The sequence below is a fragment of the Streptomyces sp. NPDC101219 genome (assembly GCF_044767675.1).
Lineage (GTDB): Bacteria > Actinomycetota > Actinomycetes > Streptomycetales > Streptomycetaceae > Streptomyces.
Genome location: NZ_JBIWOK010000012.1, coordinates 14,612 through 70,917, shown reverse-complemented (window position 1 = coordinate 70,917; position 56,306 = coordinate 14,612). Strand labels below are relative to the sequence as shown.

At 73.6% G+C, this 56,306-nt stretch carries 49 protein-coding genes, 3 tRNA genes and 1 pseudogene (1 of these 53 cut by a window edge); 16 read left to right on the top strand and 37 right to left on the bottom strand.

Annotation, left to right across the window (positions count from 1 at the left end):
- Both ACIRPP_RS23370 and ACIRPP_RS23365 read right to left on the bottom strand, forming a co-directional pair.
- Positions 1-331, bottom strand: partial view of an FGGY family carbohydrate kinase gene (locus ACIRPP_RS23370; protein ID WP_164351492.1) — the start only. The gene continues 1,127 nt to the left of window position 1, outside the view; 331 of the gene's 1,458 nt are visible here — the first part of the coding sequence; the start codon lies at positions 329-331; its stop codon lies off the left edge, out of view.
- A gap of 106 nt (positions 332-437) precedes the next feature.
- Positions 438-743, bottom strand: a complete 306-nt coding sequence (locus ACIRPP_RS23365; protein WP_164338602.1) for a YtxH domain-containing protein — start codon at positions 741-743, stop codon at positions 438-440.
- Between the two features lie 175 nt (positions 744-918).
- Here ACIRPP_RS23365 and ACIRPP_RS23360 point away from each other — a divergent pair.
- The 5 genes from ACIRPP_RS23360 to ACIRPP_RS23340 all read left to right on the top strand — a co-directional run bounded on the left by ACIRPP_RS23360 (position 919) and on the right by ACIRPP_RS23340 (position 3,098).
- A tRNA-Asn gene (locus tag ACIRPP_RS23360) sits at positions 919-991 on the top strand.
- 5 nt (positions 992-996) lie between these two features.
- Positions 997-1,069 (top strand) — tRNA-Asn (locus ACIRPP_RS23355).
- A gap of 179 nt (positions 1,070-1,248) precedes the next feature.
- A tRNA-Ile gene (locus tag ACIRPP_RS23350) sits at positions 1,249-1,325 on the top strand.
- Positions 1,326-1,470: 145 nt separating this feature from the next.
- A complete protein-coding gene (locus tag ACIRPP_RS23345) occupies positions 1,471-1,728 on the top strand; it encodes a hypothetical protein (protein WP_403646074.1) in 258 nt (85 codons plus the stop codon).
- A gap of 176 nt (positions 1,729-1,904) precedes the next feature.
- Entirely contained in the window at positions 1,905-3,098 is a 1,194-nt protein-coding gene (locus ACIRPP_RS23340) for a hypothetical protein (protein WP_403646071.1), read from the top strand.
- A 102-nt stretch (positions 3,099-3,200) separates the two neighbouring features.
- On the opposite strand, the gene ACIRPP_RS23335 is transcribed toward ACIRPP_RS23340, so the two are convergent.
- Together ACIRPP_RS23335 and ACIRPP_RS23330 are read right to left on the bottom strand one after the other, a co-directional pair.
- Entirely contained in the window at positions 3,201-3,338 is a 138-nt protein-coding gene (locus tag ACIRPP_RS23335; protein WP_403646068.1) for a hypothetical protein, read from the bottom strand.
- Between the two features lie 164 nt (positions 3,339-3,502).
- Entirely contained in the window at positions 3,503-4,183 is a 681-nt protein-coding gene (locus ACIRPP_RS23330) for an ANTAR domain-containing response regulator (RefSeq protein WP_403646066.1), read from the bottom strand.
- Positions 4,184-4,382: 199 nt separating this feature from the next.
- Here ACIRPP_RS23330 and ACIRPP_RS23325 point away from each other — a divergent pair, with 199 nt between their 5' ends.
- Positions 4,383-4,736 (top strand): STAS domain-containing protein, encoded by a 354-nt coding sequence (locus tag ACIRPP_RS23325; protein WP_403646063.1) that lies wholly within the window; start codon positions 4,383-4,385, stop codon positions 4,734-4,736.
- Positions 4,733-5,692 (top strand): anti-sigma factor RsbA family regulatory protein, encoded by a 960-nt coding sequence (locus tag ACIRPP_RS23320; RefSeq protein WP_403646060.1) that lies wholly within the window; start codon positions 4,733-4,735, stop codon positions 5,690-5,692. The genes ACIRPP_RS23325 and ACIRPP_RS23320 overlap by 4 nt, the downstream gene beginning before the upstream one ends.
- A 69-nt stretch (positions 5,693-5,761) precedes the next feature.
- On the opposite strand, the gene ACIRPP_RS23315 is transcribed toward ACIRPP_RS23320, so the two are convergent.
- The 4 genes from ACIRPP_RS23315 to ACIRPP_RS23300 all read right to left on the bottom strand — a co-directional run bounded on the left by ACIRPP_RS23315 (position 5,762) and on the right by ACIRPP_RS23300 (position 11,181).
- Positions 5,762-6,799, bottom strand: a complete 1,038-nt coding sequence (locus ACIRPP_RS23315; RefSeq protein WP_403646057.1) for a rod shape-determining protein — start codon at positions 6,797-6,799, stop codon at positions 5,762-5,764.
- Positions 6,800-7,164: 365 nt separating this feature from the next.
- Positions 7,165-8,550, bottom strand: a complete 1,386-nt coding sequence (locus ACIRPP_RS23310) for a carboxyl transferase domain-containing protein (protein WP_403646054.1) — start codon at positions 8,548-8,550, stop codon at positions 7,165-7,167.
- Positions 8,543-9,997: an acyl-CoA synthetase gene (locus ACIRPP_RS23305; RefSeq protein ID WP_403646051.1), complete on the bottom strand. Its 1,455-nt coding sequence runs from the start codon at positions 9,995-9,997 to the stop codon at positions 8,543-8,545. The genes ACIRPP_RS23310 and ACIRPP_RS23305 overlap by 8 nt, the downstream gene beginning before the upstream one ends.
- Before the next feature lie 125 nt (positions 9,998-10,122).
- A complete protein-coding gene (locus ACIRPP_RS23300; RefSeq protein ID WP_403646049.1) occupies positions 10,123-11,181 on the bottom strand; it encodes a 2,3-butanediol dehydrogenase in 1,059 nt (352 codons plus the stop codon).
- Between the two features lie 181 nt (positions 11,182-11,362).
- Between ACIRPP_RS23300 and ACIRPP_RS23295 the strand changes: the two genes are divergently transcribed.
- Positions 11,363-12,235: a RimK family alpha-L-glutamate ligase gene (locus ACIRPP_RS23295; RefSeq protein WP_403646046.1), complete on the top strand. Its 873-nt coding sequence runs from the start codon at positions 11,363-11,365 to the stop codon at positions 12,233-12,235.
- Here the strand turns inward: ACIRPP_RS23295 and ACIRPP_RS23290 are convergent.
- From ACIRPP_RS23290 to ACIRPP_RS23245, 10 genes are all read right to left on the bottom strand, one after another.
- Positions 12,213-12,824, bottom strand: coding sequence for a hypothetical protein (locus ACIRPP_RS23290; protein ID WP_403646043.1), 612 nt, complete (start codon positions 12,822-12,824; stop codon positions 12,213-12,215). The two genes, ACIRPP_RS23295 and ACIRPP_RS23290, sit on opposite strands and share 23 nt — an antisense overlap.
- Positions 12,790-13,623 carry an FkbM family methyltransferase gene (locus tag ACIRPP_RS23285; RefSeq protein ID WP_403646040.1) on the bottom strand — a complete coding sequence of 278 codons (834 nt, stop codon included), beginning with the start codon at positions 13,621-13,623 and terminating at the stop codon, positions 12,790-12,792. Before ACIRPP_RS23285 ends, ACIRPP_RS23290 begins: the two co-directional genes overlap by 35 nt.
- Positions 13,620-13,898, bottom strand: a complete 279-nt coding sequence (locus ACIRPP_RS23280) for a Trm112 family protein (RefSeq protein WP_403646038.1) — start codon at positions 13,896-13,898, stop codon at positions 13,620-13,622. The genes ACIRPP_RS23285 and ACIRPP_RS23280 overlap by 4 nt, the downstream gene beginning before the upstream one ends.
- Positions 13,895-14,809 carry a hypothetical protein gene (locus ACIRPP_RS23275; protein WP_403646389.1) on the bottom strand — a complete coding sequence of 305 codons (915 nt, stop codon included), beginning with the start codon at positions 14,807-14,809 and terminating at the stop codon, positions 13,895-13,897. The genes ACIRPP_RS23280 and ACIRPP_RS23275 overlap by 4 nt, the downstream gene beginning before the upstream one ends.
- 27 nt (positions 14,810-14,836) lie before the next feature.
- Positions 14,837-15,580, bottom strand: coding sequence for a class I SAM-dependent methyltransferase (locus ACIRPP_RS23270; protein ID WP_403646036.1), 744 nt, complete (start codon positions 15,578-15,580; stop codon positions 14,837-14,839).
- Positions 15,577-16,893, bottom strand: coding sequence for a condensation protein (locus tag ACIRPP_RS23265; RefSeq protein WP_403646033.1), 1,317 nt, complete (start codon positions 16,891-16,893; stop codon positions 15,577-15,579). Before ACIRPP_RS23265 ends, ACIRPP_RS23270 begins: the two co-directional genes overlap by 4 nt.
- A complete protein-coding gene (locus ACIRPP_RS23260; RefSeq protein WP_403646030.1) occupies positions 16,890-21,182 on the bottom strand; it encodes an alpha-(1->3)-arabinofuranosyltransferase family protein in 4,293 nt (1,430 codons plus the stop codon). The genes ACIRPP_RS23265 and ACIRPP_RS23260 overlap by 4 nt, the downstream gene beginning before the upstream one ends.
- Positions 21,179-21,919 carry a class I SAM-dependent methyltransferase gene (locus ACIRPP_RS23255; protein ID WP_403646027.1) on the bottom strand — a complete coding sequence of 247 codons (741 nt, stop codon included), beginning with the start codon at positions 21,917-21,919 and terminating at the stop codon, positions 21,179-21,181. The genes ACIRPP_RS23260 and ACIRPP_RS23255 overlap by 4 nt, the downstream gene beginning before the upstream one ends.
- Positions 21,916-23,103, bottom strand: coding sequence for a glycosyltransferase family 4 protein (locus ACIRPP_RS23250; protein WP_403646024.1), 1,188 nt, complete (start codon positions 23,101-23,103; stop codon positions 21,916-21,918). The genes ACIRPP_RS23255 and ACIRPP_RS23250 overlap by 4 nt, the downstream gene beginning before the upstream one ends.
- 304 nt (positions 23,104-23,407) lie before the next feature.
- On the bottom strand, positions 23,408-24,403 hold the full coding sequence (locus ACIRPP_RS23245; RefSeq protein ID WP_403646021.1) for a DUF3068 domain-containing protein: 996 nt from the start codon (positions 24,401-24,403) through the stop codon (positions 23,408-23,410).
- A 221-nt stretch (positions 24,404-24,624) separates the two neighbouring features.
- Between ACIRPP_RS23245 and ACIRPP_RS23240 the strand changes: the two genes are divergently transcribed.
- The 4 genes from ACIRPP_RS23240 (at position 24,625) to ACIRPP_RS23225 (ending at position 27,930) form a co-directional block, all read left to right on the top strand.
- Positions 24,625-24,777, top strand: a complete 153-nt coding sequence (locus ACIRPP_RS23240; protein WP_203592767.1) for a hypothetical protein — start codon at positions 24,625-24,627, stop codon at positions 24,775-24,777.
- A gap of 3 nt (positions 24,778-24,780) precedes the next feature.
- On the top strand, positions 24,781-26,040 hold the full coding sequence (locus ACIRPP_RS23235; protein ID WP_403646017.1) for a helix-turn-helix domain-containing protein: 1,260 nt from the start codon (positions 24,781-24,783) through the stop codon (positions 26,038-26,040).
- Positions 26,041-26,296: 256 nt separating this feature from the next.
- A complete protein-coding gene (locus ACIRPP_RS23230; RefSeq protein WP_403646014.1) occupies positions 26,297-27,070 on the top strand; it encodes an IclR family transcriptional regulator in 774 nt (257 codons plus the stop codon).
- Positions 27,067-27,930 (top strand): SMP-30/gluconolactonase/LRE family protein, encoded by an 864-nt coding sequence (locus ACIRPP_RS23225; RefSeq protein ID WP_403646011.1) that lies wholly within the window; start codon positions 27,067-27,069, stop codon positions 27,928-27,930. The genes ACIRPP_RS23230 and ACIRPP_RS23225 overlap by 4 nt, the downstream gene beginning before the upstream one ends.
- Positions 27,931-27,997: 67 nt before the next feature.
- On the opposite strand, the gene ACIRPP_RS23220 is transcribed toward ACIRPP_RS23225, so the two are convergent.
- From ACIRPP_RS23220 to ACIRPP_RS23195, 6 genes are all read right to left on the bottom strand, one after another.
- Positions 27,998-29,401: an FAD-dependent monooxygenase gene (locus ACIRPP_RS23220; protein ID WP_403646008.1), complete on the bottom strand. Its 1,404-nt coding sequence runs from the start codon at positions 29,399-29,401 to the stop codon at positions 27,998-28,000.
- The gene (locus ACIRPP_RS23215) at positions 29,391-30,593 is read right to left on the bottom strand and encodes an MAB_1171c family putative transporter (RefSeq protein WP_403646006.1); all 1,203 of its coding nucleotides are present in this window, start codon (positions 30,591-30,593) and stop codon (positions 29,391-29,393) included. Before ACIRPP_RS23215 ends, ACIRPP_RS23220 begins: the two co-directional genes overlap by 11 nt.
- Positions 30,590-31,774 (bottom strand): MAB_1171c family putative transporter, encoded by a 1,185-nt coding sequence (locus ACIRPP_RS23210; RefSeq protein ID WP_403646003.1) that lies wholly within the window; start codon positions 31,772-31,774, stop codon positions 30,590-30,592. Before ACIRPP_RS23210 ends, ACIRPP_RS23215 begins: the two co-directional genes overlap by 4 nt.
- Positions 31,771-32,295, bottom strand: coding sequence for a toxin (locus ACIRPP_RS23205; RefSeq protein ID WP_403646000.1), 525 nt, complete (start codon positions 32,293-32,295; stop codon positions 31,771-31,773). Before ACIRPP_RS23205 ends, ACIRPP_RS23210 begins: the two co-directional genes overlap by 4 nt.
- Positions 32,296-32,391: 96 nt before the next feature.
- Positions 32,392-33,618 carry a DUF6545 domain-containing protein gene (locus ACIRPP_RS23200; RefSeq protein ID WP_403646386.1) on the bottom strand — a complete coding sequence of 409 codons (1,227 nt, stop codon included), beginning with the start codon at positions 33,616-33,618 and terminating at the stop codon, positions 32,392-32,394.
- Between the two features lie 234 nt (positions 33,619-33,852).
- Positions 33,853-36,765 carry a beta-galactosidase gene (locus ACIRPP_RS23195; protein ID WP_403645997.1) on the bottom strand — a complete coding sequence of 971 codons (2,913 nt, stop codon included), beginning with the start codon at positions 36,763-36,765 and terminating at the stop codon, positions 33,853-33,855.
- Between the two features lie 371 nt (positions 36,766-37,136).
- Here ACIRPP_RS23195 and ACIRPP_RS23190 point away from each other — a divergent pair, with 371 nt between their 5' ends.
- Complete coding sequence (locus ACIRPP_RS23190) at positions 37,137-37,793, top strand: DUF4360 domain-containing protein (RefSeq protein WP_403645995.1); 657 nt, start codon at positions 37,137-37,139, stop codon at positions 37,791-37,793.
- 111 nt (positions 37,794-37,904) lie between these two features.
- On the opposite strand, the gene ACIRPP_RS23185 is transcribed toward ACIRPP_RS23190, so the two are convergent.
- From ACIRPP_RS23185 to ACIRPP_RS23150, 8 genes and pseudogenes are all read right to left on the bottom strand, one after another.
- A complete protein-coding gene (locus ACIRPP_RS23185) occupies positions 37,905-39,620 on the bottom strand; it encodes a pyridoxal phosphate-dependent aminotransferase (RefSeq protein ID WP_403645992.1) in 1,716 nt (571 codons plus the stop codon).
- 185 nt (positions 39,621-39,805) lie between these two features.
- Positions 39,806-40,984, bottom strand: a complete 1,179-nt coding sequence (locus ACIRPP_RS23180; protein ID WP_403645989.1) for an aldose epimerase family protein — start codon at positions 40,982-40,984, stop codon at positions 39,806-39,808.
- 51 nt (positions 40,985-41,035) lie between these two features.
- On the bottom strand, positions 41,036-42,280 hold the full coding sequence (gene mmsB, locus ACIRPP_RS23175) for a multiple monosaccharide ABC transporter permease (RefSeq protein WP_164337278.1): 1,245 nt from the start codon (positions 42,278-42,280) through the stop codon (positions 41,036-41,038).
- Positions 42,277-43,827, bottom strand: coding sequence for a multiple monosaccharide ABC transporter ATP-binding protein (gene mmsA / locus ACIRPP_RS23170; RefSeq protein ID WP_403645986.1), 1,551 nt, complete (start codon positions 43,825-43,827; stop codon positions 42,277-42,279). The genes mmsB and mmsA overlap by 4 nt, the downstream gene beginning before the upstream one ends.
- A gap of 39 nt (positions 43,828-43,866) precedes the next feature.
- A complete protein-coding gene (gene chvE, locus ACIRPP_RS23165; protein ID WP_403645984.1) occupies positions 43,867-44,979 on the bottom strand; it encodes a multiple monosaccharide ABC transporter substrate-binding protein in 1,113 nt (370 codons plus the stop codon).
- Positions 44,980-45,122: 143 nt separating this feature from the next.
- The gene (locus tag ACIRPP_RS23160; RefSeq protein ID WP_164337282.1) at positions 45,123-46,091 is read right to left on the bottom strand and encodes a hypothetical protein; all 969 of its coding nucleotides are present in this window, start codon (positions 46,089-46,091) and stop codon (positions 45,123-45,125) included.
- Positions 46,092-46,319: 228 nt separating this feature from the next.
- A pseudogene (locus ACIRPP_RS23155) lies at positions 46,320-47,354 on the bottom strand (zinc-binding dehydrogenase); the annotation flags it as partial.
- The gene (locus ACIRPP_RS23150) at positions 47,351-48,514 is read right to left on the bottom strand and encodes a mandelate racemase/muconate lactonizing enzyme family protein (RefSeq protein ID WP_403645982.1); all 1,164 of its coding nucleotides are present in this window, start codon (positions 48,512-48,514) and stop codon (positions 47,351-47,353) included. The pseudogene ACIRPP_RS23155 and the gene ACIRPP_RS23150, both read right to left, overlap by 4 nt.
- 245 nt (positions 48,515-48,759) lie before the next feature.
- Here ACIRPP_RS23150 and ACIRPP_RS23145 point away from each other — a divergent pair, with 245 nt between their 5' ends.
- Positions 48,760-49,521: a hypothetical protein gene (locus ACIRPP_RS23145; protein WP_403645979.1), complete on the top strand. Its 762-nt coding sequence runs from the start codon at positions 48,760-48,762 to the stop codon at positions 49,519-49,521.
- A 502-nt stretch (positions 49,522-50,023) separates the two neighbouring features.
- Here the strand turns inward: ACIRPP_RS23145 and ACIRPP_RS23140 are convergent.
- From ACIRPP_RS23140 to ACIRPP_RS23125, 4 genes are all read right to left on the bottom strand, one after another.
- Positions 50,024-50,227, bottom strand: a complete 204-nt coding sequence (locus ACIRPP_RS23140) for a hypothetical protein (protein WP_403645976.1) — start codon at positions 50,225-50,227, stop codon at positions 50,024-50,026.
- On the bottom strand, positions 50,224-51,420 hold the full coding sequence (locus ACIRPP_RS23135; protein WP_403645973.1) for a hypothetical protein: 1,197 nt from the start codon (positions 51,418-51,420) through the stop codon (positions 50,224-50,226). The genes ACIRPP_RS23140 and ACIRPP_RS23135 overlap by 4 nt, the downstream gene beginning before the upstream one ends.
- Positions 51,421-51,494: 74 nt before the next feature.
- Entirely contained in the window at positions 51,495-51,887 is a 393-nt protein-coding gene (locus tag ACIRPP_RS23130) for a hypothetical protein (RefSeq protein ID WP_403645970.1), read from the bottom strand.
- A gap of 418 nt (positions 51,888-52,305) precedes the next feature.
- Positions 52,306-52,743, bottom strand: a complete 438-nt coding sequence (locus tag ACIRPP_RS23125; RefSeq protein WP_403645967.1) for a MarR family winged helix-turn-helix transcriptional regulator — start codon at positions 52,741-52,743, stop codon at positions 52,306-52,308.
- A 92-nt stretch (positions 52,744-52,835) separates the two neighbouring features.
- On the opposite strand from ACIRPP_RS23125, the gene ACIRPP_RS23120 reads away from it, so the two are divergent.
- Positions 52,836-53,858: an NADP-dependent oxidoreductase gene (locus tag ACIRPP_RS23120; RefSeq protein ID WP_403645964.1), complete on the top strand. Its 1,023-nt coding sequence runs from the start codon at positions 52,836-52,838 to the stop codon at positions 53,856-53,858.
- Between the two features lie 85 nt (positions 53,859-53,943).
- On the opposite strand, the gene ACIRPP_RS23115 is transcribed toward ACIRPP_RS23120, so the two are convergent.
- A complete protein-coding gene (locus tag ACIRPP_RS23115) occupies positions 53,944-55,092 on the bottom strand; it encodes a serine hydrolase domain-containing protein (RefSeq protein ID WP_403645962.1) in 1,149 nt (382 codons plus the stop codon).
- 119 nt (positions 55,093-55,211) lie between these two features.
- On the opposite strand from ACIRPP_RS23115, the gene ACIRPP_RS23110 reads away from it, so the two are divergent.
- Complete coding sequence (locus ACIRPP_RS23110) at positions 55,212-56,021, top strand: EI24 domain-containing protein (RefSeq protein WP_403645959.1); 810 nt, start codon at positions 55,212-55,214, stop codon at positions 56,019-56,021.
- The last annotated feature ends 285 nt before the right edge of the window (positions 56,022-56,306 follow it).

Below are 56,306 nucleotides of genomic sequence, written 5' to 3'. Positions count from 1 at the left end.
CGTCGACCAGGTCGGCCGCCGCGACCTGCGCACGCTTGTCCCCGCCGACCATCGCGGGCCGCACGGTGTTGCCCTGCGCGTCCAGGGGCACGAGCGCGTTCTGCTGCGCGGAGACCCCGATGGCCTGGACGCCCTCCAGCAGGCCGCCGCCCGCGGCCTCGCCCAGCGACAGCAGCCAGGCCTGCGGGTCGACGTCGGAGGGGCGGTGACCGTCGGGGCTCTCCACCGGATGCGGCGCGTAGCCCTGCCTGAGCACGACTCCGGTGTCCGCGTCACAGACCACGATGCGAGTGAAATCGGGCGCACTGTCCAACCCGGCGACTATCCCCATGGCCAAAATTCTGCCGTATCACGGCACTCGGGGCGGCCGAGGGCGCCGTCCGGGTGCCGGGGGCGGTGCCGGGCACGCGTCCCCCCGCGTCCCGGGGGCCGGCCGCTCAGGTGTTGCTGGTGCCCCAGTCGTCCTCGGCGGGGCCGTGCGCGGTGCGCTCGCGCAGGGTGCGCACCCGCTGCGCCACCGAGTCGGGCACGCGGTCGCCGACCTTGTCGCTGACCACGTGGTAGGCCTTGCCCGCGAACTCGCGGCTCTGCTGGGCGGCCGTCTCCGCGGTGTTGCGGACGGCGGGGTTCTGCGCGAACTGCTGGGCGGACTTCTTCAGCTGCTCGTAGCGTTCCCGTCCGGCGCGCGTGCCCAGCACGTACCCCAGGACGACTCCGGCGACGAACGTGAGCCGGTACCGCATGACGGCCACCCTTCCCTTGCGTAGGTCTGCGTAGACTGCGTCGGACTCGTGCGGCACGGGCGCCGGGGAGTACCGATTGGCGGAGCACCCCCCTGCTTGCGCTAATGTATGTGTCGCAGCGAGCGCGCGCCCCCTGGCGGATACCCAGGGAGGTACGTTCGATGCAACGAGGCATTCCTCCGTAGCTCAATTGGCAGAGCAGCCGGCTGTTAACCGGCAGGTTACTGGTTCGAGTCCAGTCGGGGGAGCTCGGTCCTCCGTAGCTCAATTGGCAGAGCAGCCGGCTGTTAACCGGCAGGTTACTGGTTCGAGTCCAGTCGGGGGAGCATGCTGAACGAGGACCCCCTCAGGGGTCCTTTTTCATGCCCTGAGGAACCGTTCGCGACCGGGCGGCAGTCCTCATGGTCGGCAGCGCCGTACGCAGCCGACCAGCCGAGGCAGGAGATCGTATGAGCGGCTATGCTGCGGCAGACGGCGCGTACACATGTACGCGACACGCCGCTATGGGGCGGTAGCTCAGCCGGTTAGAGCAACGGACTCATAATCCGTCGGCCGTGGGTTCGAGTCCCACCCGCCCCACCACGCCCATCCCGGAGAAGTCCCCCCGGGGTCGCGTGTGTCACTCCCTCCCCGGCCCGGACGGCCTCTCGGTGAATGCCATGATGGGAGGGCGGGGACCGGGTTCCCGCCTCGGACGATGCCGATCCACGGAAGCAGGGGACGCGACATGGCCACCGGAACCACCGAAAGCCCGGCCACGCTCTACGGGCCGGTCTCCCTCTTCTTCGGTGTGGTGGGACTCGTCCTCGCGTTCTTCCTGGGCTTCTTCGGCATCCTGGCCGGCGCGCTCGCCGTCACCTTCGGGGTCCTCGGCCTGGTCAGCAAGGCCGGGAAGCGGACCCAGTGCGCCCTCGGTCTGGCGACCGGTGCCGTCGCGGTGCTGTTCCCGCTCGGCTTCCTCTTCCTCTACTCCGGCGGCCTGTGACGGCTGCCCGAGCCACCGGCTCCGGCGGGCATTGCCCTTAAGTGCCTTGCCCTTAAGTGCCTTGCCCCTTTGGACACTTGTACCCCTTCCCTCCCCTTCCTAGGGTCCTGGCAGGTGCCTGACATGCAGGGCGCCCGGTGTCACGGCGGGTCCGTGACGCCGACGGGGATGAAGGGATGTCTGTGCAACTCTCGCGTTTCAGCAAGGTGACGGCGCTGTCCGTGACTCCGCTCGTACTCGTCGCGGGCGGATTCCAGGCGACGGCCCTCGCCGCCGACTCGACGGCCTCCCCCGACCGGGCGGGAGCGACGTTCGCCGCCGCGGGGCTGTCGGGCGCGTCCGGTGACGGACTGAAGGACGTGACCGGCTTCGCCGCCGGCAGCGCCGAGGGCAAGGAGCTCAAGGCGCAGGGCATCAGCGTGGTGCGCGCCGACTCCGGCGAGACCGCGGTCGTGGACTCCTCCTCCGCCCACGAGGGCATCACCGCCGCGGCGGGCAAGGACTTCGTGGAACTGTCCTGGAAGGGTTACGCCGACGACGCCGCCTACGTGGTGCTGCGCGACGGCAAGGAGCTGGCCCGGACGGCCGCGGGCCAGGAGTCGTTCCGCGACACCTCCGTCGAGGCGGGCGCCGACTACGCCTACCAGGTCGCCCCCGTGGTGCCCGAGGAGGGCCACCCCGACGCCAAGGTCTGGGGCATGAACGTCTCGGTCCCCGCCACCGGCACCCTCACGGGTCTGCGCGCGGAGGCGGCCCAGCAGGCCGGCGCCGCCGCGGCGGCCAAGACCACCACCCTCAGCTGGGTGGCGTTCATTCCCCAGAAGAAGATCGACGCCCCCAAGGCGGGCTGCGACTACGGCACGGGCTACCAGTTCGGCGGGGACGGCCGCACCAAGTTCGACTGGAAGTCGGGCAAGTACCGGGCCGCGCTGCACGCGACCGTGACCTGGAGCAGCAAGAAGGTCACCGGCAACAAGTCCGTCAAGCCGACCACCGTCTACAAGAAGTCGACCGGCAAGCAGGTCGCCAAGAAGACCGCGACGGACAAGCACATGTCCGCCAAGAAGCTGGGCTCCGGCACCAACAACGTGGACGTCCGGATGGTCATGCACGCGTCCAACCCGTTCTGCAAGGGGCTGGCCGGGGTCAAGGGCGCCATCAGCGGCGCCGCCACCGTCAACCTGACCAAGAGCGGCAACTGGACCATCCGCTCCGGCAAGCACCGCCTGATGCCGAACCACCACATCTACATCTACAACGGTGGCAAGGTCACCAACGTCTACACCCGCAAGTACGCGAACGTGTCCTGCCTGATCGGCTCGGCCCTGTGCCAGGAGGCCGACCTCACGGGACGCTACGGCAAGTTCTGACCGGGCCGCGGCGGCGTCGGCCGCAGCACAGGGAGCCCGCCGGCGCCGCGCCGGCGGGCTCCCCGCGTCCGCGCGGGGACGGGCGGGTCGGCCGGCCCCGGCTCAGCCTCCGCCGGACCCGTCGTCGTCGTCGCGTTCACCCTCCGCCTGCGACGGGGTGGGGTGCGGCGGGGACGGGCGGGTGTCGGGGTCGTCGTCGCGCTCGCCCTCGGCCTGGGACGGGGTGGGGGGCTCGCTCATGCTCATCGGATGCCTCCTGGTCGCGGGTCGGTGGCCGCGTCCGCCCACCGGGAGCGGGGCGCACCCGGTGCGGCAGCGCACACCGAGTACCCCGGACCGGGCCGGCGCACCCGGTGGTCCGCCGTGCGGCCGGATCACCGGATCAGGGGCGGCGGCGGGCCACATCACGGGCGGCGGCGGGCCACCGCCCGGGCCAGCGCGGTCCGCACGGCCGGCGGCGGGGGCTCGCCCTCGGACCCGGCACCGGCGGTGAGCGCCGCGGCGATGGTGTGCAGCTTGGTGTTGGACAGCTGGGACGCCTCGCGCAGGATGTGCCACGCCTCGTCGGACGTGCAGCCGTGGGTGGCCATGAGGATGCCGCGCGCCTGGTCGATGACCGGACGGGAGGCGATCGCCTGGCGCAGTTGTTCGACCTCCGCGCGGAGCACGTGCAGCTGCTCGGCGCGTTCCAGGGCGACCGCCGAGGTGGTCGGGGCGGGGTCGGGGTCCGGGACCGGGGTGCGCAGCGGGTCGGTGGTGTCCAGGCCGGCCAGTTCCAGGATGCGCCGCGGATGGCCGTTCCACCGGGTGGCGGTGACCGGCACGGACCGCCGGTGGGCGTGCGCGCGCAGCACGTCCAGGAAACGCAGCCCGGCCGTGTCCATGAAGTGCACGCCGCTCATGTCCAGGTCGATCCGGACGGTGCCGGCGGGCAGGGCGTCCAGCGTCTCGGCCAGGATCTCGGCGCAGCCCTCGACGAGCTCGCCGCGGGGGGTGAGCAGTGTGCCCTCGGCGTCGGTGCGCCCACCGATGACGAGGGTGTTGAGCCTGCCCGAGAGAGGGGGCGGGGTGGCCGCGGAGGTCATGTCACCGCCTTGTCGGTACTCGTGGTGGTCGTCGGCCCTTCGTCCTTCCGCGGGCGGAACCGGGCGGTAGGCTGCGCACGGTCCCGGCCGCACTGGGGTGCGCCTGCCCACCCTGCGGCCCGCTACACACCGGGCCCGGGAATGGCCGGGAGCCCGCGGGGCAGACGCACTGTGGTCCAGGAGTGTGGGGAGACGGACGTTGGGCACTCACCACCGGACGCCGTACGGGCCCGGCTCCGCGGCGCCCGGCCTGACGGTGTTCCCGCTGGACGGCCGCCGCGGTGTGCGCGCGGCCGGGGAGGTCGGGCTGGCCACCCGGACCGTCTGGGAAGGTGTGCTGGACCGGGCGGTGCGCGAGGGTGACGGCGTGTACTACCTGGAACTGTCCGACGTGACCTTCGTCGACGTGGCCGGCGCCGGTGCCCTCGTGGCCGCCGCCGGCCGGCTCGGCGACGGCCGGCGGTTCGTGGTGCACCGTCCACCGCCGGCGCTGCGACGGGTGCTCCAGACGTTCTGGCCGGACCTTCCGACGATCGAGGTGTCGATGTCATGAGTGCCGCGGCCGGACCCGGCGGGCTGCCCGCAGCCCCCGGCCCCTTCCTGCATCCCGCCCTCTTCTACCGGGACGAGGCCGAGTACCTCGACGGCACCGTGCCCTTCGTGCGCGAGGGCCTGGCCGCCGGTGAGCCGGTCGCGGTCGCCGTCCCCGGGGAGAATCTGGCGCTGATCCGGGACGCGCTCGGCGACGACGCGGCGGCGGTACGCCTGCTCGACATGCGGGAGGCGGGGCGCAACCCCGGCCGGATCATCCCCGGTGTGCTGCGCGCCTTCGCCGACGCCCAGCCGGACGCGCCGCGGGTGCGGATCGTCGGCGAGCCGGTCTGGGCCGGGCGGTCGGCGGCCGAGTACCCGGCCTGCGCCCAGCACGAGGCGCTCATCAACGCCGCCTTCCGGGGCCGTGCGGTGACCATCCTGTGCCCGTACGGCATCCGGACGCTGCCCGAGCGGATGCTGGCCGACGCCCACGCCACGCACCCGTCCGTCATCCCGGCTGGCGCCCGCACCGCCCGGACCAGCGCGGCGTACGCGCCCGACGAGGTCGTCGCCCGCTACAACGAGCCGCTGCCGCCGGTGGCGGACGCGCCCTCCTTCCCGTTCGTCGCCGAGACCCTGACCCGGGCCCGGCACGTGGCCGCCGACGAGGGCAGGCGGCTCGGGCTGACCGGCATGCGGCTGGAGGACCTGGCGCTCGCCACCGCCGAACTGACCACCAACAGCGTGGTGCACGGCGGTGGTTCGGGCGTGCTGCGGGTGTGGCCGGAGGGCGGCCGGGTGGTGTGCGAGGTGCGCGACGGAGGACGGTTCACCGATCCGCTCGCCGGACGCCGGCCCGCGAGCCGGGACCAGCGGGGCGGGCGCGGGCTGCTGATGGTGAATCTGATCGCCGACCTGGTGCGCCTGCACGCGGGGGAGGACGGCACCACGGTGCGGTGCTGGTTCACCCGGTGAGCACCGGGGCGGGCGGGCCCTCGTAGGGGCGGCTCGCGGAGTCCGACCGCCGCCGGGACCGAAAGGGCGTCAGGTCGCCAGCGGGTCCAGGACCAGCGGGGCGATCTTTCCCTCCAGCATGGCGCCGAGGCCCTGCACGGCGCAGACGTCCGGCCGTTCGGCGATGTGCACGGGCATGCCGGTCGCCTCGCGCAGCATGTGGTCGAAGCCGGGCAGCAGGGCGCTGCCGCCGACCATCATGATGCCGCGGTCGGCGAGGTCGGCCACCAGGTCGGGCGGGCAGTTGCGCAGGACCTTGCCGATGCCGTCGAGGACGGCGGTCAGCGGCGTCTGGATGGCGTGCCGCACCGCAGCGGTGTCGATCTTGACCGAGCGGGCCAGTCCGGTGGCGACGTCCCGGCCGTGGATCTCGGTGGAGTCCGGGCCCTCGGGGGTGAGGCCGGTGCCCGACAGCGCGAGCTGCAGCGGCCGCACGGACTGGCTGGGCAGCACCAGTTCGTGCTGGTGGCGCAGGTGCTGCACGATCGCGTGGTCCACCGCCTCGCCGCCCACCGGGACGCGTTCGGCGGTCACGATGGAGCCGAGGGAGAGCACCGCGACCTGGGTGGCGGCCGCCCCGCACACCATGATCATGGTCGCTTCGGGCCGCTCCACCGGCAGACCGCAGCCGACGGCGGCGGCGATGAGGGTGTCGACCAGTTCCACCCGGCGGGCGCCGAGGCCGACGAGGGTCTCGATCGCGGCGCGCTGCGCGAGCGGGTCGGAGTCGTGCGGGGTGCAGGCCGCGGCGCGCAGCCGGGGCTTGCGCCGCAGGGTGCGGCGGATCCTGTCGCCGAGCAGATGGCGCAGCATCCGCTGGGCCATCTCGATGTCCACGACGGTGCCGCCGGACACGGGCCGCACGACGCGGATGTAGTCGGGCGTACGGCCCGTCATCTTCTCCGCGAACTCGCCGACCGCGATGAGCGCGCCGGTCCTGGTGTTCACGGCGGCGGCGGACGGCTGGTCGACGACGAGTCCGGCGCCCTTGACGTAGACCCGGGTGCGGGCCGCACCGAGGTCGACGGCGAAGTGGCAGCGGCGCAACTGCTCCAGACTGGCGGTCACGGCAGATCCTCCCGAGTGCGGACCTCGTGGTCCGCCGGCCGACGGACCCCTGACCTCATCGTGCGCCGCCGCGGGGACGCCCGCCTGTCGGGGAGGGCCGGGCGGGGGGCCGCCGAACGGGGGCGGGACGCGGACGGCGCCGCCTCCCTGGGACGGGGGGACGGCGCCGCGGACCGGTTCCTTCCGGACGTCAGACCAGCAGGCCGACGAAGTGGACGAGGCCGGCGATGACGTGGGTGAGAAGGTCGTTCATGAGCGTGCTGTCTCCTTGCGGTGATGTCTTGAGTGGGACCTGTGCCGACCACGGTCTGCGGCCCGTCGGTCGCACACCGTGCGCGTGTCAACGGTGCGTGCCCCATGCACCCTTATGGGCGACGATCATCAGTTCCGGGGAACAGGTGATCGCTTGTTCGGTCGCTCTCCGCGCCGACGACCCCGCGCACCACGCCCAGCTCCACCAGGTCCTGCGGGCGCACGCGCAGCTGGTCGGCCGTCAGCTCCACCTCGGAACAGGGGCGTTTGAGGATGGCCGCCGCCATCTCCGGTGCGATCACCGAGAAGTAGCTGTCCGGTGTCGCCCAGGTGCGGCCGGGCGCGGCCAGGGCGAGGGCACCGCCGGAGCCGCCCTCGCCGATCACCAGCGTCGTGACCGGCGTGCGCGCGGCGGCCACCGCGTCGAACAGGTCGGCGATGGCCGCCCCCGCGCCCTGCCGCTCGGCCGCCGCGTCGTTCGCCGCACCCGGGGTGTCCACCAGGGTCAGCACCGGAATGCCGAGCCGGTCCGCCAGCCGCACCAGCCGGGCGGCGGTGCGGTACCCGGCCGGGCGGGTCGCCGTCCCGGTCTGCGCGGCGAAGGCGACCGTGCGTTCCCCGTGCGTGCCGAAGCCGCACAGCATCCCCTCCGGATCCGCGCCGCCGCTGCGGTCGCCGCCGATGGGCAGCCGGCCGGTGAGGTAGGCGTCCAGGTAGGCGGCGGCGCGCGGGCGTCGCGGGGACCGGGCGCGGCGCACCGCCTCCCAGCCGGTGGCGGGCAGCTCCGTCGCGCCGAGCGCGGGCGGCGGCGGTGCCGGCTCCGCGGACGGGCGGGTCAGCAGCCGCAGCCACCGCCCCAGGGTGTCCCGCAGCTCCTCCGGCCGGACCACCGCGTCCGCCGACCCCGCCGCGACCTGCGCCTCGGCCGTGTACGCGGCCGGATCGGCGTCCGGCGGCCGGACCCGGGAGCCGGCGAAGCCGACCTGGGCGCCGGGCAGCGCCAGCACCACGTCGGCGCCCGCCCCCAGGGTCGCCCAGCCGCCCCCGGTCGTCGGGTCGCGGAGCACCGCGATCTGCGGCAGCCCCGCCCGGCGGGTCAGCGCCGACGCGCGGGCGACGCGCTGGAGCTGGGTGAGCGCGAGCATGCCCTCCTGCATGCGGCTGCCGCCGGTGGCGACCAGTGACACCACCGGCAGCCGGTGCTCCCGGGCGTGGGCGTACGCCGCCACCAGCAGGTCGCCGGTGCGCTCGCCGAGGGAACCGCCGAGGAAGCCGAACTCGAACACGATCAGCACGGCCGGGGTGCCCGCCACCCGGGCGGTGCCGCAGACCACGGACTCCTGCTCGCCGGTGCGCTCGGCGGCGCGGGCCCGGGCGGCGCCGTAGCCAGGCCAGCCGAGCGGACCGTCGGGCGCGGACCCGCCCGCGGGGGCGGGGAGTTCGGTGAAGTCGTCGGTGAGCAGGGCGATCGCGGCGCGGGCCGGGAGGCGGTCAGGCATGGCCCAGCGCCCGCTTCATGATCTTCCCCATGTCGTTGCGGGGCAGCGCGTCGAGGTGATGGAGGACCCGCGGGCGCTTGTGCGGGGCCAGGCGGCGGGCCACGTGATCGGCCAGCTCCGGCAGCCTGGGCGGGGACTTCGGGTCGGCCGGCACCACCCACGCCACGATCCGCTCGCCCAGGTCCGCGTCCGGTTCCCCGGTCACCGCCGCCTCCCGCACCCCCGGGTGCTCCAGCAGCGCGTTCTCGATCTCACCGGCGCCGATCTTGTAGCCGCCGCTCTTGATCAGGTCGGTGGCCTTGCGGCCGACGATCCGCACCGACCCGTCGTCCTCGCGCACCGCCATGTCGCCGGTGCGGAACCAGCCGTCGGCGGTGAAGGCGGCGGCCGTCGCGTCCGGCCGGTTGAGGTACTCCGTGAACAGGTTCGGCCCGCGCACCTGGATCTCGCCGACCGTCTCCCCGTCGTGGGCCGTCACCGGTGAGCCGTCCTCCTCCACCAGCCGCAGCTCCACCCCCGGCAGCGGCACGCCCACGGTGCCGGGGCGGGAGGCGTGGTCGGCGCGGACACTGGTGTTCATCAGCGTCTCCGTCATGCCGTACCGCTCGATCACCCGGCGCCCGGTGGCCGCGGTGATCCGCTCGTGGTCGTGCAGCGGCAGCGCGGCGGAGCCCGACACCAGCAGCCGGGCCCCGGCGAGCGCCCGCGCCAGCTCCGGGTCGCCGGGCAGCGACTCCGCGATGCGGTGGTACATCGTCGGCACCCCGAACAGCATGGTCGCCCCGCGGGCCAGCTCACGGGCCACGCCCTCGGGGGTGAACCGGCCGAGGTGGCGCAGGGAGCCGCCGCGCCGCAGCGGGCCCAGCACCCCCAGCACCAGACCGTGCACATGGAACAGGGGCAGGCCGTGCACCAGCACGTCGTCCCCGGTCCACTGCCAGGCGTCGGCCAGCGCGTCCAGGGTCGCGGCGAGCGCGCGGCGCGGGATCACGGCGCCCTTGGGCGGGCCGGTGGTGCCGGAGGTGTAGACGACCAGGGCCGGGTCCTCGCCGCCGGCGGGGTCCTCGGCGGGGCCGCCGTCCGGGGCGCGGTCCGCGGGGTCGGCGGTACGCCGGGGCAGCTCCCGCAGCGGGCCCGGCAGTTCGGTGTCCGCCGGGGCGAACACCAGGTCGGGGGCGCTGTCGGACAGGAAGTGGCCGAGTTCCCGCTCACCCGACCGGGGGTTCAGCGGCACCACGGCGGCCCCGGCCCGCAGCGCCCCGACGACCGCGACCGCGGTCGCCGGCTCGGGCGTGGCCCACACGGCGACCCGCCGCGCCGTCCGCAGCCCGGCGGCGACGGCGGCACTCGCCGCGGCGAGCTCCCCGTACGTCAGCGAGTGGGCCCCGAACCGCAGGGCGGGCCGGCCGGCCGGGCCGTCGGTCAGGGCGGGGAAAAGACTGGACACGCGTCGGACTCCTCGGGTCGGTGACCGGTGACGGGCGGTACCGGTGATTCTGGCGGTGCCGCAGGGGTCCCTGCCCAAGGGGGGTGCCCCGCACCCGGGCGCACGGCCGGATCCGGGCCGGGTGGCTACATGTGGACGAGGATCTTGACCTCCTCGTCCTTGTGGTCCACGAGCCGGCGCAGGCCCTCCGCCTCCAGGTCCTCGACGGCGATGCGGCGGGTGATGAAGGGACTGAGGTCGATCCTGCCCTCCTGCACCATGCGGATCACCGACGGGTGGTCGTTCGCGTACCCCATGCTGCCCTGCACCAGGGTCTCCTTGAACAGCAGCGACATCGCGTCCAGGGTGGGGTTCGACCCGTACAGGGCGACGACCTGGAGCATCCCGCCGATCTTCAGCGCGTGCAGCAGGGTGTCGAGGACGGGCTGGACGCCCGCGCACTCGAAGGCGACGTCGGCGCCCTTGCCGCCGGTGATCTCCAGGGTGCGGGCGGCGACGTCATCCTGGCCGGGGTCGAGGACGTGGTCGGCGACCCCGGAGTCCTTCGCCTTCTGCTTGCGCTGCCCGCTCATCTCGCTGACGATCACCGTCGCGCCGAGGGCCTTCAGCACGGCCGCGGTGAACAGGCCGATCGGTCCGGCGCCGCCGACCAGGGCCACGTCGCCCTCGCGGGCGCCGGACAGGCGGACGGCGTGCGCGGACACGCTCAGCGGCTCGATCAGGGCCGCCTGGTCCAGCGGCAGGTCACCGACGGGGTGCACGAACCGTCGCTCGACGACCATGTGCTCGGACAGGCCGCCCCCGCCGCCGGAGAGGCCGATGAAGCCCAGCTTGGCGCAGATGTTGTAGCGGCCCTCTCGGCAGGCGAAGCACTCACCGCAGACCAGCAGCGGCTCCACCACGACCGAGTCGCCGGGCGCCAGGCCCTCGACGCCGTCACCGATCTCCTCGACGACGCCGGAGAACTCGTGTCCGAACACCAGCGGCGGCTCCTCCCCGGAGAGCGGGTGGGGGTTGCCCTCCGTGGGCATCGGGCTGACCGGTCCGCCGAAGTAGACGTGCAGGTCGGAACCGCAGAGCCCGGTCCACGCGGGGGCGACCTTCACCGTCCCGGGCCGGACCTCGGGCTCCGGGATGTCGTCGAGCCGGATGTCTTCCTTGCCGTAGTAGCGCGCGGCCTTCATGGGATGCCCCTTCCGTGGGCCGGACGGCACACCGGAACGGCACCGGCGCACCGCTGCCGGCCCCGGGTACCCGCCTGCCGTCCCGCGAAGCGGCGGCGGGAGGGGCGGCGGCGCCGGGGTTGCTAGCCTGCCTGGTCGATCACCCGTCCGACCGTCCTCTCACCCGCCCCGGGAGGCCGCCGTGCCCCGAGTCGCCCTCGTGACGTGCCGGCCCCGTGCCGGGATCGCCGAGGACCGGGACCTGCCGGTCCTGGTGCGGGCGCTGGAGGAAGCCGGCGCCCGGGCGTCCGCCGTGCCGTGGGACGACCCGGCGGTGGACTGGGCCGGGTTCGACCTGGCCGTGATCCGCTCCACCTGGGACTACACCTGGCGGGCCGCCGAGTTCACGGCGTGGGCCGAGCGCTGCGGCGCCGCCACCCGGCTGGCCAACCCGGCGGACGTGGTGCGCTGGAACACCGACAAGCGCTACCTCGGCGACCTGGCCGCCGCCGGGGTGCCCGTCGTCCCGACCCGCTACCTCGCCCCCGGGGACCCGCCCGCCCTGCCGGACGGGTACGAGTACGTCGTCAAGCCCGCCTCCGGCGCGGGCGCCCGGCTCGCCGCCCGCTACACCCCCGACGAGCACGACCGGGCCGCGGAGCACCTGCGCCGGATGCACGCCGACGGGTACACCGCGATGGTGCAGCCCTACGTCACCGCGATCGACCGGGCCGGCGAGCGGGCGCTGGTGTTCATCGGCGGGCGCCTGCTGCACGCCTCCCGCAAGGACGCGGTCCTCGGCCGGGGCACCCCCTACGACGCCCCGAGGACCGCGCACCCCCGGCCCGTTCCCTGGACGCCGGGCGCGGACGAGGTCGCCGTCGCCGAGCGGGCGCTGGCCGCCGTGCCGGGCGCGCCGGAGCTGCTCTACGCGCGCGTCGACCTGGTGGACGGGGAGGACGGACGGCCGCGGGTGATGGAACTGGAGCTCGTGGAGCCCAACCTGTTCCTGTGGCTGCACCCCGACTCGCTGGCCGCCGTGACGGCCGCGGTCATCGCGGCCGCGGCTCGGTGACCGCCGTCCGCTGGAGCAGGCCCCAGGTGAACTCCGCGACCACGTCCCGGGGGCTGCCCGCCGGGTCCGGGGCGGTGAAGGCCAGGCCCCAGCGGGTGGGGGCCGAGCCCTGGAGGGGGCGGGCCGGCGCGAAGGCCCGGGCGGCCTCGTCGACCGTGCAGGACCACGGGGTGAGGTCGGCCACCGTGCGCAGGACGGGCGGCGGCGCGCCCGGCGCCCGCACCAGCCACTCGGTCCAGACCCCGCCGCCCGGCGCGGTCAGCACCTCGAAGCGCAGGTCCGGCCAGAGCGGCAGCGGCCACTGCCACGCCTCGCAGTCCAGGTCGCCGATGCGGCGCGCGGTCCGGGACTCCGGGGCGCCCAGGACGGAACGGTAGCGGGCGAGGGCCGGAAGGGGCCGCGGGGAGCGGAGCATCGCCTGCCAGCGCTTGTTGGCCTCCCGCATGTCGGCGAGGGAGGCGCCCAGTTCCCGCCGGGCGTCCTCCACCGGCCCGGGGTTGTGGTCGGCCATCCGGCGCAGCAGGACGAGCTGGAAGTCCAGCGGGGTGAACGGGCTAGCGGGGCGTTTTCCGGTCGGCACGCGCCCCATCGTCGCGCATCGGGTACTCCCCGGGGAGCCGCCCGTCCGGGAGGAACAGCACCGAGTTGACGTAGCGGGGGCCCCGCAGCGGGCCGGAGGGCAGGACCCGGCGGAGCAGACCCCGGGTGGCGACGTGGCAGGCTTCCGCCTGGTGCGCCTCCAGCGGGAAGCGGGACAGCGGGATCCAGTCGCCGGCCGGCAGCACCCAGCCGTCGTAGCCCAGCAGGGACAGGTAGGTGACGACCGGGGCGACGGGCTGGATACGGGCCTCCAGCTCCACGAACAGGGCGGGCCGGTCGCGGGCCAGCACACCGGTCGCGCCGCGCAGCACCGCCGGCTCGTTGCCGTCCACGTCGATCTTGACGAAGCCGACGTCCTTCAGCCCCAGGTCGTCCAGGGCGACGCAGGTGACGTCGAGGACGTCGTCGTGGATGTCCCGGCGCACCAGGGACGACACGCCCCGCTCGCCCCGGTCGCCGGAGGGCAGCCACAACTGCGCGATGCCGGGCCGGTCGGAGGCCGCCGCGCGCACCACCCGCACGTTCGGCGGGGCGGTGGCGGCGAGCAGCCGGGCCAGGCGGGGGACCGGTTCGACGGTCACCACGCGGCGGGCCCGGCCGGCCAGGCGGTGCGTCCACGGGCCGTACCAGCCGCCCACGTCGACCGCCGTGCCGCAGTCCGGCGGGCACAGGTCGGACAGCCGGGCCAGCTCCGGTTCGAAGCGCGGGTAGACCGCCCGGGCCGCCGCGGCCACCACCCGGTCGGGCAGGAAGCCCGCCAGCCGGGCGGCCGCCGTGCGCTCGCTCACGGGGTGGCCCCCGGCCGGTCACCGGTGCCGTCGCCCGGCCCGCCGTCGTCGCCGGCCGCCGGGACGCGGGTCAGCAGCAGCCGCTCGTGCTCCTGGGCCGACACCTGCTCCCCGGAGGACGGCAGCAGCTGCGGAATCCCGTCGACGATCGGGTAACGGCGGCGCAGCCGCGGGTTGTACAGCGCCTCCTCGTCGTCCGCGCCGGCGAGCAGGTCCAGCGGACCCTTGTCGAGCGGACAGGCGAGGATCCTCAGCAGCGGGTCGTCGGCTTTCACGGTGGGGTCAACTCCTCGGCGGCGGTGGGGGACTGCGGAGCGGTGTCGTGTTTGGGCATGGCGAGCAGCACGGCGACGGCGAGCACCGTGCCCGCGACGCGCAGGGTCAGCCGGAGCGGCTCGTCGGGCAGTTCCTCGCCGAACGACAGCGTGCCCAGCACGGCGGTGAACAGGCAGGTGACGGTCGTGCACACCGGCACGATCAGCGAGGCCCGGCAGCGCTGGAGCGCCGCCTGCGACATCACCAGACCGAACACCCCGGTGAACAGCAGGAGATACGGGTACGGGGAGCGCAGCAGGTCCAGTACCGCGCCGCCGATCCCGCTCGTGGTCAGGTGGCTCGACACCCCCTTGATGGCCAGCGAGCTGACGCCGTAGAGCAGGCCCACGGCCACGCCGTACTCCACGCCCGTGGTCGGCAGCCGGTGCCGGTGCCGGGCGTTGCGCTCGGCCGAGCCGTACAGCCACATCCCGGCCGCCAGCGCCGGCACGCACACCAGCAGGATCAGCGGGTACGGCGCCTGACGGCCGACGGTGTCGGCGCCCGCGCCGCCCTCGCGCAGCGACAGCACGACCATCAGCAGCGCCAGCAGGATGGCGCCCAGCGCGTACCGCTCCCGGCCGCTGGTCTCCTCGCCCAGCAGCCGCGCGGACAGCAGCACCAGCAGCACCAGGCCGGAGACGAAGATGCCCTGCGCGGCGGCGATCGGCAGGGTCCGGTACACCGCGAGCTGGGCCGCGAACCCGGCCGCGAGCGCCAGCGAGCCGCCGATCCACAGCGGGCTGCCGAGCACCAGGCGCAGCAGCCGGGCGGGCCGCCGGACGGACACCTCCGGCAGGGCGCCCAGGGCCCGCTTCTCCAGCACGAAGCCCGCGCTGTACAGCACGTTCGCCAACAGGGCCGCGACCACTCCCCACCACATGGCCCCCCGCCCCCCTCATGTCCGTCGTGCGTGCAGCAGCAGGATCGAGGCGAGGGGCGGCCGGGCGCACGCCAGCCGGTCCAGGGCGCGCAGCGGCCGCGGCACGCCGTGGAAGGGGGCGCCCCGCAGTTCCACGACGGTGAAGCCGGACGCGGTGACGAACTCCCGCAGCGCGCGGGCGGTGCACAGCCGCAGGTGGCCCACCACCTCGCTGCCCGGCCGGCCGTGGATGCCGCGCAGGCTGACCTCGGAGAACACCGGCTGCACCCCGGCCAGCAGCAGCGCCCGGTTGTACCAGGCGGCCAGATTCGGCGTGGACAGCATCAGATGGCCGCCGGGGCGCAGGACCCGGCGGATCTCGTCCAGGGCCGCGTCCGGGTCGACGAGGTGTTCGAGGACCTCGCTGAACAGCACCGCGTCGGCCGACGCGGCGGCGAACGGCAGCCCGCCGCCGGTGAGTTCGCCGCGCACCGCGTACGCCAGCCGGGTGCGGGCGCGGGACAGCGCGTCCTGGGACCAGTCCACACCGACGATGCGGTGCCCGCGCAGCAGCGGGGCGGCGGTGGCCGCGGCCGTGCCGTCCCCGCAGCCGATGTCGAGGATCGTCCGCGCGCCGCCGTCGCCCGTGCCCGCCGGGCCGAGCGCCCGGGCCAGCATGCGGGCCTGGCGGAGGCTGCGGGACGGGCCGGAGGCCACCGGCACGGCCGGGTTCTCGTAGAAGTCGCGCAGGTCGCGCGGCGGGTGGGCGGTGGTGGTCACGGCGTCGCCTCCGTGGCGTGCAGGTAGTGCGTGAACAGGTCCCGCAGGCGCGCCCCGTCGCCGTGGCCGAGCAGCGTGCGGGACCAGCGCAGCGACAGGTGCAGCCGGCCGGCCGTGGACGCGGTGGTGAAGGTCAGGCCGCGGGGCATCCGGGCCGGCGCGGAGAACCACACGGCGTGCGCGCGGCCCGCCTCCTCGCCGAAGTCCAGCGGGTAGGGGATCCGGCCGATGTTGCTGAGCAGGGTGGTCGACGTCCACGGTGCCGCCGTGCGCCGCAGGGCCCGGGTGAGGGCCGCCCGGCAGCCCACCGGGGCCCACGGAGCGGTGAGCAGGGCGGCGCCGTGCCCCAGCTGGGGCCGGGGCAGCGCCTTGAGGGCGCGGGTCCGGCGGGCGGTGCGGTGCAGCAGCTCGGGCAGCCGGTCCGGGTCGACCTCCTCGGGGGAGAAGGGGACCTCGACGAGCCGGGTGCCGTTGCCGATGGGCATGCCGGCGTCCCGGGGGCGGTCGTCCACCGGCATGGTGATGCGCAGCGGGCGGGGCCGGGCGCCGTGCTCGCGGTTCCAGTGCGCGAGGGTGAGCGCGGTCGCGGCCATCAGCTGGTCGTTGACCGTGTAGGGGACACCCTTGGGCCGGTGCGGCAGCGCCAGTTCGGTCACCAGCAGCCCGTTGCCCGTGGCGGACCCGGGCCGCCCGGCGGCCACCCGGGCGGGCGGCGCCCAGTGGGACGGGGTGTCGGGCGGCGGCTGCGGCTCCTCGGCCGGCCGCACGGGCGGGGCGGCCGGGGCGTTGTCCCGGCCGCCGTACAGCTCGGCGGCGGTGGCCACGATCCGCAGGCAGGCGGGACCGTCCAGGGCGGTGTGGTTGAGGGTGAGGACCAGCGCGGTGCCGCCCGGCGGCGGGCCGGGGGAGGCCCCGGGCCCGGTGCCGGCCGGGCCGCCGGAGCGGGCCGCGCCGGGGACCATCTCCAGCCGGACCGGCGGCGACGCCGTGAGCGGGGGCGCATGGGTGAGCGCGCGGGTGCGGGCGTCCCGGAGGGAGGCGGCGCCCGGGGGCGCGAAGGTCACCACCTCCACGTCCGGGCCCTCGGTCAGCTCCCATTCGTAGCGCCGCCGGTACCAGGGGCCGCGGGCCTCGCGCATCAGGATGCGCGGGTGCCGGAGCAGCGCCTCGGTGAAGGACTTGCGCAGGCGGTCCGGGTCCAGCCGGCCGGGCAGGTGCACCTCGATGTGGACGGTCTCCGGCTCCGCCTCCTGGGCGCAGTGCCGGGAGACCTCGTCCACCACCGGGAAGGGGATGCGCGGGGGTGCGGTCATCCGGGCTCCCCCTTCCCGGTGCCGTCCGTCCGGCCGGGCGCCGGTGGCGGGGGCGGGGGCGGCGGGGCCGACGCCGGTACGGGCGGCAGGACCGCCGTGGTCCCCGGCTCCTCCTCCGCGGTCCCCGGCTCCTCCTCGCGGGGGCCGTCGGATTCCCGCCCGGCCGCGCGGCCGGACGCCTCACCGATGCCCACCAGGGCCGCGAACAGGCCGGTCAGGGCGAGCAGTTGCGCGAGGTGGCCGAAGGCCCCGCCGCCCGCGCGCACCGGTTCGCCGGCCCCGAGGGCCGCGACCACGCCCGCCGCAGCCAGGGAGGCGAACGCGACCGGCGCCAGCAGGGTGTGCCGCCGCGCCGCGATCAGCGCCAGCGCCGGGACCAGCAGCGCCCACCAGCCGGCGACGACCACGCCGACCAGGGTCAGCGCCACCGCGCCCAGCCACAGCCCGGGCTGCGGGGGAACGGGCTGCGGCGCGTCCGGGTTCTCCGCCCTGCGGCGCCACAGGACCAGCCCGATCAGCAGCACGATGCCCGCCCCGCTGCCGATCAGCGCCGCGTCGTAGGCGGTGGCCGGGCCGTAGGACAGCTCCACCGTGCCGCCGGCGCCCGCCGGGATCCGCCAGCCCTGCTGCCAGCCGTCCAGCCGCACCGGGGTGAGCTCCTCACCGTCGAGGGTGGCCGTCCAGCCCTTGTTGTAGTTCTCGTACGTCGTCAGGTACGAGGCCGCGCCCGAACCGACGGTCACCGTCCGCCGGTCGCCGAGCCAGTCCCGGATCTCCAGGTCCCGGCCGGACGTGGCGGCCTGCTCGGCCGTGCCCCGGGTGAGGGTGACGTCGGTCAGCACCAGCGGGCCGGCGTCCCCGCCCTCCAGCCGGTGCTTGCCGGCGGACAGCTCCAGTCCGGGGGCGGCCTCGCCGTCCTGGCAGAGCGTCACGTCGACCTGCCGCCGCTCGGTGAGGTCGCGCACGGTGCCCCGCACGGCCGTCTCGTACAGCCGGTCGTCGACGGCCACCACGGGGCCCTTGCCGCACTCCAGGGAGAACGCGCGGTTCCCGGAGGGCTGTTCGGTGCGGTATTCGTCGTCGAGATCCGGGAGGTACGCCTCGGTCAGGCCGACCGGCAGCTGCAGGTCGTCGTCGACGACCGGGTTGTGCAGGGTCAGCGGGGCGGCCCGGGTGATGGTGATGTCCAGCCGGTCGGTGGTGATCGGCGGGAAGCGGACCATGCCGGTCTCGTCGACGGACGCGATCGCCGCACCGTCCGGGGAGCTGATGTGCACCTCGGCGGCGCGCGCGGACAGGCCCCCGGCCGGCGGCAGCACCAGCTCGCGGATCTCCTGCCGGCCGGTCCAGCTCAGGTGGATGGTGGGCCGGTCGCCCGCGATCCACGCAGTGGTCAGGTCACCGTCGGTGAGGTTGCGCGCCGACAGTCCGGCGCCCAGGCGCGCGGTGGAGTCCGCGGTGGCCAGGACGCGCCGGCGCTGCTCCGGCGCCACCTCGTACAGCAGCCGGTCCAGTGCCTCGCCGGGTATCGCCACCGCCTTCGCGGACACCTCGTAGGTGCCCGCCGTGCCCGTGGTGAAGGCCCGGTGCAGGCCCGATTCGCCGGCCGCGAGGGACATCCCGGTCGGGTCGGCTGCCCGGTGCAGCGACACCATCTGGACCGGGGAGGTGGACCGCTCCGCGTCCTGGGGCAGCCGCAGCATCCGGGTCACCTGCACGTCGGGCAGGTCGACCTCGGCGAAGCCCGCGCCGGTCAGGCCGGGACGTTCGGCGGTGGCGTCGACGATGGTGAGTTTCATCCACGACGTCCCGCCCTCGGGCGCCTTCACCCGCTGCTTCTTGCCGTTGGCCTTGAGGAAGGAGGTGGCCGAGCCCTTCTCCGTCTCCACCCGCACCCGGGTGGGCGCCGCCCGCACGCCGTCCTGCGGCAGCGGCAGCAGGCCGATGGAGTCCGGCATGGGGTAGTCGCCCTCGAAGCCGATCCGCAGCCACTGCCCCTCGGGCGACTCGACGGAGCCCTCCGCCCACGCGGTGTCCGGGTTGCCGTCGAACGCGTGCACCGGGTCGTACTGCGGCAGGTGGAACAGCCAGTTGCCGTACGAGGACGCCGTCACCGAGCGGGCGCCGCGCAGTTCGGCCACCGTCTGGTGCTCCAGCCCCTCGAACGGCAGGATCTGGCGCGGGCGTTCGCCCGGGTCCTGGTCGGCGTCGGGCGCGTTGCGTTCGTCGCGGGTGTATGTGTACGACGTGTTGGCGTTGAGCAGGCCGAACCGGGTGTCCGCGTACCGCATGCCGTCGCCGGTCACCTGCAGCGGCGCGGTGCCCAGGCCCGGGTGCCGGTCGCCGGTCAGCACCGCGGGCCGGCCGCGCAGCGCGCCGGCCACCGGCAGCAGCGCCTCCGGGCCGCCGGAGACCACGGCGGTGTGGGCGACGGGCGCGAGCCCCGCCTGACCCGGCCGCGGCACGTCCTCACCCGCCGGACGGTAGATCTCCACCGCCCGGTGCCGCGGGTACAGGCCCTCGACCGCGAGCGGGGCGCCCTGCGGGATGACCCCGCCGGTCATCACCGGGCCGAGCCCCTTGACCCGCTCGTACCCGGACTGCTCCAGGGTGCGCTTGACGGTCGCGGTCGGCACCTGGCCGATCTGGTCGGGGTCGAGGTCGTTGCGGACCACCACGTAGAAGATGCCCGCCCGGCTCAGGTGGTCGGCCAGGCCCGGTACCTGCGAGCCGGTCAGCAGGGCCTGCTCGACGGCGTCCATGGCCCGCCGGTTGCCGGGGGTGCCGAACGGGACGTAGTCGCGCTGCGCCCAGCGGGACTTCGCGGTCACGTCCAGCGGCTGGTCGATGGTCGAGCCCCAGGTGTGGATGCCGTGGGCGGTCGCCGGGACGACCAGGGCGCGGGAGTCGGGGGAGTACTTCTTCAGCCAGTCGGCCGTCGCGTGCCAGTACTTCGGGATCTCCTGGAACGAACCGGGGCTCAGGATCGAGCCGTTGAGGTACGGGAACACCAGCCCGGGCAGCACCAGGACCGCGGCGGCCAGCGGCGCGAAGCGGCGGCCGCGCACCGGGCGGCGGGCGCTGCGCGACGCGGCGGCGGCACCCACCAGGTGGGCCAGTCCGAGCACCAGCGCCAGCGCGAGCCCGGTCTGGAACTTGTAGATGTTGCGGAACGGCGAGAGCCAGCCGTCCAGCCAGTCCTGCACCACACCGTGGAAGGGCGCGCCGGACGCGCCGCCGTACCCGGCGAGCAGCACCAGCGCCGTCACCAGCACGGTCAGTACCAGCCAGCGCCGTTCGGGCATGTCCCGCCGGGCCAGGCCCGCCAGGCCCAGTCCGGCGGCGAGCGCGGAACAGACGATGACGAGCACCGAGGAGGCGACGGTCCAGCCGGCCGGCAGCCACGCCTCACCGAGGTGCAGGTAGGCGACCCAGTTGCCGCCGCCACGCAGCGCCTCCGTCGCCGACATGGTGTCGGTGGTGGTGCGCGCGGTCTCGATGAAGGGCAGGAAGTTCTCGCCGTAGACGCCGAGCAGCAGCAGCGGGATCCACCACCACGCCGTCGCCACGATCATCGCGGGCGTCCACCAGGCGATCAGCTTGCGCCGGCGGGGCCCCGCCGGGCGGGACAGCAGGTACAGGCCCACCGGCAGCAGCGAGGCCAGCGTGGAGGCCGCGTTGACCCCGCCCATGAACGGCACGATCAGCGCCGAGCGCAGCGCCGCCACCCTCGCCGTGTACCGCTCGTCGGCCAGCGGCAGCAGTACCCACGGCAGGAACGCGCCGGGCAGCGCGGCGGCCGACGTGGAGCCGATGACGGCGGTGAACACCGGCCACGTCGCGTAGGCGGTGGCCGCCAGGAGCCGGGAGGCGCCGCTGCCCACGCGGAGCCGTTCCGCCAGACGCAGGGCGCCCCAGAAGGCGACCGCCACGATCAGCGACATCCACAGCCGCTCCGCCAGCCACACCGGCAGGTTCACCAGGTCGGCCAGCCAGTGGAACGGCAGCATCGGCCAGGCGTAGCCGATGTACTGGTCCTGGATGCCGCCGAACGCGTTCTGGTCGTGCCACAACTGGCCCAGGTCGGAGAAGAACCGCCGCGGGGCGACCGTCACGCCCAGCTTGGTGTCGAAGGTCTGCCGGCCGGGCTGCACCGCCAGGAGGAGGACGAACACCACCGCCCAGAAGCCCAGCAGCCAGCGGCGCGACCGCGGGCCCTCGGGAGGGCCCGCGGTGGCCGCGCGCGTCGGGACGGCTGCCGGAGGGGGAGCCTGGACCGTGGTCGTCATTCGGGACACCGCCGGAGGATGAGAAGGAGGTTCCAGGTAGCGAACTCGCGCAGACCGGGCACGGTGACCACGGCCCGGGTGAGGAACGGCCAGTAGCGGGACCGCGCCGCGACGACCGTGACGTCGTCGCGGGCGCGCACCAGCCGCAGGGTGGTGCCGATGTGCACGCGGAACAGGTTCTCGCCGAGCCGGTGCTTGGCGTCCCTGCCGGTGCGGCGCTCGTAGCGGGCGCGGGCCCGTCCGGCGCCGAGGTAGTGCCAGGGGGCCCACTCGTGGCCGCCCCACGGGGACAGCCAGTTGGTGAAGGAGACGTAGATCAGCCCGCCGGGCCGGGTGACCCGGACCAGTTCACTGAGGAAGGTCTGCGGATCGGCCACGTGCTCCAGCACGTTGGAGGAGAAGGTGACGTCCGCGGCGCCCTCGCACAGCGGCAGCAGATAGCCGTCGGCGATCACGGTCCCCTCGGGCGGCTTCTCCGCCAGCTCCCGCGCGTCGGGCTCGAAGAGGTAGGCGTGCGCGCCCCGGGCGCGGAACTCCTGGGTGAAGTGTCCGCTGCCGCCGCCGACGTCCACCACGACCCGGCCCGCCACCGGGCCGTCGTACGCCTCGACCTGGTCGGCGGCGTCCCGGGCGAGCAGGGCGTAGCAGGCGTCGGGGTCGTCCTGCTCGCGCAGGAAGGCGCGGAAGAGGGCGAGGGAGCGGCGTATCGAGGGGTCCTTCGGCCCTCTGTCACTCATGGCTGCCAGCTCCGCACCGCCTCGGTGGCGACCGCGCGGAACTGCCGGACCGTGCGGTCCCAGCGGAACCGGGCGGCGTGGTCCCGGGCCGCCTCGCCCATGCGTTCCCGGCGGGCCCCGGACAGCGCCAGAGTGCACCAGGCGGCCGCGAACGAGGACTCGCCGCAGGCCAGGACGCCCGTCTCGCCGTCCACCACGGAGTCCCGCAGGCCGGGGACGTCGAAGGCGACGGCCGGGGTGCGGCGGGCGGCGGCCTCGGTGACCACCAGGCCCCACCCCTCCACGGCGGACGGGTGCAGCAGGAGCCAGGCCGCGCACAGCAGCCGGTGCTTCTCCGCCTCGGAGACGTGTCCGGTGAACTCGACGCCCGGTCCGGCCAGGCGCTCCAGGCGTTCCCGTTCCGGTCCGTCGCCGACGATCACCAGCCGGCCGCCGGTGACCGGGCGGACCCGTTCCCACAGCCGCAGCAGCAGGTCGATGCGCTTGTACTCGACCAGCCGGCCCACCGCCACGAACAGCGGTTCGGCGGAGCGCGCCGTCCGCGGACCGGGCTCCTCCACCCCGTTGTGGACGACCCGGATGCGGTCGCGCCGTACCCCGATCCCGCGCAGGGCCTGCGCGGTCGACGGGGAGACGGCGACCAGCAGGCCGCGCTGCCGCGCTCCGGTGAGGGCCCAGTGCTCCAGGCGCCGGCCGAGGCGGGCGGCCGGGGCCAGCGGGCCGCCGAAGCGCATCGCCCACAGGTCGGTGTGCACGTGGTTGACCAGGCACAAGGTGGGTCCGCGGTGCCACAGCGGGGCCAGGTAGGGCATGCCGTTGCACACCTCGACGAGCAGGTCGCAGTCGCCGACCTGGCGGGTGAAGGCGGAGCGGGCGCGCAGGTAGTGGCCGTAGGCGCCGCCCGCGGACACCACGCGGTAGTCGCGGAAGGAGGCCGGCCCTCCGCACAGCAGGGTGACCTGGTGGCCGAGCCGGGTCAGGCCGTCGGCCAGGCGGTCCACCAGCAGTTCGGAGCCGCCGGCCGAGGGGTTGGCCAGGTCGCGGTGGGCGAGGAAGACGATCCGGCGGGGCTGTGGGGGGAGCGCCGGAGGGTGCGGCGCCGCGACCGGCGACGCGGTGCGCGCGGGGTCCGCCGGCCCGGCCGGGGCCGGGAGCGGCGGGTGGGACGGCACGTGCTGGGGCATCGGTGCTCCAACTCGTCTCGGGGTGCGGAACTCTGCGTGGGGAACGCGGGACGCGGTGCGAGGGGGGTGGAACGCGGCGAGCTGCGCCAGGGGTGGGGTGGATGAGGTCGGCGGCACGGGTGGTGCGGTCGGTGAGGGTCGGGATCCGGTCCGGAGAGGTCCCGTGAGGGCTCTGCCCGGACCGGCCGGGACGGGGGGTGTGGGCGTGCAGTGCTTGGGTGGAGTTGGACAGTTTTCGCCCACTCGTCCGCCAGGGCTACTCACCGATGTGACAATTTCCGGCTTTGTTGAAGCTGACGCCATGTCATTTCGTGAGCACCGGCTGGGGCGAATCGGTCGTACCGGTCGAATCGGGCCGGTCCTCTTCCTTTCGCCCACGGGCCACCAGGAGCCCGCCGGCGAGCGCCAGCACCGAACCGGCCACCACCGCGACGAGCGGCAGCGTCTCGCCCACCATCCGCAACTGGCCGCTGTCCCGCTTCGCCTGCCGGACCGCCTCGCGCTGCGTGGCGGTGGTGAAGGAGATCTTGTCGGCGTCCAGCAGCACCGCCGCGTCCGTGTCCGCGCCCGGCGCCCGCAGGGTGCGCTTCGGCCCGGTCTGCGCGTAGATCACCCGGCCGGTGCGCTGGTCGACGACCAGTTCCACGCCGTGGTTGGCGTACCACTCCTCGGCCAGCACCTGCGGCCGGCCCGGCCGGTCGACGATGCTGCCCGGCACCAGGCGCGTGCCGGCCTTGGTCGGCGGCACCGAACCGGTGAACCGGTAGCCGGTGTAACCCTGCACCTTCTTCGTGCCCCGGTACGTCAGCACGACGGTGTCCCCGAGCGTGTTGTCCCACCACTGGTAGGAGCGTTTCTGCACGTCGAAGGGGAACTTCAGGTACGCCTCGCCCTCGATGCGGGGCGTCTCGCCGCAGCAGTGCACCGGCTTGGTCGTCCGGCGGTCCAGCACCCAGCGGTGCGGGTTGAAGTCCAGCGCGTCGTGCGGGTCCGCGGCGGGCAGCGACTCGTCCGTGTCGACCGTGGTGATCACGTCCCACACGGCGTTTCCGCTGCGCTCGCTCGCCTCGACGTCGCCGCGCACCCGCTGGGTGACGGTGATCCGCTGGTCCGGCACGGTCTCGATCTTCCCGGTGTCGAACACGCTGCCACGGCCGGTGTAGACCGCGGTGGTGTCGATGTCGACCGGGTTCACCGCGGCACGGGGCTTCACGTACCAGGCCAGCAAGGGCGCCAGCACCAGCAGGAACGTGCCGAGACCCAGCAGGATCAGGGAAAACGGGGAAGCTGTACGACGCATCCGGGCACTCCAGGGGCTTGGGACGGTGCGACGCCGACGGGCGGCACCGTGGGCATGAGCGCATGCGAGAGGGCTGGTCCACCCGACACCCCTTATGGGCCGGGAACGGTATGCGCCCCTTGACGGAGTGTCAATGTCACGTCGACACTGGAGCCGGGACGGGCGGGGTGGCCGGTCGGTTGCGGGGGTGGGGAACCTCCGACAGAGAGGCTGACCCAGCGATGCCCAGACTGTTCGCCGCCGCGCTGACCGTCGCGCTCGGCGCGGCCCTGGCCGTGGCCGCCGCGTTCGGCGTGGTCGCACTGCTCGAAGCGGTGCCCGACCAGCCCAACACCCCGATGATCACCTATGAGCAGGCCGGGCAGGGGAGCTGAGCCGTGACGGCCCCCTCCGGCCCGGTCAGGACGGTCACCTCCCGTTCCGCCTGGCACGACGTACCGCGCTACCAGGTGCGCCGGTTCGCCGAGATCGCCATGGCCGAGGCGCCCTCGCTCGCCGAGGAGATCATGGACGAGATCCGGCGCGAGTACCCGCACCTGCCCGTGGTCCTCGACGACTCCGGCGAGCCCATGGCCCTGATCGGCATCCGGCGCGCCATCGAGGTGTTCGTCGGCCACCTGGAGCACGCGGACTACTCGGCCGGCCGGCCGACCGTACCGCCCGGCGTCTTCCAGGAGTTCGGCCGCGGAGAGGGCCTGCACGGCCGGACCCTGGACTCCCTCCAGGCCATCTACCGGCTGGGGGTCCGGCTGGCCTGGCGCCGGTTCGCCGAGATCGGCCAGCGCGTCGACATCCCGCCGCCCGCGATGTACGAACTCGTCGACGCGGGCTACGAGTACCTCGACGGCCTGGTGGACCAGTCCGTGCGCGGCTACGCCGAGGCCGCCGCCCGCCGGGCCGGCGAACGCCTGCGGCTGCAACGGCGGCTGCTGGAACTGCTGCTCGCCGAGCACCACCGGGGCGACCCGGCCGAGGCGCTCGGCGAACGCGCCGCCCGGATCGGCTGGCCGCTGCCGGAGAAGGTCGCGGTCGGAGTCCTGCTGCGCCCCGCGCGCGAAGCGGTGGCGCCCGCGGTCGGGCAGGGCGTCCTGCTCGACATGGAGTACGAACAGCCCCGCATGGTCGTCCCCGACCCCGACGCCGCCGGACGCCCCGAACTGCTGCACCGTGCCCTGGCCGGCTGGTCCGGCGCGATCGGCCCGCCGGTGCCGGTCGCCGACGCGGCCAAGTCGCTGCACTGGGCGGAGGCCGCGGTGCGCCTGATGGAACGCCGGCTGCTGCCCGCCGGGGAGGTGCTGCACTGCACCGAGCACACCGAGGCCCTGGTCCTGCTCCAGCCCGAGGAGCTGATCGACGACCTGGCGCAGCGGTGCCTGGCCCCGCTGGCCCACTGCGGCCCCACCCACGGGCGCCGGCTGGCGGAGACGCTGCTGGCCTGGCTGGAGACCCGGGGCGGGGCGCCCGAGGTGGCCGCGCGGCTCGGCGTCCACCCGCAGACCGTCCGCTACCGGCTGCGGCAGATCCGGGAGCTGTGGGGCGACGAGATAGACGACCCGGACCGCCGCTTCGAGCTGGAACTCGTCCTGCGTGCCCAGCGGTTGCGGGGCGGACTGGGGGATCCCCGCGTGCGCCGCTGACCGCAGCCGCGTGCTGCCGGGGCCGTGCGCGCCGCCGCGCACGGCCCGCACGGCCCCGCCCCGGCCGCGGCGTCCGGGGCTGCCGCCCGCCGTCCAGCACACCGGTCCCATTGCCCGTGCCGGTATGGATGGTTAGCCTGTGTTCGCCATTCCGATCGCCTGTTGAAATATCGAACGCACCGGGAGCCGCCTCTCCGGCCACCCGACGTCTCGAACGGCAGCGGGCGCCTGAGACACACAGGGAGGGGGACCGGCCGTGGGACGCCTCGTACCAGCCGTGACCCGGGCTCTGGACATCCTCGAGCTCTTCCTCGACGGGGACGGGACGCTCTCCGCCCCCGACATCGTGCGCAAGCTGCAGCTGCCGCGCACCACCGTCCACGAGCTGGTCACCACGCTCGCCGCCCGCAAGTACCTGGTGCCCGTGGCCGGCGAGCCCGGCCGCTACCGGCTGGGGGTCCGCCCGTACCAGCTCGGCGCCCGCTACGCCGAACAGCTCGACCTCGCCGCCGAGGGCCAGCAGGTGGCCCGCACGATCGCCGAGACCTGCGACGAGACCGTGCACGTGGCCATCCTGGAGGACACCGACGTCATCTACATCGCGAAGGTGGACTCCACGCACGCCGTGCGGATGGTGTCCGCGGCCGGCCGCAGACTGCCCGCCCACTGCACCTCCGTGGGCAAGATGCTGCTGGCCTCGCTGCCCGAGCAGGAACTCGCCGCGCGCCTGCCCGACGGCGCCGAGCTGCCCGCGATGACCCCCAACAGCATCACCGACCCGGCCGTGCTGCGCGAGACCCTCGCCGGCATCCGGCGCCGGGGCGTCGCCGTGGAGAGCCGGGAGTCCAACCCCGACGTCAGCTGTGTGGCCGCGCCGGTGCGCGACCGCACCGGGCAGGTGGTCGCCGCGCTGTCCATCTCCGTACCGATGATCCGCTGGAGCCGCGAGCGGCAGGCCGAGCTGGAGCGCCTCGCCGTGAAGGGCGCCGCCGACCTGTCCGAACGGCTCGGCCACCGGAGTACGCCATGACCCCCCGTTCCCGCACCGCCCTGGAGGTGGCCGTCCGCGCGGAGGCCACCCTGGGCGAAGGGCCCGTCTGGGACGCGGCCGCCGGCCGCCTGCGGTGGATCGACATCCTCGCCGCCCGCCTGCACACCTACGATCCGGCCACCGGCCGGCGCACCGTGCGCACCGTGGACCAGCACGTGGGCGCGGCCCGCCCCCGCGCGGGCGGCGGCCTCGTCCTCAACCTGCGCGACGGCATCGGACTGCTCGACCCCGACGACACCTTCCGCTGGCTGCACCGCGAGCCCGTCCCCGGCCGCCGCGGCAACGACGCGGGTGTCGCCCCCGACGGCACGCTGTGGGCCGGCACCATGCGCTATGACGAGGCCGCCGGCGGCGGCACCCTCACCCGGTTCCTGCCGGACGGCACCGCCGAGACGGTGCTGGACGACGTGACGGTGAGCAACGGCACCGGCTGGAGCCCCGACGGCCGGCGCATGTACTACATCGACACCCCGACCCGCCGCGTCGACGTCTTCGACGTCGGCCCCGACGGGCGGGTCACCGGCCGCCGGCCCCTGGCCGTCGTCGAGGAGGGCGCGGGCTTCCCCGACGGCCTCACCGTCGACGCCGACGGCTGCGTCTGGGTCGCCCTGTGGGACGGCGCGGCGGTCCGCCGCTACACCCCCGACGGCACCCTGGACCGGGTGATCCCGCTCCCCGTGCCCCGGGTCACCGCCTGCGCCTTCGGCGGGCCCGGCCTGGGCGACCTGTACGTCACCACGGCCCGCGTGGGACTGACGGCCCCGCACCCGCTGGCCGGTTCCCTGCTGGTCGTCCTCGATGCCGGACGGGGCCTGGTCCAGCCGGTGTTCGGCGGCTGAGCGAGGGCCGGGGGCCCGGCCGGGCCCCCGCTCACCGGCCGGTGCGGTCGTCAGCCGCCGCAGCGGCTCACCGGCCGGTGCGGTCCAGCCGCCGCAGCAGCTCGCGTTCGGAACGGGTCAGCGGCGGCTCGGCCGACGGCGGCAGCGGGGAACCGGCCAGGACGGCCAGGACCGTGTCCGGGCGGAACATGCGGACCGCCGGGGTGCGCATGCTGGTGACGTCCCAGACGGCCCGGGCCGCCGGGTAGGAGCCGGTGGCCGCCCGCATCATGCGGCGCGCGTACGCCCCGACGACCCGGTCCGCCGTCCCCGGCCGGCCGCCCCGCACCCCCGGGTAGTGGACGTCCTGGCTGATGGCCGACGACCACGCGGCGTGCACCGCCCGGGCGGCGCCGCGCAGCACCCGCCGGCCCAGCCCGGGCGCGGTCAGCTCCGCACGCCCCAGCTCCCGGGCCAGCGCCCGGGCCCCGAACGCGGCCACCGTCATGCCCTGCCCGTAGGCCGGGTTGAACGTCCCCAGCGCGTCGCCGATCACCGTGAAGCCCTCGGGCCAGCGCGGCGTCTTCTCCAGGTACCGCCGCACGTTGCTGGTCGACCGGCTCAGGTGCACGTCCGTGAGCGGTTCGGCCCCCGAGACGAGCCGCCCCACGATCGGGTCCGGCAGGGCCAGCATGTACCGCAGGAACCCCTCCGGGTCCGCCGGGGGTTCGCCGCCGCGGGTGCCGCCGCAGCTCACCAGCCAGCGATCGCCCTCGATCGGCATGACCATCGCGCTGCGCCCCGGCCGTGACGCGTACGGGTTCGGCTGCACCACGGTCAGCGGGAACCGGCCCGCGCCCTCGGGCACCCGGTAGATGCGGGTCGCGTTGACCAGCCCGGCGTCCACGGTCCGCTCCTGCACGCCCGACATGCCCAGCGCGTCCAGCCAGCCGACGACCCGGGTGCCGCGCCCGCCGGCGTCCACCACGAAGTCCGCAGGCAGGTCGGTGTCCCCGCCCGGCGTCGCCAGCCGCACCCCGGTCACCCGGTCGAGGGAGCCCGTCAGGCCGATCACCGCCGCCTTGCGGAACCGCACCCCCGGCGCCTGGTCCAGCACCGCCGAGCGCACCACCCAGTCCAGCAGCGCACGGCTGCACGTGATCATGCTCGGGCCGTCCAGCCGCCACCGCCGCAGCCAGCCCTCCGAGGTCAGCGCGAGCATGCCGTGGGCGAGGGATATCTCGTGCGCCCCGGCGGCGAGCAGCCGCTTGCGCAGGTGCGCGGCCGGCATCAGTTCCTCCAGGGCGTTCGCGCCGCCGGCCATGAGCAGGTGCGCGTGCCGCCCCTGCGGCAGCCCCCGGCGGTGCTCCGGGCCGTCGGGCAGCTCGTCGCGGTCCAGCACGATCACCTCGTCCACGCCCGCGCCGGACAGGACGGCGGCGGCCAGCATGCCGGCCAGGCCCGCACCGATGACGACAGCTCTACGCGACATGGGGCTCCTCGGGTTCGGCCATGGGATCGGCCATGGCGGACGGCACGGTGCCGTCGGGGGCGGCGGGCGGACGGGTCAGCGCCTGGGCCAGCTCGACCAGTCCGCCCGTGCCGGAGACCTCGGTGGCGTGCAGCCGGTACGTGCCGGAGCCCTCGGGCGGCTCCGCGCGCGCGGCGGCCCGGCGGGCGGCCTCGGTGAGCATCGCCGCCTCCGCGGTGAGCCGGGCCCGGTGCGGGGTGCTGCCGGCGGCCAGGGCGGCGTCCCGCACGCGCTCCCTGAGCCGGTGGTCGAAGTACGGGGCCAGCGCCAGCAGGGCGTCGTGGATGGCGACCTCCCGCCACTGCAGCCGCTCCTGCGGCAGCAGCCGGCTGACCGGGGGCGGCCCGGGAGTCGTGGAGGCCGGCCCCACCAGCGCCCACAGCGGCTCCAGGCGCCGGTGGTCCACCAGCGCCCGCCGGTGGGCGAGCACCGGCGGCAGCAGCCGGGGCAGCAGGAAGCCCGCCGAGCACAGCAGGGCGGCCAGCGAGGCCATCGGCGGGGCGACGCGCGTGGACAGGACGTCCAGGTCGTTACCCGTCCAACGCGCCACGACGGCGGTGTACTTGGCCAGCTGGAAGCCCACCAGGTCCAGCAGCGCGCCCAGCACGATCAGCCGCAGCCCGGTGCGCAGGGAACCGGTGACCTCCCGACCCCACTTCAGGCACACCAGGCACAGCGCGAGCATCGCGGCGCTGTGCCCGAGCAGGTAGAGCAGGATCATCTCCCGCAGGTACGGCGTGGTGGCGTAGTACGTGTCGAGGTCGGTCAGCCGCTCGCTGTCCGGGTCGGCGAGCGCGAACAGCGCCACGAGGGCGACGGTGAGCACCCCGTAGGCCGCCACGGTCCGCAGCACCAGCCGCCGCACCCGGGCGCGGGGCCCGCCCCGCCAGTTGATGAGGAGCACCAGCACGGCGCAGCTGTACGCGTTGAGCATGCCGTAGGTCAGCGGCGCGCCGAAGTTGGGGATGCCGGTGAGGTCGTTGACGGCGGCCAGGGTGGGCGGGGCGGCGCACACGAAGACCAGGGCGCCCAGGACGATCGCCAGCCAGGTGGACAGGGTGAGCGGGTTGCGCAGCGCGGCGCGGGGACGGCGGGCCAGCAGCACGGACGTCAGGCCGAACATCAGGCCGCCGAGGTACACGAGGAGGCTCACGCGGTCCCCGCAGGGCTCGTGCCGCCGGCCACCGGCGCCGCCCGCAGGGGCGGGGCCACGGCGGACAGCGCGTCGGCGATCCGGGCCAGCCCCGCCGGTCCGGGGACCCGGTCGAGGAGGCGTCCGGCGCCGTCGGGCGGGGGTGTGCCGGTCCGGGCGTCCGCCTCGTCCCGTACCGCGGCGGTGATCACCGCCGCCCAGGCGGCGGCCTCCGCCCACTCCGGGTCGCCCGTCGTGCCGAGGGCCGCGGCGCGGGTCCGGTCGTACAGGTGCCGGTCGAAGTAGGCGTCCAGGTGGCTCAGCGCGTTGTGGATGCTGGTCTGACGCCACATCAGCCGGGTGGCGGGGGAGCAGCAGCGGGGGCGGGGCAGGCGCAGCGACCGCCGGGTGAGGAGCCCGTCCAGGACCCGCTCCAGGGGTGCCAGCCGGGCGTACGTGCGGCGCGCCGTGCGCCAGTCCGTCACCCGCGGCCCCACCAGCGGGACGAGGACCCCGGTCACCGTCATCACCGCGCCGAGGCCCGCCGCGGCCGGGGAGACGGCGGTGCCGAGCGCCGACCAGTCCCGCCCGGTCCAGCGGGCGCCCACCGCGATCAGTTTGGCCACGCTGTACCCGGCGCCGCACAGGGAACCGGCCCCGAACAGGGTCAGTCCCGCCCGCAGCCGGCCGCGCACCCGGCGCGCCCACGTCAGCGACGACACCGTGGTGACGGTGACCGCGACGAGGTGGGCGAGCAGGTACAGCACGATCATCTGCGCGATCCACGGCGTGGTCGCGTAGTAGGTGTCCAGGTCGGTGCGGCGTTCCTCGGGCGCGTCGGCGAGCGTGAACGTCACGGCGATCCCGAGGACCACGCCCGCGTAGGCGAGGATCCAGCGCCGGGCGGTGCGGTGCACCCGGGGTCCTCCCCGCCAGTGGACGATCAGCACCTGGGAGGCGGCGCAGTACGCGGTGATCGCCGCGTACGTCACGGGTGCCGCGAGGTTCGGCACGCCGCTGAGCCGGTTGACCGCGCCGACCGTGGGCGGCGCCCCCAGGGCGAAGCACAGTCCCGCGAGGCCCAGCACCGCGCAGATGGCCCGCAGGTACGGGTCGCGCCGGTGCCGCAGCAGGTCCGGCGCCCTGACCAGCAGGCCGAGCCACAGCACGCCGCAACTGACGTAGTTGATGAGGCCGTTCATCGCCGGGTCCCGCGGTGGTTCAGCGCGGCCCCGATGCGTGCGGCGAGGTCCTGGGGTTCCTGCCCGGTACCGCCCTCCGTGGCGAACACCGAGTCGGGGGTGGCCTCCAGCCAGGTGCGCAGCCGGCGCCCCATCAGCATGCCGAAGCGGTCCGCCTCCTGCTCCTCGGCCTCGCTGAAGTCGGTGCGGGCGGCGACGCGTTCACCCGGCCCGGCCGCGGGGGAGGGGTCGAGTCCGCGCCGGTGCATGTGCCACACCTCGTGGCAGAGGATCACGATCTGGTGCCAGACCGCGGCCCGTTCGTCCACCACCACGTCGTCGTGGCTCTCGCGGTCCAGCCACAGTCCGCTGGCCGTGTGCGGCGGGAACGCCGCCCGGTGGACGACGACGTCACGCCCGCGCCAGGCGCTGACCGAGGCGACCAGCGCGTCGAACAGGTCCTCCGGTTCGGCCGGGACGGCCACCCTGATGGGGTCGATGAGGGCGTCGGCGAGGCGTCGCATCTCCTTCCTGGTACGCACCGGTGTCTCCCTGTTCTCCCGGAACCCCTGGGCCTGGTTCGGTCACCCGTGCAATATGCCAAGCGAGGTGCCGTTCCGGCCACCTCTGCGGGTGCGTCACTCGGTGACCGGCACCGTCCGGTCGGCACGGGCGCGGACCGTGCGCAGGTCGTCGGGGCGCCGCAGGGCGCGGGAGACCGCCCCGATGCCCCGCAGCAGGTCCGTGGTGTCCCGGTCGCGGGCGGCCCCGCCGTCGTCCGCCCGGGGCCCGGCCTCCACGGCGTCCAGGATCACCACGGCCGCCGCGAGCGCCCTGGCCCGCTCCGGCGGGTGTCCCAGGCCGAGGGCGGCGGCGTGGGACCGCTCGTGCAGCCGCTCGTCGATGCGCCGGGCCAGCGGCAGCAGGACGTCCCGGATGAAGGTCTCCCGCCGGGTCAGCCGCAGTTCGATGCTGGCGCGCAGCACGAAGGGGACCCCGGAGCCGTGCACGCGCCGCATCAGCAGGTACAGGGGCCGCAGTTGGTGGTGGGCCAGACGCAGCCGCCACCGCTCGTGCAGGTACTGGCCGGCGTGCGGCAGGATGAAGCCGACGGCGATCGACACCGCGGACAGGCAGGCCAGCGCCGGGGCCACGTGGAGGTTCAGCCAGTCCAGGTCCCGGCCCGCCCAACGGGCGCCCACCGCCGTCAGCTTGGCTGCGTCGAAGCCCAGGTTCAGCGCGTAGCCGACGCCCAGGAACATCAGTCCCCAGCGCAGCAGGGCGTCGAGTCCGTCGGTGCGGATCCAGTTCCAGATCAGCTTCGAGGTGATGAGCACGGCCACGGTGTGCGCGAGGAGGTACAGCAGGATCTCCTCGCGCATGAACGGCGTGGTGGCGTAGTACGTGTCCAGGTCGCGGGTCCGCTCCACGGGCACGTCCGCGAGGGCGAACAGCACCCACAGCAGCACGATCACGCCGCCGTAGCAGGACAGCACCCAGCGGGTGGCGCGGCGGGTGGAGGCGGAGTGCTCCGACAGGCCGTTGCGCCAGGCGATGATCAGCACCAGGCAGGAGCCGCAGAACGCGGTCAGCAGCGAATACACCCAGGGTGCCGAGATGTTGGGCACGCCGGTGACCCGGTTGACCCACACGATGGTCGACGGCGCGACGAACACGAAGACCGCGCAGGCGAGCAGCAGCAGCCCGCCGACCGCGCGCAGCAGCGGATCCGTCCACAGCCGGATGATCGTCGGCAGCTTGATGGCGAGGGCGGCGGCGAGCACGGCGGCCGGGATCCACCAGAACGAGGGGTAGAAGTCGCTGAGGAACGAGGCCGGGCCCAGGGCCGCGTCCGCGGACTCCATCGCGTCCCCCGCTCTCGTCACCGCCGTGGTCACAGTCGTTCGAGACTACGCGCCCGCGCGCGTCCGCGTCAGGCGAACCGGTGACCGCTGTTCCGCCCGGAGGGGGTCATGTGGCCGCGCGGGAGGGCGAGTTGGGGACCGGCGTGAGGATCGCACCGGCCCGGCGGGGCGGGGCCGTATCCGCCGGGCGCGCCAACCGTTGGGGACGGGAGCGGGCGGGGGCCGGGGCGGGGCTCACCGCCCCGGCGAGTCCACCGCCTTCACCGGAACGCCCCCCGAGGCCGCCCCGATCAGCGTCAGCCGTACGTCGCGGGGCCCCGCGGGGGTGGTCCCGTCGGCCAGCACCGCCAGGGCCAGGGTGTTGGCACCGCGGGTGCGCAGGATCCCGTTGGGCAGCACGAAGGTGTGCTGCGGGCCCACGTCGTTGATGTACTGGCCCATGTTCCAGCCGTTGAGGAAGATCTGGACGCGGTAGGCGCGCCCCGGGTCGTCGTCCAGGGTGAGGCCGACGGAGGCGTCCACGCCGGGGTCGACGTCCAGCCGGAACCGCGTCCGGTACCAGGTCACTCCCTGCCGCCGCCGCGCGCCCAGGGAGTCGACGCGGCGCCAGTCCGCGTCGTCGTACCCCGGCAGGTGCCAGCCGGCGCGCTCCCCGAACAGCCCGCCGTGGTTGAGCGGTCCGCGCACCGGGTCCGGTTCCCGGGCGCCCTGGATCCGCCAGGTCACCGTGGCGTCGGCGCCCTGGAAGGCGACGGACCGCAGCCCGCGCCCCGCCCGGTACGCGGAGGGCTCCTCGCCGTCCGCGTGCTGCATCGGCCGGACCAGCACGGACAGCACGTGGCGTTCCCGCCCGCGCAGCTCCCCGGGCACGGCGAAGGACACCGTGGCCTTCCAGGTGCCCCGGTCCGCGGTGTCCGCGCCGGGCACCGGCATGCGGTGCGTGCCCAGCGGGCGCCCGTCCAGCCAGGCCATCAACAGCCCCTGCGTACCCGTGCGGTAGGACAGGGACACCGTCTCCAGGCCGCGGGCGTCCGCGACCCGCCCCCGGTACCAGACGTCGCCGTAGTGGAAGCCGTAGTCGTCGGCGAACAGCACCGGCTGCCCGTCGGGCACGGGCGTGGTGCTGTGGGAGGCGGTGAGGTCGGCGGTCCGCCATCCGGAGTCGTCGTAGCCCGGGTCGGCCTCCGGGTTCTCCGCTCGCCGCCGCCAGCCCGTCAGGGCGGGCAGCTCCGGCCGGTCCACGCCCGGCAGCAGCCCCTCCAGCACCAGGCTGCCGGCCCGGCTGACGGTGGTGCGCACCGGGCGGCCGTTCCAGGTCACGGCGGTCGTGCCGCGCGGCGCCCACACCTCCAGGCCGGTCTCGCCGGCGGTGTCCCCGGTGAGATGGAGGGTGGAGCCGCGCACGGTGGCCGACCGCAGCAGGGCGGGGCCGTGGACCAGCAGCGGGCCGGACGGCGTCTCGTAGGGCCACATGCGCTGCGCGCCCGCGTCGTCCACGAACAGCAGCACCATGGGCGTGTCGGAGTCGCCGTTCTCCACCAGCACCCGGGCCAGTCCGCCCGCCCCGAGCGGCACCGCCACGTTGAGCCGGCCCTGGTCGTAGGACCACGCGGGCTCCTCGTCCAGGCGGTTGGTGAGCGGCTGGGTGTCGCAGTCCAGCGCGACCTGCGCCATCTCGCCGTGGCGGCCCGCGAACACGGCGAGGTCGTGCCGGCCGGCGGTCATGCTGAGCATGGGCTGCACGGTGGAGTGGGCCAGCCTGCGGTGCCCCAGCCGGACGTCCCCGAGGAGCAGCTTGGCGTCCCGCGGTCCGATGCTCACCGGGGCGTTCACGGCGGTGCCCGGCAGGGCGGTGGTGACCTGCTCGTCGGAGTCGTTGCGCAGGACGTACACCTGGGCGCCGGTGTCGGGGTTGGCCAGGTGGTACACGGTCACCCGGTCGTCCTGCGCGCGGACCTCCTTCGCCGGGTCGAGCCGGGCGAGGTCCGGCACGGTCCGCAGCAGGTGGCCCAGTTGCTGCATCGGGGCCAGCTTGGGTGAGACGCGGCGGGCCTCGTCGATGGCCGCACCGTGGTCGTAGGAGGTGTAGACGTTCGTCCCGGGGAGCCAGCCCCAGGAGGTGCCGCCGAACGCCGTCCGGGCGTTGTGGACGGTGATCCCGCCGGCGAGGAGGGTGAGCGTCGTGCGCCGCTCGTAGGCCGCGTCGCGGATCCGGCGCACCTCGCCGTAGCCCTTGCCGCCGGAGGCCGCCCCGCCCCACGGGTCGGCCGCGCCGGCCGCCGAGGACGCCACGATGCCGGGGGTGCCCGGCCGGGACGCGGCGCCGCCCGCGAGGCGCACGGGGTCGGCGGGGACCCGGTCGGGCGCGGTGTCGGCGTCGACGGCGTACAGCCACGGCTCGCCGGTGGTGTCCGGCGTGCCGCCCGTGCGGAACACCGGGACGTCGATGCGGTCGGCGCGCAGGCGCGCGTACAGGCGCTCGGTGGCGGCGCGCGCCTCGGCGGGGGCGGCGTCGCGCGCGTCCTCCAGCTGGTACAGCAGCACCGTGCCGCGGCCCGCCGTGTACAGGTGCCGCACCGCCACGGAGTTGACCGCGCCGAGCCAGGCGTCGGCGTGCCGCAGGTACTCCGGGTCGTCGCCGCGCGCGGTGGCCCCGGTGGCCGTCAGCCAGCCCGGGAGCCCGCCGGCGTCCAGGTCGGCGCCGAGGTGCGGGCCGGGGCGCAGCACCACGTACAGGCGCTCCTCGGCGGCGGTGCGCAGGAACAGGTCCAGATCGCGCACCCCGCTGAAGTCGTGCTCGCCGGGGGCGGGGGAGTGGTAGTTCCAGGCGACCGGGACGGTGACCGCGTTGTGGCCGTGGGCGCGCAGCTTCTGCAGGACGTCGCGCCACAGCGACGGGCTGGGCAGCCGGAAGGGGTGCACCTCGCCGGACCACAGCACCAGGCGCCGGTTGTCGACCAGGAGCGAGTACCGGTCGTGGCCGATCCGGTGCCGCCTGCCGTCGGCGGTGGGCGGAGGGGGAGGCGGACCCGTCGGCACGGCGCGCGTCCCGCGGGGACCGGTCGCCGCCCCGCCGCTGCCGGCCAGGGCGAGTCCGAGCGCCGCCGTCCCGGCCAGGGCGGTGAAGGTACGCCTGCTGAGCTCCAAGGGAGCGCCTCCTGCCGTGCTGCCCGCCGCCCGCTGTCGCGGCGGGGCGCCGGGGGTTGCTGGTGGTGCTGGTGGGCCATTGTCTACGAACCGGACCCCCGTCGTTCACGCGCGGTCCCGTTACGTCCTGTTTGCCGCTTTGCGGTCCGCCGGACGTGAATGGCCGGAGTTCGCTCTGTCCCCGGTCCGCCGCGCTCCGTACGATTCCACCGCTCCCGGCCTTCACAGCACCTTCATGCCTCCTTCACGGGGCCGGGGGCTCGTGTCCGCATGTTTGGCATGTACATGACGCTTCAACGAGTGTCGTGCGACAAGGCGCCGCCCGGTCCGTGACCGGGCGGCGCACCCCCCACCGATCCGGATGGAGAACCATGGCTGGTGGCCTGCTCATGAGCGCCGCGGTGGCCGCGCTGCTCACCGCCGCGATACCCGCCCACAACCCCGCCTCGTCCTCTTTCGAGGACCCGCCCCCGGACAAGATCGTCATCAAGGTCGCCACGGTGAACGGCTCCGGCTGTCCCGCGGGTACCGCCGCCGTCGCCGTCTCGGCGGACAACACCGCGTTCACGGTGACCTACAGCGACTACCTCGCCCAGGTGGGCGGCAACTCCGGGCCCACCGACTTCCGCAAGAACTGCCAGCTCAGCCTGCTCGTCCACGTGCCCCAGGGCTTCACCTACGCCGTGGCCAGCGCCGACTACCGCGGCTTCGCCTCGCTCCAGCCCGGCGCCAAGGGCACCCAGAGAGCCTCGTACTACTTCCAGGGCTCACCGAACACCGAGTACCGCACCCACAACTACGCCGGCCCCTACAACGACAACTGGCAGGCCACGGACACCACCGACTGGGCCCAGCTGGTCTGGGCGCCCTGCGGAGTGCAGCGCAACTTCAACATCAACACCGAACTGCGGCTGAACGCGGGCACCTCGTCCCCGCACAAGGTCAGCTTCATGACCATGGACTCCACCGACGGGGACATCAGCACCATCTACCACCTCGCCTGGAAGCAGTGCCCGGGCAGGTCCTGACGTGACCGGGCGGGCCGGCACGCACCCCGCGGGGACGCGCGCCGGCCCGCCCGCACGCGGGACCGGCAGCGCTTCCCGCCCGCCCGCAGCGACCCGGCCGCAGCGCCCCGGTCAGCCCGCCGCGTTCGGCCAGGACTGCGCCCCCGGCCAGCCCGTCGCCGGGGCGGCGGAGAGGCCGTCGGTGCCCCGTACCTGGGCGGCGGTGAGACCGCCGCGGGCCGGCACACCGGGCGGTGTGAGCCCCGAGGGCTGCTGCGGCACCTGGGGCGCCGCGAACGCCGCCGCCGCGGCGGGCACCGGCTGCGGCGCCGGCACCGGCTCCGGGACCGGAAGCGACACCGGCTCCGGGTAGGTGACCGGCCCCTGGGCCGCCGCGGGCTGCGGCACGGCCTGCGCGGCGGGCACCGGCTGCGGCACCGGGGCCGGCGCGGGCAGGGGCGGCTGCGGCTGCGGCGGAGCCGGGGAGGCTGCCGCCGGCATCGGCATCCCGCCGAACGTGTCCGCCGGTGCGGCGGACGCGGCGGCGGGGAGCGGCATGCCGGTGCCGGCGGCCGGAGCGGCCGCGATGCCGGGGGCGGTGCCCGACCCGACGGCCTGAGCGGCCAGGCCCCGGGTGCCGGACCCGTTGGTCTCGCTCACCAGGCGGTCCACCGCCGCCGTGCCCGAGCTGTAGCCGGTCCCTGTGGCCGGCTCGGGCACGGCGGCTCCCCTCCTGGACGTCCCGTAGAGCACCTGTTCCAGGCCGGACACCAGGCGACGCACATCCACCTGGGGACGCACCACGAGACGCAGGAAGCGGCTGGAGGAACCGATCTTGTTGCCGCACTCGCGGACCAGGATCCGGTGCTCGGTGAGCATCCGGTCCCGGACCACGGTGCCCTCGGCGCCCACGGGGAGGCGCACGAAGAGGAAGTTGCCCTGCGAGGGGTAGACCGTCAGCCCGGGCAGCGAGGAGAGCTGGCCGGACATGTCCATCCGGTCGCGGCGGACCTGGTGCAGACTCTGGGCGTACTCGGCGCCGTGCTCCTTCAGCATGAACACCACGTGCTCGGCGAAGGAGTTGAGGTTCCACTTGGGGAGCATGGACCGCACCCGTCCGGCGAGCGCCGGGTTGGCGACCAGGTAGCCGAAGCGGATGCCGTGCAGGCCGAAGTTCTTGCCGAGGCTGCGCAGCACGATCACGTTGGGGCGCAGCATCGCCTCCTGCACCACGCTCGGTTCGTTCTCCGCGTCGGCGAACTCCAGAAACGACTCGTCGATCACCACCAGGTCCAGATCGGCCATGGCGTCCATGAACTGCACGATCGCGTGCTTGTGCAGGAAGCCGCCGTCGGGGTTGTTGGGGTTGCAGATGACGGCGACCCGGGTGCCGCGCGCCCGGATGAACTCGGCGTACTGCGCGAGATCGAGGGCGAATCTGCTGGACTCCTGGAGCGGGTACATGTCGACCCGCTTGCCGGTCTCCATGGGCTGGTCGGTCCAGCGGCCGAAGGTGGGCACGGGGACGGCGAGCGACTCGCGGACGAGGAGGTGGTCGATCCAGGTGATCAGCTCCGTGGAGCCGTTGCCCATGGCCACGCACTGCGGGGGCAGCTGGAGCAGGCTGCACAGCTCGGCCGTGATCGTGTCGGCGCCGCTCGGGTAGTACGTGACGATCTCGCGCAGCCTCGCCGCCATCTCCTCGAACATGGCGGGGGTGGGGAAGTACGGATTGCAGGGGATGCAGAAGTCCACCGGCCCGGCCCCGTCGCTCTCCCGCGTCAGCGCCGCCATCGACGGACTGTGCGCCGCGGTGCTGCGGAACAACGAGGTGACGTTGTCGGCCATGGAACCTCCGTGTACGGCGGGCCCGCCGGGGACGAACCGGGCCCGTCATGCGTGGGTGGCCCGCGCGGGGGAGCACGGGCCACCGGTACATACGAAGGGGCGTGTGACGCCGTTCAACCGGTGTGAAAAAACTGTGACGGCGGGAACGCGGGGCGCGTGTTGCGCGTCACGCGCCCCCGCGGGGGTCACACACCGAACGAGTGGACCGTCGTCGTGCGGTACGTCTCGCCGGGCCGCAGCACGGTCGACGGGAACGACGGCTGGTTCGGCGAGTCCGGGAAGTGCTGGGTCTCCAGGCACAGCCCGTCGCCCTGCCGGTAGACCCGGCCGCCGGTGCCCACCAGGGTGCCGTCGAGGAAGTTGCCGGAGTAGAACTGCAGGCCCGGCTCGTTCGTGGTGATCCGCAGGGTGCGTCCCGAGGACGGGTCGCGCAGGGTCGCCGCGTGCCCCGGCCGGGAGGTGATGCCCTTGTCGAGCACCCAGTTGTGGTCGAAGCCCTGCCCGTACAGCACCTGCTGGTGGGCGGTGCGGATGTCCCGGCCGATCGGCTTGGCCCGCCGGAAGTCGAAGGGGGTGGCCGCGACCCGGGCCCGCTCGCCGGTGGGGATCAGCCCCGCGTCGACCGGCGTGAACCGGGAGGCATCGATGGACAGTTCGTGGTCCAGGACGGTGCCGCTGCTCTCGCCGGCCAGGTTCCAGTAGACGTGGCTGGTGAGGTTGACGACGGTGGCCCGGTCGGTGCGGGCCTCGTAGTCGACGCGCCAGTCGCCCTGGCGGGTCAGGGTGTAGGTGACCCGGACGCGCAGCGTGCCCGGGTAGCCCATCTCGCCGTCGGCGCTGGTCAGGCTCAGGTGAAGACCGACGTCGGAGCCCCGGGTGAACGGCTCCACGTCCCAGACCCGCTTGTCGAAGCCCTTCTCCCCGCCGTGCAGGCTGTTCTCCCCGTCGTTGACGGACAGCTGGTACGTGCGGCCGTCCAGGGTGAAGCGGCCCCGGTCGATGCGGTTGCCGTAGCGGCCGATCAGGGCGCCGAAGTAGGGGCTGGAGGAGACGTAGGGCTCCAGGCTGCCGAAGCCGAGGGAGACGTTCGCGTACCGGCCGCGCCGGTCCGGGATCTCCAGGGACTGCACGATGCCGCCGTAGGACAGCACCCGCATCCGGGTCCCGCCGTTCTCCAGCGCCCAGCTGTCGACCTCCGTGCCGTCCGCGAGCCGCCCGAAGGGCGTCCGCACCGGCCCGCGCCCGCCCCCGCCGCCGGGCCGGCCGGGCGCGGCGTGCGCGGTGCCCCCGGTCGCGGTCGCGGTGGCGGCGGCCAGGCCGGCCGCCGCGGCGCCCGCCATGATGGTGCGTCTGTTCAGTTCCATGAACTACTCCGTCGAGGAGGGGCCCCGCCGTCCGGCGGGGCCCGATGGGACCTACGAACCGACCTTGCGCTTGTTCCACACGTCGAAGCCGACCGCCGCGAGCAGCACCATGCCCTTGATGACCTGCTGCCAGTCGGTGCCGATGCCGACGAGGTTCATGCCGTTGTTCAGCACGCCCAGGACCAGACCGCCGATGATCGCGCCGAGCACGGTGCCCACACCGCCGCTCATCGACGCGCCGCCGATGAACGCGGCCGCGATCGCCTCCAGTTCGAAGTTGAGGCCGGCCTTGGGAGAGGCCGCGTTGAAGCGGGCGGCGAACACCAGACCCGCCAGGGCCGCGAGCATGCCCATGTTCAGGAAGACCAGGAAGGTCACCTTCTTGTCCCGCACGCCCGACAGCTTGGCCGCGGGCAGGTTGCCGCCGATCGCGTAGATGTGCCGGCCGATGACGGCGTTGCGCATCACGTAGCCGAAGCCGACCAGCAGCGCGCCCAGGATCAGCAGCACGATCGGGGCGCCCTTGTAGCTCGCCAGCAGCAGCGTGACGGTGAGCACGGCGGCCGACAGCGCGACCAGCTTCAGCAGGAACAGCCGGGCGGGCAGCACGTCGAGGGCGAACTCCTGCTGCCGGCGGCGGTCGCGGACCTCCTGGAACACCACCAGCGCGATCAGCGACAGCCCCAGCAACAGGGTGAGGTTGTGGTAGTTGGTCTCCGGACCGACCTCCGGCATGAAGCCGTTGGCGACCTTCTGCAGCCCCTTGGGGAACGGGCCGAGCGTCTGGCCCTCCAGGAAGATCTCGGTCAGCCCGCGGAAGGTCAGCATGCCCGCCAGGGTCACGATGAACGACGGTATGCCGCCGTAGGCGATGAAGAACCCCTGGATCGCCCCCGCGATGGCGCCGACGGCCAGGCACAGCACCACGGCCATCGGCCACGGGATGTCGTTGCGGACCATGAACACGGCCGCCATGGAACCCACGAACGCCGTCAGCGAGCCGACCGACAGGTCGATGTGGCCCGCGATGATGACCAGCATCATGCCGATCGCGAGGATCAGGATGTAGCTGTTCTGCAGCACCAGGTTGGAGACGTTGCGCGGCAGCAGCAGGTCGCCGTCGGTCCACACCGCGAACAGCGCCACGATCAGGCCCAGCGCGATCAGCATGCCGTACTGCCGCATGTTGCGGCGCATGCCGTCCAGCATCAGCCGGAGCAGGCCGTCACCGACGCCCGGCCCGCTCTTGCCCGGCGGCGCGGCGGCCGGGCTCTTGTCGGTGACTTCCGTGCTCATCGGGATACCTCTTTGTCCTTCGTCATCTGCCGCATCAGCGACTCCTGGGAGGCCTCGGCGCGCGAGAACTCGCCGGTCAGCCGTCCGGCGGCCATGGTGTAGATGCGGTCGCACATGCCGAGCAGCTCCGGCAGCTCGGAGGAGATGAAGACGACCGCCTTGCCCTCGGCGGCCAGCCGGTCGATGACCGTGTAGATCTCGTACTTGGCGCCGACGTCGATGCCCCGGGTCGGCTCGTCGAGGATCAGCACCTCGGGACCGGCGAAGATCCACTTGCTGAGGACGACCTTCTGCTGGTTGCCGCCGGACAGCTTGCCCACCGGCTCGAACACCGTGGGCGCCTTGATGTTCATGGACGTCCGGAAGCCCTCGGCGACCTGGCGTTCCTGGTGCTCGTCCACCACCCCGCGCCGGGCCACCTTGCCCAGGGCACTGAGCGAGATGTTGCGGTTGATGGTGTCGATCAGGTTCAGGCCGTAGTGCTTGCGGTCCTCGGTGACGTAGGCGATGCCGTGCGCCACCGCCTCCGGCACCGTGCGGGTCCGGATCTCCTCGCCGTCCTTCAGGACGGTCCCGGAGGCGTGCCGGCCGTAGGTGCGGCCGAAGATGCTCATCGCCAGCTCGGTGCGCCCGGCGCCCATCAGCCCCGCGATGCCGACGATCTCCCCGCGCCGCACGGTCAGCGACACGTCGTCGACGACCTTGCGCTGCTGGTCGATCGGGTGGTGCACGGTCCAGTTGCGGACCTCCAGCGCCGGTGCGGTGCCCTCTTCCGGATGGTGCGGGGTGCGCTCGGGGAAGCGGTGCTCCAGGTCGCGGCCGACCATCCCGCTGATGATCCGGTCCTCGGTGGTGGCCGGGTCCTTCACGTCGAGCGTCTCGATGGTGCGCCCGTCCCGCAGGATCGTCACCGAGTCGGCCACCCTGCGGATCTCGTTCAGCTTGTGCGAGATGATGATCGCGGTGATGCCCTGTTCCTTCAACTGCAGGATCAGGTCGAGGAGTTTGCCGCTGTCCTCGTCGTTGAGGGCCGCCGTCGGCTCGTCGAGGATGAGCAGCTTCACCTTCTTCGACAGGGCCTTGGCGATCTCCACCAGCTGCTGCTTGCCGACGCCGATGTCGGCGACGCGGGTCTCCGGGTGCTCGTTCAGCCCGACCCGGCGCAGCAGTTCGGTGGCGTGCCGCAGCGTCTCGTTCCAGTCGATCAGGCCGCGGGTGGCGTGCTCGTTGCCGAGGAAGATGTTCTCCGCGAGGGAGAGGTAGGGCACCAGGGCCAGCTCCTGGTGGATGATCACCACACCGCGCTGCTCGCTGGCCCGGATGTCCCTGAACCGGCAGGGCTCCCCCTCGAAGAGGATCTCCCCCTCGTAGGTGCCGTGCGGGTGGACGCCGGAGAGGACCTTCATCAGGGTCGACTTGCCGGCGCCGTTCTCGCCGCAGATGGCGTGGACCTCGCCCTGCCGGACGGTCAGTGTGACGTCCGACAGCGCTTTGACGCCGGGAAAGGTCTTGACGATCGAGCGCATCTCCAGGACGGGTCCCGCCATGGTCGTGCCTTCCAGTCGGTGGTGGGTCGTGGGGGACGGTTACTTGAGGTCGCTCTCCTTGATGTAGCCGGAGTCGACGACGACCTCCTGGTAGTTCGACTTGTCCACGGCGACCGGCTCCAGCAGGTAGGCCGGGACGACCTTCGCGCCGTTGTCGTAGGTCTTCTCGTCGTTGACCTCGGGCTTCTTGTCGTTCAGCAGCGCGTCGACCATGTTCGAGGCGACCTTGGCGAGTTCGCGGGTGTCCTTGTAGACGGTCATCGACTGCTCGTCGGCGATGATCGACTTCACCGACGCGACCTCCGCGTCCTGACCGCTGACGATCGGCAGGGGCTTGGACTTGGAGCCGTAGTCGTCGGACTTCAGCGCGGACAGGATGCCGATGGAGATGCCGTCGTACGGCGAGAGCACCGCGTCCACCCGCTCGGTCTTGTACGCCGAGGTCAGGATGTCGTCCATGCGCTTCTGCGCGGTGCCGCCGTCCCAGCGCAGGGTGGTGACCTGGTTGAGGTCGGTCTGGCCGGAGCGCACGACGAGCTGCTTCTTGTCGATGTAGGGCTTGAGCACGTTCATCGCGCCCTGGAAGAAGTAGCGGGTGTTGTTGTCGTCGTTGGAGCCGGCGAACAGCTCGATGTTGAAGGGGCCCTTCTCGCTGCCGTCCTTCAGGCCCAGCTTCTCGACGATGTAGCTGCCCTGGAGCTCGCCCACCTTCTCGTTGTCGAAGGAGGCGTAGTAGTCGACGTTCTCGGTGCCGAGGATCAGGCGGTCGTAGGAGATCACCGGGATGTCGGCGTCCTTGGCCTGCTGGAGGACGTTGTTCATCGACTTGTTGTCGATGGACGCCACGATGAGGGCCTTCACGCCCTGCGTGATCAGGTTCTCGACCTGGGAGACCTGCTGGTCGGGGTCGTCCTCGCCGTAGACCAGCTTGGTCTTGTAGCCCTTGGACTCGAGGTCCTTGACGACGTTGTTGCCGTCGGCGATCCAGCGCTCCGAGGACTTGGTCGGCATCGCGATGCCGATGACGGCCCCCTCGGCGCCCGACTTGTCCTCCTTGCTGCCGCCGTCGCTGTTCTGGCCGCAGGCGGACAGGGCGAGGGCGAGGGAGACGGCTCCGGCGAGGGCGGTGAACGCGGCTCTGCGGTTACGCATGATCATCATCCTTGACGTGTGTGCGGGGCAGGACGGGTGGTGCGGCAGGGCGTGAGGAGACGGGATGCCGGGCGGGCCCACGAAGGGTTGTGTGGGATTGTGCGCGACTGTGTCTACTTCTGTGAAGTCAGATTTCCAGAACGTTATGACGAGACGTCGAAGCGGCTCAGATCACCCGGAAGCCGCGAACCGAGCGGGGCCATGTCCCCGTCGGCGCCGTGCCGGGCCAGCAGGTCCAGGGCGAGACGGCCCCTGCGCACCCGCTCCTTGGCGGTCGCCAGGGCGAGCTCGCGCAGGTGGTGGCCGTACGGATAGATCCCGGGCGCCTTGGCCAGACCGAACTTCAGATACAGCGGGGCACCCCGCCGGATCAGCTCGGCGACCTCGTACATCCGCACATAGCCGCCGAGGTCGTCCGGCGCCTCGATGTACAGATCCATGGGGGTGGCCGAAACTCGCCGTATCTCCGTGACGTGATGCAGGGTCAGGTCGCTGGGCACGTTGATCGAGTCGGCGCCGAGCCGTTCGTACACCGCGTACGAGGCCGGGTTGACCGGTCCGACGAGTGCGGAGACCTTGAAGGTGGTGTCGGCGGGCAGCAGCCCGGCGGCCCGCGCCCGGTGCAGCGTCCACAGCACCCCCTCGTCGGCGACCAGCAGGCAGCGCACCCCCAGCTCCGTGGCCCGCAGGGCGTCCTCCACGCAGCCCGCGACCGCGTCGTGGCCCCGGGCGCGCAGCCCCGCGCCCCGCGAGTCGGTACGGGTGGAGCCTCCGATGTCCCAGGTGCCGCGCGGGCCGGTGAACAGGCAGAGCTCGATGCCCCGTTCGGCGGTGGCCTCGGCCATCTCGGTGATCTCGGCGTCGGTCAGCATCCACACGCCGCTGCCCTGGCTGATCCGGTGGATCGGCACGTCCAGCCGCGACGCCTCCTTCAGCACCACCGCCAGCGCCTCCGGCCCCTCGCAGGACGGGATCTCGGTGCGCCAGCGGCCGCCGCCGGGGAAGGTGTGCGGGGAGGAGTCGGCCGGGTCCGGGGCGGGCGCGCCCAGCCCCAGGGCGGCCAGTGCCTGCTCACCGGGCCTGCGGGCCGCCCGGGCGGAAGCAACGGTCACAGCGTCGGTCACGGGGTGTCCTTTTGTGTTCGGTTTGCCGTTCGGTATCCCGGACGGTGTTCGCGGCTCGGGGTACGAGCCGGGGCCGTCGGGTCGTGCGCCGGGCCGGGGACCGTCAGTAGCCCCCGGCCCGGCGCACCGTCAGCAGGGCTCCTCGGGCTCCCGGGGCTCCTGGGGCTTCGCGGACTCCCGGGGCTCCTGGGGCTCCTCGGGCTTCTCGGCCTCCTCGGGGTGGAGCAGCACCTTGCCCACCGCCGGGTCGCCCGAGCCCACCAGCTCGATGGCGCGCGCGAACGCGGTGAGCGGAAGCCGGTGGGTCACCAGCGGGAGCGGATCGAGGAGCCCGGCGGCGAACACGCGCACCGTGTGCGCCCAGGCGGCGGGCGGCGCCCCGAAGACGGTGTGCACCTCCAGCTGGCGTACCACCAGGTCCGTCGGGTCCAGCCCGGCCGCGCCCGGCGCCGGGATACCGGTGAGCACCAGCCGCCCGCCCCGCCGCAGCAGGGCGGCGGAGGTGCGCGCGGCCTCGGCCGACCCGGCCGTCTCGATCACCACGTCGAAACCGCCGGGCAGTTCCTCGTCCCTGGTCCGGAAGTCCGTCGCCCCGAACCGCACCGCCAGGTCCTCGCGGTCCCGCCGGGTGCCGACCACCAGCAGCTCGGCCGGGGAGGCCGCCCGCAGGAACTGCACGGCGAACATGCCGAGCGTGCCGGTGCCGACCACGGCCACCCGTTCCCCGGGCACCGCACGGGCCTTGAGCGCGGCGGCGGCGATGCACGCGGCGGGCTCCAGCAGGGCGGCGGCGGTGAGGTCGGCGTCGTCGGGCAGGACGTGCAGCAGCCGGGCCGGCAGGGTCAGCGTCGGCGCCATCGCGCCCGGCTCGGTGAAGCCGGTCTCCTCGTAGCCCGCCGTGCACAGGGTGCTCTCACCGGCGTGGCAGCGGTCGCAGACCTGGCAGTTGCGGAACCCCTCGCCGACCACCTTGCGGCCGAGCAGGGCCGCCGGCACCCCGGAGCCCACCCGCTCCACCGTCCCGGACCACTCGTGGCCCGGCGTCAGCGGGTACCGCACGTAGCCCTCGGGGCGGTTGCCCTGGTACAGCTCGCGGTCGCTGCCGCAGATGCCGGTGGCGTGGACCCGGACCAGGGCCTCGCCGGGGGCCGGGTCGCGCGGCTCGTGCGGGGCGAGGCGGTGCTCGCCGGGTGCCTCGACGACGACGCTCACGGCGCCGCCGGCCGGGCCCGCGCCCGCCGGGGCGCTCACGCCATGCCCTTCGGCCGGCGCTGCTCCCAGCCCTCGGCCCACAGGTCGAACCGCGCCTGCTGCTGCGGGAACTCGGCCGCCGCGTCCACGTCCAGCTCCACCCCGAGGCCGGGGGCGTCGGACAGGTGGAAGCAGCCCGTCTCCGGGTCCACCTGCGGCGCCCCCTTGACCACCTTCTTGATCTCCGCGTCCGCGAAGTCGTTGAAGTGCTCCAGGATCTTGAAGTTCGGGGTGGTGAAGCCGACCTGGAGGCTCGCGGCGGTGAGCACCGGACCGCCGACGTTGTGCGGGGCGACCAGCATGTAGTGGGTCTCGGCGGTCGCCGCCAGCTTGCGGGTCTCCCAGATGCCGCCGATGTGGCCGACGTCGGGCTGGAGGATGTCGGCCGCCTGGCTCTCGAACAGCTCGCGGAACTCGATGCGGTCGTGGATGCGCTCCCCGGTCGCCACCGGCATGTCGACCTTCGCGGCGACCTTCTCCAGCGCCTTGAGGTTCTCCGGCGGCACCGGCTCCTCCAGCCAGGCCGGGGCGAACGGCGCCAGCTCCCGGGCCAGGCGCACGGCGGTGGCGGGGGAGAAGCGCCCGTGCATCTCCAGCATCAGCTCGGTGTCGGGGCCGATGGCGTCGCGCACCGCCTCGATGAGGGAGACGGCGTAGCGCGTCCGCCCGTGGTCGAGCTCGAAGTGCCCGGTGCCGAAGGGGTCGATCTTCAGCGCCCGGTAGCCGCGCTCCATCACCGCCTGGGCCGCCTTGTGGTACGCCTCCGGGGTGCGCTCTGTGGTGTACCAGCCGTTGGCGTACGCCTTGACCCGGTCGGTGACGTTGCCGCCGAGCAACTGCCAGACGGGGACGCCGAGGGCCTTGCCCTTGATGTCCCAGCACGCCATCTCGACGACCGCGATCCCGGACATCACGATCTCGCCCGCGCGGCCGAAGTCGCCGTACTTCATGCGGCGCACGAGGTCCTCGACGGCGAACGGGTCGGAGCCGGCGATGTGGTTGGCCTCGGCCTCCTTCAAGTACCCCAGCAGGGCGTCGGTGTGGCCCAGCATCCGGGTCTCACCGACTCCGGTGAGGCCCTCGTCGGTGTGCACCTGGACGTAGGTCAGGTTGCGCCACGGCGTTCCGACCACGTGTGTGCTGATTCCGGTGATGCGCACGGCAGTTGCCCCTCGTGTTCTCGGCCCGGCCCCGGGCGGCTCGGAGTCGCCCCGTTCGTTCTTGTTCGATATTTCGTCAGGCGTTCGAAATGTTGGCGCGACAATAAGGACGGGGTGGCGGGGTGTCAATGGGTCACGCACGCAGCGGTTTCGGCGGATTCCAAACCATTGGGCAAGGGTCCTCACCAAACCTTCACGGAGAGTCCTGGGAACCCGACCCGAACGGAACTTAACCTTCCCGCGTCATGGACTACTGCCACCCCTGCCGACGGCACCTCAACGGCGCGCTCGCGTGCCCGGGGTGCGGCACTCCCGTTGAGACGCTCCGCACCGCCGCGGAGAGGGCCGCCGGGCCCGCCGGACCCGCCGGGTACGCAGCCGGGGAACCGGCCCCGGAGGCAGAGCCGGAGCCGGAGCCGGAAGCGCAACCGGAGCCGGAACCGGAGCCGGGGCCGGAACCCGGGCGGGCCGCGCGCAGGACGGCGACGGAGGGCAGCCGCCGGGACCGCAAGGCCGCCGCACACCGCCGGCGGCGGCGCCGCACGCTGTTCGTTACCGCCGGCTTCGTCCTTGCGGCGGGCGGCCTGAGCCTGGCCGAGCTGGGGATCGACGCCCGGGGGGCCGACCCCCGCCCCGCCACCGCGGCCGACGAGACGCCGGACGGCGGTGCGACCGAACTCCCGCCCACCCGCACGGCCGACGGCGGCCCGGGGGCCGGCGCGCCGCAGTCGTCACCGTCCGCGGACGCATCCGGATCGGCCTCGCCCTCGGTGTCCGCGTCGGAGTCCGAGGACGCGGAGCCGGAGGAGACGGACCCGGCCGACGAGGAGAGCGCGCCGCCCGCGCAGGAGACCTCCGCCCCCCGCCCGACGAGCGCCCCCACCCGCACGGCCCCGGCCGACCCGGGCACGCCGGACGACCCGGAGCCGACGACCGAGGAACCGGACCCCGAGCCGGAACCGGAACCGACGAAGACCTGCAACCGCTTCCTGTGGTGGTGCACGTAGGGCGGCACCGGTCACGAAGGCGCCGGTGGCGTGCCGGTCGCTCGTTGGAGGGGTGGGACAGTCCTGCCCGTCCCGCTGGGCAGGGCACTGCGGTGGCTGGCAATCGGCTGACACGTCGGCAGGTGGCGTTAGTTCGTCACTTCGGGTGCGACGGTGGTCATGGCAGCGGCGGGCCGTGGCCTGCCGAGGGCGGCGCACGCGGGACCAGTTCAGCGCGTGACCGGTATGCCGTAGGTGCGTCGGCGCGGGGTGACCAGTTGCCAGGAGTCGCCGGACGTCCGCCATGGCGAGCGGCCAGGGGTCGTCGGGACCGTTTCTGCCGCCCTTTCTGGTCTCCGCGGCGGCGGCCGTCGTGGCGACGACGGCGTGGGCGAGCATGGCCCGGGTGATGTGCCGGTACCAGTCGGCTCCCCGCAGAGGTGTCCAAGGTCGACCCCGTGGAGAAGTACGTGGGAGTGCCCCGACCCAGAGTGCCTATGACATAACTGTAAGCCCGCCGGGATCAGCTCAACAGCGGACGCAAGAGGTGTACACCGCCGACCAGAACCCAGATCCCCCCCATGATGCGAAATGTGACCGATGTTCCGATCATCCTGACATGGCGGGATGCGAGCTGGTGTACGCGGTCGGCGAGACCCGCGATGTTCAACGCAAAGAGCCAGCCGAAAACGAAAAAGAGAAGTGCTGCCGGGTCAATCGCGGTCACTTTTTCCCCCCAACTTCCTTGCGCCAGAGCGTTTCGGCATTACTGTACCCGCCGTTGACCTCGGCTCCCAGGCCAACTCCCAGCCCGTAGGATACGCTGTTAACGCCCTCCCCCTTGGAGTTGGTTGTACCGATAGCCGTCTGATGACTCCCGTACAATCCCACACCCGCCTTCAGGGAACCGCCCTTGTCCCACCCCTTTCCTTCAAGCTGGCTGATGTCGTCGGCGTTGCTCTTGAATGTCCCGACTGTTCCTGACAGGCCGAAATCGAAACCGGAAGAGGAAACAGACTTGGATGTCAGAATGCCAATTTGAGTCTTGCCGTCAGGAGTCGTGGTGCCCGCGAGTGAAACCTCATAGCCTACGCCGGCGCCTCCCCATCCAACACCTACTCCGAGTGTGACTCCCTGCGTGGTGTTGTATCCCGTTGCGCCTGCCAGCCCTTCAATGCCGGCGGAGAGGAATTTGGTGCCGATATCTCCGGGACTGCGGAGGCCACGCGCTGCGCTCGCGATCCCCCGTATGATCGACTTCTTGACGCTGTCTTGCTCGTCCTTCTCCTTCTTTTTTTGTTCGGCTTCCGCTTTACGCTCTGCTTGCTCCTTCTCGGCGGCCCGCTCGTAGAAGTCAATGGTGCCTGTGGCTTGTCCGTTGAATCCGGCAGTCGTCCCGTCCAAGACGTTGGTATCCACGACCACCGCATTCAAGGCGATCTCGACGCCCTTGTCGGCGTCGGTGGTGTCCTTGACGAGCTGGTCTATGCGGTCCTGCCAGGAGCGGACGCTCTTGCGGACGTCTTCCTGGTAGTCGGGATCGTGGTGGTAGGCGGTGCGGGCGCCTTCGCTGAGCCGTTGGGTGTCGAAGGAGACGCGGCCCTGGTCGGACACTTTCATGCCGGCGTCGATGGCTTCCTGGCGGGCGGTTCTGAGTTTGCCGCGCAGGTCGGTGAACTGGGTGTGCGCGTCACGCAGAAGGGAGGCGATGGCTTTCGCCTCGGTCTGGGCGTTCCGGTACTCGTTGAGGGTGGTGTCGAAGCGGCGGTTGGCGGCGTTCGCGGCCAGTCCCTGCCAGCCCGGGCCCATGGAGATGCCGTGGACATCCCGTTTGTAGGCCTTCTCCTGTTTGCCGAATTCCTTGGCCATGTCGTCCCAGCTCTTGGCCGCCGTGGTGAGGGTGGCCAAATCGGTCGTCATGATTTCGTGGTACGTCGGCATGAATTCCCCGTGGTGCAGCGTCGGTGTGACTGGCTGAAGGCGCGGCGGACGGCTCAGTAGCCGTCCAGGTTGGACGACTTGCGGATGCCCTGCCCGATGCCGAAGTCGGTGTTCTGGAACAGGATGCCGGTGCTCCGCAGAGCTTCCTTCTCGGAACTCAGGCGGTTCATCAGGTTCTGCACCTGCTCACCCCAGGTCTTGTGCGCTTTCTTCAGCGCCGTCGAGGTGACCCACCCGTGCCCGTCCTTCGCGGCGAACGCCTTGACCGCGGCGCCGGTCTCCTCGTCCGCCCAGTCACCGGCCTTGCGGGTGTCGGGCTCGATGTGGTCCTGGATCGCCTTGGCGGCGGCCTTCTTCTGCGCGGGACTGGACGCCAGGTCCTTCGAACCACCGCGCGCGGGGCCCGACGAACCCCCGGCATCGGCCGGATACCCGTTCAGCTCCATACCGACCGGCCGCCCCGGGCCCCCACCGTCTCCGTACGCCACAGCCGCCCCCGTTCAGTTGATTGGCGTGCACGGGCCAGGCTAACAACGCGACTTGGTTTCATGGATCACAGGGGTGCGCCGCCGGACCGGATCCATCAGCCCGGTGATGCAACATGGCCCTGACGCCCGAATCGGCGAACTGCCTTGTGTGCGACAGCAGTTCCTTAATCCGCCGTGGCGAACCCGTCATCCTTGAGCCGGTCGGTCCGACCGTGACCGCCGATATCGCTCGTGAACGTCTCGACGATCGCCGTATGTCCGGCCAGACCGACAGGGCACTCTGGCCGTTGAGCGCAGAAGTCACCGCTCGACGCCCGCCATGAGGTCGGGCATCCGGGCCTTCCCGTGTGATCGTCGAAATGCTGGGGCGCGTTGGTCAGCCGTCCCGCAGCATCGTCCGCAGCGCGTCCCGCAGGGCGACGCGCTCCTGGTCGGACAGGCCCGCCAGCGGCTCGCGGGCGAACCGCAGGGACTCCTGGAGGCTGCCCGCGACCCGCCGGCCCTCGGGCGTTGCCGCCGCCAGCTTCACCCGTCGGTCGCCCGGGTCGGGGCGGCGCTCCACCAGGCCCCGTGCCTCCAGCCGGTCCACGATGCCGGTGACGTTCGACGGCTCGCACTTCAGGCGCTGCGCCAGCCGGCGCATCGGCAGCGGCTCCAGGGACAGCAGGCTCAGCAGCCGCGCCTGGGCGCCGGTCAGTGCGTGCTCGGCGGCGGCCGACTCGTACTCCTCGTGGTAGCGGGCGACGACCGCGCCGATGAGCTCGACGACCTCCAGGGTCAGGGCGTCGGGTCGGGAGCTGTGCGGTGCGGCCATGCCGTCCAGGGTACCCACTTGCTTGACATCCTGAAATATTCAGGCGCATGGTTGTTTCAGGTACTGAAGTATTTCCAGGAAAGGTGCCCCGCATGACCGACGCCACCGCACTCCCCGCCACCGGCCGCGCATGGCATCTGCTCAGCCGCCCCGTCGGCTGGCCCGAGCCCAAGGACTTCGACCTCGTCGAGTCGGAGATCCCCGCACCCGGCGAGGGCGAGGTGCTGGTCCGCAACGCGTACCTCTCGGTGGACCCGTACATGCGCGGCCGGATGAGCGCGGCCAAGTCCTACGTCGCCCCCTACGAGCTCGGCAAGGCCATGCAGGGCGGCGCCGTCGGGGAGGTCATCGCCTCCAACGCCGAGGGCGTGGCCGTCGGCGACCACGTGCTGCACTTCCACGGCTGGCGCGAGTACGCCGTCGTGGAGGCGAAGAACGCCGTCCGCGTCGACCCCGAGGCGGCACCCCTGTCCGCGTACCTGGGCGTCCTCGGCATGACCGGGCTCACCGCCTACGCCGGGCTGCTGCGCACCGCCTCCTTCAAGGAGGGCGACTCCGTGTTCGTGTCCGGTGCCGCGGGCGCCGTCGGCAGCCAGGTCGGGCAGATCGCCAAGCTCAAGGGCGCCTCGCGGGTCATCGGCTCCGCCGGCTCCGACGAGAAGGTCGAACTCCTCGTGAAGGAGTACGGCTTCGACGCCGCCTTCAACTACAAGAACGGCAAGGTCAGCGACCAGCTCCGCGAAGCCGCCCCGGACGGGGTCGACATCTACTTCGACAACGTCGGCGGCGACCACCTGGAGGCGGCCATCGGCTCCCTCAACCGGGACGGCCGGATCGCCGTCTGCGGCGCGATCTCCGTCTACAACAACACCGAGCCCGCGCCCGGCCCCCGCAACCTCGCCCGCCTCATCCAGACCCGCGGCCGCATCGAGGGCTTCCTGGTCAACGACCACTACGACCTGCAGCCGCAGTTCGTCCAGGAGGTCGGCCCCTGGATCCGCTCGGGCGAGCTGAAGTACCGGGAGACGGTCGTCGAGGGCATCGAGAACAACCTCGAGGCGTTCCTCGGGGTCCTGCGCGGCGACAACACCGGGAAGATGATCGTCAAGCTCTGACGGCACCGTCAGGCTCTGACGGCCCCGCCCGCCCGGCCACCATGAGGGCCGCACCCAGGATCCCGGGGTGCGGCCCTCGTGCCGGTCACAGCGCCAGGGCCGCCCGGTGCGCCGCCCGCACCAGCCGCTCGTTCTCCGGGGCCGGTCCGCCGGGGAAGGCGCAGCGGCGCCGGGTGCAGCCGTAGGCCAGGCCGCTGCGCGGGTCGGCGAAGCCCAGGGCGCCCGCCACCCCGCCGTGCCCGAAGGCACCCGCGCCCAGGAAGCGGTACCGGACGTCCGCGACGGCCTCGAACCCGAGCCCGTACGCCGCGTGGCCGCCGGTCACCGGGTCGCGGCCGGCCGCGTGCAGCTGACCGACCTCCGCGATCGTGTCCGCCTTCAGCAGCGGCTCGTGCTCCCCCGTCCCGCTGATCGCCGCCGCGTACAGCCCGGCCAGGCCGCGGGCCGAGGCGATACCGCCCGCCGACGCCGGGCCGGCGGCGCGGACCAGCCGCTCGTTGGGCAGCAGCGCCGGATCGACCGCCCCGTCGGCGTGGCGGTTGAGGGCGATCGCCTCCAGGGTGTGCGGCCCGCTGGCCAGCGCGTCCAGCCGCACCTGCTGCGCGGGCGTCGGCGCCATGGGCTGCGTCGCACGGAACCGGGGCTCCTGCGCCGCCGGCAGACCCAGGTGGAGGTCCAGCCCGTACGGCACCCGGACCCGGTCCTCGTACACCGCCTGGAGCCGGTGCCCGGTGGCGCGGCGGACCACCTCGCCCACCAGCGCGCCGATCACGAGGGGATGGGAGCCGCAGGCCGTACCGGGCCGCCAGAACGGGCGCTGGTCGGCGAGCCGTTCGGCCAGCGCGCGGTCGTCGGCCAGCTCCGCCAGGGTGAAGCCGGTGTCCGTGCCGACCACGCCCGCACGGTGGGCGACCAGGTCGCGCAGCGTCAGCCCGCCCTTGCCCTCGGCGGCGAACTCCGGCCAGTAGTAGGTGACCTTGCGGTCCAGCTCCAGGGTGCCGTCCTGCACGAGGACCGCCACCACCAGGAACACGGCGCCCTGAGTGGCCTCGTGGACCCCGTAGAGGGTGTCCGGGCCGATGCCCCCGGTCCACAGGTCGACGACCCTGCGGCCGTGCACGTGGACGCACAACTGACTCTCGTGGTCCGGCCGTTCCCCGGCCGCGAACGCCGCGAACTCCTCCCGGACCGCCTCGAAACCGTCGGCCACGGTGCCATGGATCTCCTGGGTCATGCGCCCTCCTCAACAGAACGGCCGCCGATGGGCTCCCCCTCGAAGCGGTACGGCGGGGCGGGCCCGTTCGACTCAACGGCGCCCCGCGGCCGCGCGCACGGGCCGGATACAGTGCCCCCATGCGCGATCTCGGGGTGGGTTTCGGATATCTGCTGAGGGGCCAGCGATGGGTGGCCCGGCACGGCAAACAGTACGGTTTCGGGCTGCTGCCGGGGCTCATCACCCTGGTGCTCTACGCGGCGGCGCTCGTCGCGCTCGCGCTCTGGGGCCAGGACGCCGTCGGCTGGGCGACGCCCTTCGCCGACGACTGGTCGAGCCCCTGGCAGGGCCTGTTCCGCGGCTTCCTCACCGCCGTGCTGTTCGCCCTCGCCCTGCTGCTGTCCGTGATCACCTTCACCGCGATGACCCTGCTCGTCGGGCAGCCCTTCTACGAGAGCCTCTCCGAGAAGGTGGACCGCGACGTGTCGCCCGACGGCACCGCCCCCGAGTCGGACCTGCCGCTGATGCGGGAGCTGTGGATCTCCGCCCGCGACAGCCTGCGGATCATCGCGCGGGCCCTGCTGTGGGCGGTGCTGCTGTTCGCGCTCGGTTTCATCCCGGTCGTCGGCCAGACAGTCGTCCCCGTCGTCGGGTTCTTCGTCACCGGCTTCTTCCTCACCGAGGAGCTCACCGCGGTCGCGCTCCAGCGGCGCGGTGTGGAACTACGGGACCGCCTCGCCCTCCTGCGGACCCGCAAGCGGCTCGTCTGGGGCTTCGGAACACCGCTGGGGCTGGCCTTCCTGGTGCCCTTCGTGGCGGTGTTCCTGATGCCGGGCGCGGTCGCCGGGGCCACCCTCATGGCGCGCGAGCTGCGCGGCGAGGAGATCGACGAGGAGGGCACCGGCCGCACCGAGCCGGCCCCGAGCCCGGACGGCGACCTCACGTCCTGAGCCCGGGCGGCCCCGGGCGGCGGTCCTACGTCCTGAACCCGAGCCCGCGCCCGGACGGCGGCTGTAACGTCCTGAGCCCGCGCCCGGACGGCGCCTCCGTCACATCATGGGACTGAGCCCGGACAACTGCCTCTCGTCCTGAGCCGGCGCCCCACCGCGCCGGGCGCCCCCCCGGGCCCCCCCCCCCCGGGGGGCGGCGGGGGGGCGGGGCGGGGGCGCCCCGGGGGGGCGCCCCCCCCCCCCGGGCCCCCCGCCGCGCCGCCGAGCCCACACCCCCCGCCCCCC

Excerpts from the sequence above, each read along its gene's own strand:
- ACIRPP_RS23365 (WP_164338602.1), bottom strand. The coding sequence starts at position 743 with ATGCGGTACCGGCTCACGTTCGTCGCCGGAGTCGTCCTGGGGTACGTG.
- ACIRPP_RS23345 (WP_403646074.1), top strand. The coding sequence starts at position 1,471 with ATGGCCACCGGAACCACCGAAAGCCCGGCCACGCTCTACGGGCCGGTC.
- ACIRPP_RS23340 (WP_403646071.1), top strand. The coding sequence starts at position 1,905 with ATGTCTGTGCAACTCTCGCGTTTCAGCAAGGTGACGGCGCTGTCCGTG.
- ACIRPP_RS23335 (WP_403646068.1), bottom strand. The coding sequence starts at position 3,338 with ATGAGCGAGCCCCCCACCCCGTCCCAGGCCGAGGGCGAGCGCGACGAC.
- ACIRPP_RS23330 (WP_403646066.1), bottom strand. The coding sequence starts at position 4,183 with ATGACCTCCGCGGCCACCCCGCCCCCTCTCTCGGGCAGGCTCAACACC.
- ACIRPP_RS23320 (WP_403646060.1), top strand. The coding sequence starts at position 4,733 with ATGAGTGCCGCGGCCGGACCCGGCGGGCTGCCCGCAGCCCCCGGCCCC.
- ACIRPP_RS23310 (WP_403646054.1), bottom strand. The coding sequence starts at position 8,550 with ATGCCTGACCGCCTCCCGGCCCGCGCCGCGATCGCCCTGCTCACCGAC.
- ACIRPP_RS23300 (WP_403646049.1), bottom strand. The coding sequence starts at position 11,181 with ATGAAGGCCGCGCGCTACTACGGCAAGGAAGACATCCGGCTCGACGAC.
- ACIRPP_RS23290 (WP_403646043.1), bottom strand. The coding sequence starts at position 12,824 with ATGGGGCGCGTGCCGACCGGAAAACGCCCCGCTAGCCCGTTCACCCCG.
- ACIRPP_RS23265 (WP_403646033.1), bottom strand. The coding sequence starts at position 16,893 with ATGACCGCACCCCCGCGCATCCCCTTCCCGGTGGTGGACGAGGTCTCC.
- ACIRPP_RS23260 (WP_403646030.1), bottom strand. The coding sequence starts at position 21,182 with ATGACGACCACGGTCCAGGCTCCCCCTCCGGCAGCCGTCCCGACGCGC.
- ACIRPP_RS23255 (WP_403646027.1), bottom strand. The coding sequence starts at position 21,919 with ATGAGTGACAGAGGGCCGAAGGACCCCTCGATACGCCGCTCCCTCGCC.
- ACIRPP_RS23250 (WP_403646024.1), bottom strand. The coding sequence starts at position 23,103 with ATGCCCCAGCACGTGCCGTCCCACCCGCCGCTCCCGGCCCCGGCCGGG.
- ACIRPP_RS23245 (WP_403646021.1), bottom strand. The coding sequence starts at position 24,403 with ATGCGTCGTACAGCTTCCCCGTTTTCCCTGATCCTGCTGGGTCTCGGC.
- ACIRPP_RS23240 (WP_203592767.1), top strand. The coding sequence starts at position 24,625 with ATGCCCAGACTGTTCGCCGCCGCGCTGACCGTCGCGCTCGGCGCGGCC.
- ACIRPP_RS23225 (WP_403646011.1), top strand. The coding sequence starts at position 27,067 with ATGACCCCCCGTTCCCGCACCGCCCTGGAGGTGGCCGTCCGCGCGGAG.
- ACIRPP_RS23220 (WP_403646008.1), bottom strand. The coding sequence starts at position 29,401 with ATGTCGCGTAGAGCTGTCGTCATCGGTGCGGGCCTGGCCGGCATGCTG.
- ACIRPP_RS23210 (WP_403646003.1), bottom strand. The coding sequence starts at position 31,774 with ATGAACGGCCTCATCAACTACGTCAGTTGCGGCGTGCTGTGGCTCGGC.
- ACIRPP_RS23200 (WP_403646386.1), bottom strand. The coding sequence starts at position 33,618 with ATGGAGTCCGCGGACGCGGCCCTGGGCCCGGCCTCGTTCCTCAGCGAC.
- ACIRPP_RS23190 (WP_403645995.1), top strand. The coding sequence starts at position 37,137 with ATGGCTGGTGGCCTGCTCATGAGCGCCGCGGTGGCCGCGCTGCTCACC.
- ACIRPP_RS23185 (WP_403645992.1), bottom strand. The coding sequence starts at position 39,620 with ATGGCCGACAACGTCACCTCGTTGTTCCGCAGCACCGCGGCGCACAGT.
- ACIRPP_RS23180 (WP_403645989.1), bottom strand. The coding sequence starts at position 40,984 with ATGGAACTGAACAGACGCACCATCATGGCGGGCGCCGCGGCGGCCGGC.
- mmsB (WP_164337278.1), bottom strand. The coding sequence starts at position 42,280 with ATGAGCACGGAAGTCACCGACAAGAGCCCGGCCGCCGCGCCGCCGGGC.
- mmsA (WP_403645986.1), bottom strand. The coding sequence starts at position 43,827 with ATGGCGGGACCCGTCCTGGAGATGCGCTCGATCGTCAAGACCTTTCCC.
- chvE (WP_403645984.1), bottom strand. The coding sequence starts at position 44,979 with ATGCGTAACCGCAGAGCCGCGTTCACCGCCCTCGCCGGAGCCGTCTCC.
- ACIRPP_RS23145 (WP_403645979.1), top strand. The coding sequence starts at position 48,760 with ATGGACTACTGCCACCCCTGCCGACGGCACCTCAACGGCGCGCTCGCG.
- ACIRPP_RS23135 (WP_403645973.1), bottom strand. The coding sequence starts at position 51,420 with ATGACGACCGATTTGGCCACCCTCACCACGGCGGCCAAGAGCTGGGAC.
- ACIRPP_RS23130 (WP_403645970.1), bottom strand. The coding sequence starts at position 51,887 with ATGGAGCTGAACGGGTATCCGGCCGATGCCGGGGGTTCGTCGGGCCCC.
- ACIRPP_RS23125 (WP_403645967.1), bottom strand. The coding sequence starts at position 52,743 with ATGGCCGCACCGCACAGCTCCCGACCCGACGCCCTGACCCTGGAGGTC.
- ACIRPP_RS23120 (WP_403645964.1), top strand. The coding sequence starts at position 52,836 with ATGACCGACGCCACCGCACTCCCCGCCACCGGCCGCGCATGGCATCTG.
- ACIRPP_RS23115 (WP_403645962.1), bottom strand. The coding sequence starts at position 55,092 with ATGACCCAGGAGATCCATGGCACCGTGGCCGACGGTTTCGAGGCGGTC.
- ACIRPP_RS23110 (WP_403645959.1), top strand. The coding sequence starts at position 55,212 with ATGCGCGATCTCGGGGTGGGTTTCGGATATCTGCTGAGGGGCCAGCGA.